Here is a 57,039-nt window from a genome sequence, read left to right on the forward strand (position 1 = left end):
ATGAGAGATGTCAGTGTTCTTTTAAGTGAATTTGCGTACTCATTCATGGCGTAACCTCCTCGTTTTTCAAGGGGCTTCGCCACACATTTCTAACTGCTTGTCAAGTTTTTTCATTATATATGCAAAAAAAGAGCGGGCTATCTTTTCGATAACCTGCTCTTTCTTTGATTTATGGTCCTGCGCCTTAACTTAATGACATTGGGAATCTTTCCTGCCCTTTTTTGTTTGTTCTAGGCGCATGTATTGTCAAATACGCGTGCATTATGGTACTTTTATTAGTATGTATGCGACCTCTTTAGCGGAATTTGGCATAGGGAAGGTTCAAGTAGAGAGGGGAAAATATAGGTATGTATTTACATGGTACCAGTAGAATAAATGACCAAGGCCATCTCGAAATTGGCGGTGTCGATACGACAAAGTTAGTTGCCGAATACGGTACGCCTCTCTATGTTTTTGATGAAGCGCTTGTTCGTCAGCGTTGTCGTGAATTCGTTGAAGCTTTCAGAGCTTCTGGGCTGAAATTTCAAGTAGCCTATGCAAGTAAAGCGTTTTGCGTAATGGCGATGTGCCGAATCGTAGAAGAAGAAGGTATGTCATTGGATGTAGTTTCGGATGGCGAGTTATATACAGCGCTTCAAGCGGGATTCCCAGCTGAGCGTATTCACTTCCACGGAAATAACAAAACCATTTCTGAAATGGAAATGGCCATTGATGCCAAAATTGGATGCTTCGTTGTGGATAACTTTATCGAGTTGCAAATGCTGAATGCGATTGCGGCTGAGAAACGCCAAAAAGTGAAAATTTTATTGCGCATTACGCCAGGTGTTGAGGCGCATACGCATGAATATATTTCAACGGGCCAAACCGATTCCAAATTCGGGTTCGATCTAGGGAATGGATCAGCTTTCCTAGCGATTCAGGAAGCTTCGCAGCTTTCTAATCTTGATCTACTGGGCATACATTCGCATATTGGTTCACAAATATTCGAAGTTGAAGGGTTCCGAATTGCGGCTGAGAAAATGGCTGAATTCGCCATTCATGTTCGGACTGAATTAGATGTTACGTTCAAAGTAATCAATCTCGGCGGTGGTTTCGGCATTCGCTATGTGAGTGAAGATACGCCACTTCCAGTTGCTGTCTATGTGAAAGCTATTACGGATGCGATCAAAGCAAACTTCGGGAGCAACGGCTATCCACTGCCCGAAATTTGGGTTGAGCCGGGCCGTAGCATCGTTGGCGATGCAGGGACTACGCTTTATACGGTCGGCACAGCGAAGGAAATTCCCGGTGTGCGTAAGTATGTAGCTGTGGATGGCGGAATGACTGACAATCCGCGTCCAGCGCTGTACAATGCTGTTTATGAAGCGGGACTCGCTAATCGCGCTACTGAGCAACCAGCTGAAGTGGTTTCCATTGCTGGTAAATGCTGCGAGAGCGGCGATATGTTGATCTGGGATGTGAACCTGCCGAAGGTAGTAGCAGGCGATATTCTGGCAGTTTCGAGTACGGGAGCGTACAACTACTCAATGGCTAGCAACTATAACCGTATTCGCAGACCGGGAGTTGTATTCGTCAAAGATGGTCAAAGCGACCTCGTCGTGAAACGTGAATCTTTTGACCAAATTGTTGAGAATGATTTAATTCCAGCGAGAATGAAGCAAGTAAGCAAGACCGTCTAAATAGGTACCCAAGATCGACAGGAGACCCTTTGTAGAGAAGGGTTACTCCTGTTGTTTGTGTAATGCAGCCATTCATAGTAGAATAAGATATTATTTCCTAAAGGAGTGAACCACATAATGGCAAAACAAGCAAAAATTCAACTAGCAGGTGGCGGAGAGGTTGTTATCGATCTTTTTGAGAAAGATGCACCGAACACTGTCGCTAACTTTGAAAAACTAGCAAACTCCGGTTTCTACAACGGACTTGTTTTTCACCGCGTAATCCCAGGATTCGTAGCACAAGGTGGTTGCCCAACGGGAACAGGAACTGGTGGCCCTGGCTACCAAATCGACTGTGAAATCAACCCTAACAAACATGAGCGCGGTTCCCTTGCTATGGCGCATGCTGGCCGTAACACAGGTGGAAGCCAATTCTACATCGCTTACCAACCACAACCACATTTGGATGGCGGACACACCGTGTTCGGTAAAGTATCCAAAGGTATGGAGCTTGTTGATGCTTTCAAAGGCAAAGACAAAATGGAAAAAGTAGAAGTTGTCGAAGTATAATTTCTATGATAGGGACTGCTCAGACTTAGGTCTGGGCAGTTTTTGTGTTTTGGCGGGGGAGTGGGGATAGTGAAATCCGAGTGAAATGTGAATAGATGGATTTTCTGTAGTTAATTTATAGAATATCCTGATAAAAAACCAATTAGATGGATTTCCTGTAGTTATTTTCACGTATTTTTACGATAATGCGTGTTTGGAGGGATATTAACTGTAAATATTCCATTTAAATGGAATATTTGATGGAATTCTTCGGGAATAACTGTATATTTTACATGTAAAATGTGGAGTGTTGGAGACGGCACGAATTCCGGGAGGACATGCCCTGACCACTGACGTTGATCACTGACGCTGATCACTGACGCTGATCACCAAACCTTAAATATCTGAACACGAACGAACCCTTGACCTTCGGCCAAAAATTTTCGAACCTAACGCTAACCTGACCCCGATGTCGAATCTGTGCCAACGCCAACCTGACATCGACACGAAGCCGAGTCAACGTCAACATGACTCCGACGTCGAACACTGACAAACCTGACTTCGACCGCCAACCCGAACCCGAACCCGAACCCCCAAAAAACTAGTATTGTCTTGTTAGGTATTCGAGTAGAGTTCTGGCAAGTGTTTGTTTGCTGACGTTGGCGGTAGTGTCTCCCTCAACAGTCAAAAATGCAAAAAGGCAACCTTTTTTGCCAAATGATGCTTGAAATTGGTAAATACGTGCAAAAAGGCAACCTTTTCAACGTATTTCATGAGAATACTCTAAAATCACTCCAAATAGATGCCTATTTGCAACAATTTCTAATAAGGGAGGGAGAACCCCCTTCCAAAAGTGCTTTTTTGCATTTTTGAAAAGGGGGGAGAGGGTGTTGAACTGATGGGTTCTTGACATTACTCACATCACTCCACTTTCCCCATTGTTATCACTTCACTTTCCATACTCTAATATAACTCTTGTATCTCCTCAAGCAACTTTCCTGACTTCTTAGCACATTAGCAATTTAACTACTCTAAAATCATATATCGTGACACTCCTAGCAATAATAACTAAACTACACAAAATAAACTTAAGCAGGGAAATTGTATGGTTGGCGAGGTTTGTTTGGAAATTGAGTTAAGGTATGTGGTGACTGAATAGTGGGATAAATTGTTTACCCGCGAAGCTCTCAGTGTGCGATATGGTGTTGCATGATGGTCAATACTCTCGGACTCATATGAGAATCCTAACAGTAAAAAGGCAATATCTTCGGATATTGCAAGTCAAATCCATTAATTCCGACAAGTTTTATCAGAAAAAATGAAAAAAGGCCTTGCAATTTTCATTCGTGAGTGATAAATTTTTGTGTAATAAAGAAATTAGTAACTAAGGTTTAGTTATTGATCTCTTGTTATAGTATGCAAAACCTTCGGGGCGTGGTGAAATTCCACACCGGCGGTGATTCGTAAGCATGTACGTGTATATGGTTGCGATCAGTCCGTGACCCGTTGTGAAGCTAGCGGTACCTGACAACAGCTTCGCTACGGTTGACCTGGTGGAATTCCGGGACCGACAGTATAGTCTGGATGGGAGAAGGAAAATGCGAATGCAATTCGCTAGCATGCTTGTTCATTTTTTCACATTAACCTAAATTCGGCAGGTCTGTCCATCAAGGGCAACTTCGTCGTTGTTGTTTGATGTAATCAAAAATGTGACAAGCGTAAAAGCTGAGGCTTATTCGTGTTATCTAAACAATCTCTGGCCCCCATCCGTAAGCGGAAGGGGCTTTTTTGCATTAGAATCAAGGACTGGAATAAGAAGGCGGTGATCATCCATGGGGCTGTTAAATGACGAATCCTATATGAGACTTGCGCTTCAGATGGCAGCGAGTGCGCTCGGACAAACGGAAATCAATCCTGTAGTTGGTTGTGTACTTGTTAAAGAAGGCCGAATTGTCGGCATGGGTGCACATTTGAAGCGTGGAGAGGGTCATGCAGAAGTGTTGGCGTTACGAATGGCCGGTGAGGAAGCCAAAGGAAGCACGGCATACGTGACCTTGGAGCCCTGCAGTCATCATGGTAAAACGCCGCCATGCTGCGACCGCCTCATCGAAGCTGGTGTGACGCGTGTTGTCGTAGCTGCGACTGATCCGAATCCTGTAGTGGCTGGGACGGGAATCGCTAAGCTGCGTGCGCACGGGTTGGAAGTGAGCGTAGGCTTGCTGGGTGATGAATCCATGAAGATGAACGAAATCTTCAACAAATTCATCGTCACGCGAATGCCTTTTGTAACGATGAAGACTGCGAGCACGCTTGACGGTCGTATCGCTTCCAAAACTGGCGACAGCAAGTGGATTACTGCTGCGGAGTCGCGAGCTTGGGTTCACACGTTGCGCCACCAGCATCAAGGGATCCTTGTCGGCGTCCAGACGGTCATCGCCGACGACCCGCAGCTGAGTACGCGCGGCGACGTACCGGCTGTGCAGCCGGTACGCATCATCGCGGACTCGCAGCTGCGAGTCCCGCTCGGCGCCCGCGTGCTCACCGAGCAGGATCGTCAGCCGACGATCCTGCTCGCCAGCGCACAGGCGCCTGCAGAGCGCCGCGCCGCGCTGGAAGCGCGCGGCGTCACGATCCTCACCTGCGGCGACGGCCCGCAGGTGGACCTGACGCTCGCCATGCAGCAGCTTGGCGAGCGCGAAATCGGCTCCATCCTCCTCGAGGGTGGAGGCCGCTTGAACGGCGCCATGCTGGAGCGGCGCCTGATTGATAAGATGGTGCTGATGTTTGCGCCGAAAATTATCGGCGGGGGTCTAGCAGCACCAATGAACATCCACTTCGACGGTTACGCGAAGATGGATGACGCCATAACGCTCGACCGGCTGCGTGTCGAGCAATTCGGACCGGATGTGTGTATAACCGGTTATCCGCTCTATAAGAGCTAGAGAATGGAGGGGTTGCATGTTTACCGGCATTGTTGAAGAAATTGGCCACATGCGCCGCATTCATAGTGGAGGGCAAGCCATGGTGCTGACCATTGGCGCCAAAAAAATACTGGAAGATGTCCATTTGGGGGACAGTATTGCCGTGAATGGTGTGTGTCTCACGGTTATCTCCTATGATAGTGATTCCTTCTCTGTTGATGTGATGCCTGAAACATATCGAAAGACGAATCTACGGAAACTTCAATCGGGTACACGGGTGAATTTGGAGCGGGCGATGGCGGCGAATGGCCGATTTGGCGGACATATTGTTCAGGGTCATGTGGATGCCACAGCAACAATCCTTTCTCGCATACCGGATGAGAATGCAGTTGTATACCGGTTCGCACCGGAGAATCCGCATATTTTCCGATATATCATCCCAGGTGGTTCTATCACGATTGATGGTATAAGTTTGACAGTTGTAGATGTCACAGAAAGCGATGTTTCCGTTTCGATCATCCCGCATACCCTTGCACAAACCGTCCTTCATGACAAAAAGGCCGGGGATACGGTCAACATTGAATGTGATGTGCTTGGCAAATATATGGAACGACTGCTCAAATTCGGTCCTTCTGAGACTTCTGCTCACGGAAATGGAGAGCCAAAGAAAAGTAAGCTGACTGCAAGCTTTTTAGCAGATAATGGCTTTATGTAAGTTAGGAGAGATGAATATGACACAATCCATTCGGTTCAATACAATTGAAGAGGCACTTACAGATCTGAAACTAGGAAAAGTAATTATTGTTGTCGACGATGAAGATCGTGAAAACGAAGGTGATTTTATCGCGCTTGCCGATAAAACGACGCCTGAAGTGATCAACTTCATGATTAAAGAGGGGCGTGGGCTTGTCTGCACACCGATTACCGAAGACAGAGCCAGAGAATTAGATCTGCCTCCGATGGTGGCGCGCAACACAGATTATCACGGTACAGCCTTCACAGTTTCTGTTGATCACACGGATACAAGCACTGGAATTTCAGCACATGAGCGTTCCAGAACGATTCAAGGCTTAATTGATCCGTCGACAAAGCCGCAGGATTTCCGCAGACCGGGTCACATATTCCCTTTGATCGCCAAAAAAGGTGGAGTACTTCGCAGAGCAGGTCATACGGAAGCCGCAATCGATCTAGCAGTACTTGCTGATTCATATCCGGCAGGTGTGATTTGTGAAGTTATCAAAGAAGATGGTACTATGGCAAGGGTGCCTGATTTGATGGAATTAGCTGCTAAGCATGAGCTTTGCATCATTACGATTCAAGACCTTATCCACTATCGCAATCAGCAGGAAAAGTTGGTGAAACGCGAGGTTGAAGTTGATTTGCCAACCGATTTCGGCACGTTCAAAGCGATTGCGTACACGAATCAACTAGATGACAAAGAACATGTAGCTTTAGTTAAGGGGACCATTGACCCTACCAAGCCTACCTTGGTGCGCGTCCATTCGGAGTGTCTGACAGGCGATGTGTTCCATTCTCATCGTTGTGATTGCGGTCCACAGCTTGATGCTGCGTTAAAACAGATTGATGAAGAGGGCAATGGTGTATTATTATATATGCGACAGGAAGGTCGCGGTATCGGCTTAATTAATAAATTGAAAGCTTATGTCCTGCAAGAGCAGGGATTAGATACCGTAGAAGCGAATATTAAGCTTGGATTTGCTCCAGATCTTCGTGATTATGGCATTGGCGCTCAGATCCTCAAAGATCTAGGGATTTCCAAACTTCGCCTGCTAACGAATAATCCGCGTAAAATCAAGGGTTTAGAAGGTTATGGCATTGAAGTGAATGAACGCGTTCCGATCCAAATGGAGAGTAAGAAAGATAATCTTAATTATTTGCAAACCAAGCAGCAGAAGTTGGGTCACATGTTGACCTTTATAGATGCAGGCAAAGGCATTTAATTTATAGCATGAAGCATTCACCGATTAACCAAATCAAACAATTAGGATTCAACAGAAGGAGAGATTTTTACCATGGCAACGATTTATGAAGGGCATTTAATTTCGCAAAATTTAAAATATGGGATTGTCGTAGGACGTTTCAACGAGTTTATTACTTCCAAATTACTTGGCGGAGCACAAGACGCGCTTAAACGTCATGGTGTAGATGAAAGTGAAATTGATATCGCTTGGGTTCCTGGCGCATTTGAACTTCCTCTTATCGCACAGAAAATGGCTGAAAGCGGCAAGTATGATGCGGTCATTACCCTTGGTGCGGTCATTCGTGGATCAACGCCTCATTTTGACTATGTGTGCAGCGAAGTGGCCAAAGGTGTTTCCGCTATTAATTTGAAAACCGGCATTCCAACAATCTTCGGTGTACTAACCACTGATTCCATTGAGCAAGCCGTTGAACGTGCAGGAACGAAAGCGGGCAACAAAGGCTGGGAAGCTGCCGTAACTGCAATTGAAATGGCGAATTTGTCGAAGCAATTCTCTTCCTAATGCTGGCTTATTATCATTTAGAAACACTGCTGCCGCGGCTGTTTGCTTTCCTAATTGCCATCACCTTGCATGATACAGCGCATGCTGGAGTCGCTTGGCTGCTAGGAGATCGAACGGCTCGTGACAACAAACGGTTCTCGCTTAACCCCTTGGCGCATCTTGACGTCTTGGGGTTGGCGATGATCGTCTTCGGACCCTATGGGTGGTCGAAGAACATTCCGGTTGATCCAGAACGTTTTACTAAACATAAAAAACTGTCAAATACACTGGTCTATGTAGCGGGACCTTTCACGAATCTTGTGCTCGTGCTGTTTTTCTGGTGGCTCTATTTTTACTTACCTGCTTTAGTTGGCGGAGCAACAGAATCGCTTGTCGTAGAACAATGGCGTGTCTATTTGCAATATTGTGTTATCGTTAATTTAATGGTTGGGCTTATTCACTTGTTGCCACTTTATCCGCTTGATGGATGGTACATAGGGAGAGGACTTATTTCGACTCCAAAACAGCATTGGCTGGACAAGCATAAAATTAAAGCACTCATTCTTGTAATCGTTTTACTGGTGACCCCGATTGGACAATGGGCGCTTAGCGGAATTTATCCTTATGCCGTGCAGGTCATCATGCATCTTTATTCACTATGACAAGGGGAAGAACGACATGAAGGTTACGTACAAGTTAGAAGCATTTGAAGGCCCCCTTGATCTATTGCTTCATCTAATTGATAAAAATGAACTCGACATTTACAATATTCCGATCAAAGAAATTACAGATCAATACCTTGGGTATGTACAAGCGATGCAAGAGCTGGAGCTGGATATTACGAGTGAGTTTCTCGTCATGGCGGCTACGCTGCTCTCCATCAAAAGCAAAATGCTCTTACCTAAGCCGCCTGTCATTGAATTTGACGAATATTTTGATGATATGGATGATTCGTTAGACCCGCGCGCTGAACTCGTTGCCAAGCTGATTGAATATCGGAAATATAAATCGATTGCTGATATGCTTCGTGATAAAGAGGTGGAACGCAGTCTCGTTTACACGCGTGAACCCGAAGATTTAACTCCGTATCTGCCAGATCTTCAAGAGAACCCGGTGGAAGGGTTAGATGTGGCTGATTTGCTAATTGCTTTCCAGCGTACGCTGCGCAAATTAGCGAACCGCAACGTTGTTGCACGGATTAGGCGGGACGAAATCTCGGTGAAAGATCGGATTCGCGAGGTTGTTGATTTGCTTAAGATAAAAGGCGGTAAGCTATTATTTTCTAAGTTATTCGATTATGAGATGACGAGGGAAGAAATTGTCGTTACCTTTCTAGCTATCCTTGAGTTGATGAAAATGAAGCGGATTACCTGCTACCAGAATCAGCTATTTGAAGATATTGTCATCCAAGCCAAAGAGGAGGGATCGAACCTTGACACTCAACTTCCAACAGATGAAATCGATTATTGAAGGTCTTCTCTTCGCCTCTGGCGACGAAGGACTAGATCTCAAGCAGCTTGCTGAAGTGATGGAGCTCGATGCCTATGTGATTAAAGATCTGCTGAAAGATATGCGAACAGATTTCAAACGTAAAGGACGCGGCGTTCAAATTGTAGAGGTTGCTGGAGCATACCAGCTTACAACATTGGCGGAACATGCTCCGTATTTTGAGAGGCTTGCTTATACGCCCTCGCGTTCCTCGCTCTCGCAGGCAGCTCTTGAAACGTTATCCATCGTTGCATATAAACAACCGATTACACGTGTGGAGATCGAAGAGATCCGCGGCGTGAAGTGTGATCGAGCACTTGCCACGTTAACGGGTAAGGATTTGATTACGGAAGTCGGACGTGCGGATGCAGTGGGTAGACCGATCTTATACGGGACATCCAAACAATTCTTGGAGTATTTCGGTTTAAACTCGATTCAAGAATTGCCAGACTCGACTAACTTCCAAGGTAGTTTTGATTTAGAAGAAGAAACTCGTATGCTATTCGATCGTTTGAATGGGGACCAGAAGCAACTGACCCTGGATGATGTGAGCGACGAGCAGCCCGAGTAAGGTCATGTTAGATCAGATCGTATCCAAACATGCATTTCATTTCCTTATAGAGGTCATACTAACTTCACCTGCGAGAATTCATCTTGCGCGTGGAGTTTTTTCATTTTGACTAAGGAGGCGTATGTGTTGCTGTGGGTAGGATTGGCCGTCTCGGTTGTCAGTATTGCACTTATCGTAGTGCTGTGCAGCTATATGCGTGGTGAGTTTTATTTCTCCCGGGTAAAAGACAATGATACGCTTTCTGTGGAGATGAGAGGGTTGTTTGGGCTCGTCCGTTACCGTTATGTTATTCCAATCATTCAGTTTAAAGGATTCACGCAAGGGATATTAATTAAGTCGGAGAAAGTGACTCAGCATGACGCGAAATTAAAAGATGAGACGAGAGATCACATAACCAAAGATAGAGTCATCACCTTCTACAAGGAAACCAAAGATGTCCTTGTACATACGCTTAATTTATATGGCTGGATGAAACAAACATTAGCGAAAGTGGAGTGTACGGAGTTGAAGTGGATCACCCGTGTAGGTCTTGGCGATGCACCGGAAACAGCGATTACGACAGGGGCGGTGTGGGGGATCAAGTCTTCACTGCTTGGCTTTGCAATCCGGTATGTGAAGCTGATAGCGAAGCCTCGTATTGATGTGATACCGCAATATAATGAAAAGCAATTTGCAACGGAGTTTCGTTTTGCCGGTCGAATTCGGGTTTGGTTTGCGGTAATGGCTGGAATGCGGTTGTTGTATCGTGCGGCAAAAATCAAAGGTGGCATTCGAACATGGATTCAATACGTTTTGAAGGCAAGAGCTAGATTCAAACCGGCTTCGTGAGTGTTACATAACCCCACGCTAGTAGGGGCATTCTAGAAGTGAACCATGATAGTTCTTTTGAGATCTCAGAGCTTAATCTTTCGTTGCCAGAAACGTATGGTAATGGTGAAAAAACGCTAAGGAGGAATATGAAGATGTCCGAACACCCGATTCAAGGCCTCATGAAAGTCGCCATGGAAAATATAAAAGAAATGGTCGACGTAAACACAATTGTCGGTGACCCGGTAGAAACGCCAGATGGCAGTGTAATTATGCCGATATCCAAAGTCGGATTTGGTTTTGCCGCTGGGGGTAGTGAGTTTGTGACAGACTCCGAAATCGAAATCGAAGGAGGGGTCAACCGCGTCGATGCACTCAATGCCAAAGTTGCACTCCCCTTCGGTGGTGGTAGCGGTGGTGGGGTTTCCATTACGCCAATTGCGTTCCTAGTCGTAGGTAAGAGTGGCGTGAAGGTTGTACCGCTAGACAATCAAACGCATATCCTGGAGCGACTCATCGATTCTGCGCCACAAGTTGTGGACAAGATTCAGAGTATGATCAAAGGTATGTCAGCAAAGTCGCCAGCAGCCGTTTCAACCAATGTGACCAACGTTGAGAACCAGAATTTTATTGTGTAACCTGTTGTCATTATGAGCTGTCCTTTGAGGACAGCTTTTTCTTTGGTTAATTAGCTATCTTGGGAGTTTTTTACAACTGTTTTGGCAGAGGCAGGACGCCAGTTAATTAGTTTAATCAGTTGATCCTGCATATAGGAGGGTGAATATTTGAAGTCACTTTCTATCCAGTGAAAAATGAGACCAAGCAAAGCATGAATCGAATAAATGCTCATCAATTCTTGATCGATTTCGTCATCTTGATCAGGGTAAGATAATTCTTCTTGCGTGATTTTGATTAAGGCATGCAGCATCTTCTCTTTCAGCTTAGGAAGGACGTCACTCTTCATCAGTGTGGTATAAATGGCTGAATTCTGATAAAAGTGATCGAATATCATGACGGATTTAGCCGGAAGCTCATAAATACGAAACACATCAACATGCTCATATGGTGCACGGAAAGATTGAAGTAATTGTTCAGTTAGGTTGGAAATAATATCATCAAGCAAATCTTCCTTGCTCTCATAATTGGCATAAAATGTCCCGCGATTATAGTTGGCGAACTCCACAATCTCAGTGATAGAAATAGAAGTAAATGGCTTTTGTGACATTAATGCCAGCAAGGCTTCCCGTAGAGCGATTTTACTTCGCACGATTCTGCGATCCGTTTTCTTCGTGATTTGTGACATTTCTGTTCATTCCTTTTTGACGTTAGTGAACAAAATCAATCCTTTTGTACGATAGCTAACAAACAAGCGTTTTTTACTGATTGTATCACTTCTGATACTCTATTATACTCCAAGTGAAAGAAGTTCTACAGGCACAATTCAGTGAGTTATTCGCACAAAAATACATGACATTTGGAGGAATTACACATGAAGCTTTCTGGAAAAGTAGCTATCGTTACAGGTGCAGCGTCAGGTATGGGGAAAGCAATCGCGGAGTTATTCGCAGCTGAAGGAGCTAAAGTTATCGTTTCAGATCTACGCGTTGAAGCGGCGCAAACGGTTGTTGGGGGCATTGAAGCCAAAGGAGGTACAGCGGTTGCTGTAGCTGCAAATGTTGCGAAAGAAGAAGATGTCGCACAAATGATCGATACGGCCGTTAAGGAATTCGGGACCGTTGACATTTTAATAAATAATGCTGGTATTATGGACAACTTTGTCCCTGCTGGAGATCTCACAGACGAGCTGTGGGAACGCGTTTTTGCGATTAACACAACAGGTGTTATGCGTACAACACGGAAAGTTCTTCCGATTTTTACAGAGAGAAAAAGCGGTGTTATCGTAAACATTGCATCCGCTGGTGGATTAAATGGATCTAGAGCAGGTGCAGCATATACAGCTTCTAAACACGCAGTAGTTGGATTCACAAAGAACGTCGGGTTCCAATATGCGAATCTCGGCATCCGTTGCAATGCGATCGCACCTGGTGGGGTGAGCACGAACATCGGAACCACAATTAATGCACCAAATCCTTTTGGTATGGAGAGAGCAATGGTCGGAATGGGCCTAAATCCACGTGCTGGCGAGCCGGAAGAAGTGGCAAAAGTAGCCTTGTTCTTAGCTTCCGACGATGCGAGCTTTGTTAATGGAACAGTGGTTACTGCGGATGCAGGCTGGACAGCTTACTAAGCGCAACCGAGTATTATGTAGAGAGAACACACTAATTCATCATTTGAAGGCCGATTCAGAAGTAGATGTCTACTTTTGGACGGCCTTTTTGTTTTGGGTTGTTTTCAGGACATATCCCTCGTCCACTCGCATATACTTGTACAAAGTTTCATCTGTGGCTTTGATTACAAACATGTACAAGTTCGCTCGTGTAGGAGGATAACCCAACCCATGAAAACCAAACGCCAGTTCATCATTATTTGCTGTGCCTTGATTGGATTATTAATTTCACCATGGACGCATGTAGATGCCGCACCGCCAAGCATACATACCAATGCGGTCGGTGCTTCGCTCGTCGATGTGGAGTCAGGACGTGTGCTGTATAGTGAAAAAGGGGACACGCCTATGCGAATAGCAAGCTTGACCAAAATTATGACAGCGATCATTGCCATTGAACAAGGCAATCTCACGAGTATGGTGAAGGTCAGTAAGAATGCTTTTGGCAAAGAAGGATCATCGATTTATTTGAAGTTTGGGGAAGAAATGCGGCTGCATGACATGCTGTATGGGCTCATGATGCGCTCTGGTAATGACGCCGCGACAGCAATCGCTGAACACATAGGCGGCAGTGTCGATGGGTTCGTCTATTTGATGAATGAGAAAGCCAAAATGCTGGGAATGGATCATTCCCACTTCACGAACCCATCGGGGTTGGATGAAGGTGAAGGCCATCGCTCAAGTCCGAATGATATGGCTAAGCTTACGGCATATGCGCTCAAGAATAGCGTATTTGCCGACATTGTATCCACCAAGCTGAAGAAAGTGCCCAATCCCAACGAGCCATGGGACTATTCGTGGCTAAACAAAAATAAAATGCTTTCCATGTTCGAAGGTGCAGATGGTGTGAAAACAGGATATACGAAGCTCGCTAAGCGATGCCTAGTATCCTCAGCAACCCGGAACGGCCAACAGCTAGTTGTCGTTACCTTAAATGACGGCGACGACTGGGCAGACCATGCGAAGCTGCTCCAATATGGTTTTACTCATTTCCCATTGCAGACACTGGTCAAAAAAGGCGACGCAATCGAAGGCACCCCTTGGGTAGCGAGCCGAACGTTCAAATATCCACTCGCGGAAGGTGAATACGCAAACTTAACGCATCAAGTTACTTTGGTAGATCCCATGGCGACTGAGTATCGCTTAGCCGAACGTGGTGCGCTCCGTGTTTCCTTGAAAAATAAGCTGATACAGACTATACCGATCTATGATCCTGCCAACCCACTGATGCAAGTGCCAGAGAAAGCAACCTTCTCCTTTCAAACGAGCACGCCTTATCAAGAGACATTGCTGACCAAATATAGCTATATCTGCAGAATGCTTGTTCAGGGGTTATTCCATATTTCTGGCTCCAAATGGGCGGATTAATGTGATAGACGCAAAGCTGAGAAGTAAGGAGTGCTGACCTATGGTGAATTGGATCTGGCTGTTTTTTATCGTCGTTGGTTTTCTCGTCGCGGCTATTAATGGTGATGTAGAATCCGTTACACAAGCGGCATTTGATGGAGCGAAGAATGGTGTTACTGTATGCTTCGGATTAATAAGTGTATTGGTTTTCTGGATGGGCATGATGCGTATTGCGGAAGATGCAGGTGTGTTGCAAAAGTTAGCAAGATTGCTGCAGCCTGTTGTACGCTTTCTTTTCCCAAGTGTACCCAAGAATCATCCGGCTCTTGGTTATATTATGTCGAACATGAGTGCTAACATATTAGGTTTAGGTAACGCTGCGACCCCGATGGGGATTAAAGCTATGCAGGAGCTCCAAAAGCTGAATCCGAACAAAGATGAGGCAAGCGCGGCTATGGCCACACTTCTTGCGCTCAATACGTCCAGTATTACTTTAATTCCGACAACGCTTATAGCCATAAGGATGAATTTCAATTCCGTGAACCCGGCTGAAATCGTCGGTACAACTCTTATTGCGACGATCATCTCGACAACAGCGGCCATTTTCGTGGATCGATGGTATCGCAGATCGCGCTCACCTATCCCTCCGCTGAAAGGATGAACCGGCATGTACGCACTCGTTTCACTAATTTCTGCCTGGGCAATCCCCATCATGATTGTGTTCATTCCACTGTACGCTGCTTATCGCAAAGTTCCAGTCTATGAATCATTTGTAGAGGGAGCCAAAGATGGATTCGATACAGCAATCAAAATTATCCCTCATCTCGTAGGGATGATGGTCGCAATATCCGTTTTTCGTGCCTCTGGTGCGATGGACATGCTGATCGGCTGGATGCGGCCTTTTTTCGAAAGTATTGGCGTGCCTACGGAAGTGCTGCCTCTCGCTATTTTGCGGCCTATCACAGGAGCGGGTTCATTGGCATTCACTACAGACTTGATTGAGCAATTTGGTCCTGATTCGATGATAGGACGAATTGCTTCAACAGTTCAAGGGAGCACGGATACAACTTTGTATGTGATAACGGTCTATTTTGGCGCGATTGGGATTCGTAAAGCAGGTTATGCGCTCAAAGTGGGATTAATTTCGGATGCTGTTGGCTTTATTGCTTCTCTTGCAATTTGTTATTTTGTGTTTTCTTAAAAGTCAGTCAGACATGTAAGTGGAAAAGCCATCATTCTGTCACCTTCTGTCAGTTATTGTGGGTTGCCGCTTGAGATTTGTGGTTAAGTCCGTTATCATTAGCTTGAGGTGAAAGCGGATAATGGAAAGACTGCAAAAGGTATTAGCCGAAGCTGGGATCGCATCCCGCCGGAAATGTGAAGAAATCATTACAGCGGGACGCGTGCAAGTGAACGGTGAAGTCGTCACGACGCTGGGTGTGAAAGTGAATACAGAAGAAGATGAAATTCGGGTAGATGGACGTGCGATAGGTCAGCAGAAGAAGATCTATGTCATTTTGAACAAACCCAAAGGTGTTATTACGAGTGCGACGGATCCAGAAGGCCGTAAGGTCGTTACGGATTTCTTGCCGGGAATCAGAGAACGTGTCTATCCTGTTGGTCGATTGGATTATGACACAGAGGGCTTACTCATTTTAACCAATGATGGGGAATTTGCGCATTTGCTGACTCATCCGAAGCATCATGTACCGAAGACCTACCAAGCGACTGTCAAAGGAGTGCCGCACGGCACGTTATTAGATAAGCTCAAAATGGGCATACAGTTAGAAGACGGCATGACCGCACCTGCTGAGGTCGAGTACGCGGATGTGAATATGGAGAAGAATGAGTCCGTTATTCAGATCACAATCTATGAAGGAAGAAACCGCCAAGTCAGACGGATGTTTGAGGCGATTTCGTTCCCCGTAATCAAGTTAAAGCGGATTAAATTCGGTCCCATCTTCTTAACGGGCTTGGCAAGAGCGAAGTATCGCCACTTAACGCCCAAAGAAGTTGAAGAGCTTAGGAACGAAGCGCTAAGGACACATAACGTTCAAAAAGGCCAATAAGAATTGGCCTTCTTTTCGTTATAATAAGGGTATAATTCGATATGCCAAAACTAACATTGACGACAAAGCGAAGGTGATTAACAATGGGTCGTAATAAGAAGTGGGTACAGATTGGGATCTTTACAATTGTGCTCATTATTGGTGTGTTTACGATTATTACAAATTTGTCTGCCTCAGCAAGTAAGAAGTACCCGCAACAAGGAGAGAAAGCAACTAACTTCTCTTTGATTGGATTAGATGGTCAAACGCACGAGCTTTCTGATTACAAAGGGAAAGTGGTGCTAGTGAATTTCTGGGGCACATTCTGTCCGCCTTGCAAAGAAGAAATGCCTGATCTCCAGAAGCAATACGATAAGTGGAAGAGTCAGGGTGTTGTTTTCTTAGAAGTAAATGTGGACAAGAATAAAGTAACAGTCCAAGGATTCATGGAGCAATACAAATTAAACATGCCAGTTCTGCTCGATGCTAATGAAGTAGTTCGTAAATTGTATGGCGTCATGGACTATCCAACAACCTTCTTTATTGGGACGGATGGCAAAATAGCTGTGAAAAAAATTGGCCAAATGGATGAGAATTTCATTAATGAGACGATTTCAAGTTTGGTGACTAAGTCTTAAATAGCAAGTCTTATGTATGTTCATCGTTTTTAGGAGGTCGTCATGTTCTACAATACCAAATGCGATTGCGGACATCAGAACCCCACTGGCACCACCCTGTGTGAATCCTGTGGTAACCCGTTGATCGATACCGATGGCAGAGACATACTGGAAATGCGTTATGACGGTATGGCTAGAAGGTCTCAGAAATCAAATCCTTCTCTGCTCGATAAAGTCTGGAATTTCTTCTCCTCAGTCAAAATAGCCGTATGGATCATTCTTATCACCACGTTAGCTTCGGCTGTAGGTACGATATTCCCGCAAGAGAACACCTTCCTGGATATGGATCCATCCCAATATTACAGCGAAAACTACGGAACACTGGGAAATATTTATCATGCTCTTGGATTTTCCCATACGTTCAGTTCATGGTGGTTCATTACATTACTATTCATGATTGGTACTTCGCTTGTCATTTGCAGTCTGGATCGTGTTCTGCCTCTTTATAGGGCACTTTCAAAGCAGCAAATCCGTAAACATATTAATTTCTTGACGAGGCAAAATGTTACACTCGTGACTGATCTGCCTGCGGGGACAGATGAAGTTGCTTGGACGAACAAGTTGGGCACACTCCTGCGTAAAAAGAATTACCGCGTACATACCGATGGCTCCGCACTTCTTGCTGAGAAATATCGCTTTAGCCGCTGGGGTCCTTATATCAACCATATTGGACTCATTATTTTCTTAATCGGTGTGCTAATGCGTGGGATACCTGGCTGGCATATGGATCAATATATGGGCATCCTTGAAGGTGAAACGAAGCCAATCCCACATACGTCGTATTACATTAAGAATGAGAAATTTACACTCACGTTATACGATGAGCAAGATCTTCCCGAAAGTATCAAAGCCAAAGGTCAGATCGTTCCGAAGACGTATGAAACGCAAGCTGTCTTGTATCATTGTACGGCGAATTGCGATGGCGGGTCAGAAGCGCCTGTACTGGAGGAAGTTCATAGGGACAATATCATTGTGAATCATCCGCTGGATTACAAAGGTCTGCAAGCGTATCAGTTTGATTATAAAGCAACACCCTTACTGATCTCGGTGAAGCCTACACTTAGCAATCCAACTACGGGTGAGTCTTACGGCAGCTTCGATCTGCCAATGAATAACCCCAAAGAGTCATATAAGGTAGGTGCCTATACACTTACGCTGAAAGGTTTCTTCCCAGAGTTCAGCATTGAGAAGGGGCAACCGATCTCATTATCGAATGAACCGAAAGCACCAGCTTTTATTTTTAGCATTACAGGACCGGGGCTATCCGAAAAAGGGGAACCATATCTGTATTTCCCGAGACAAATCGATAAGGAAACGTTCTCTCAAGATACCATCAACGGTGCGATAAGCCAGAAGTTGAAGATTTCGGTTGGCTCTATGGAAGGCGTTCAATTTGCCAATTATACGACATACTTGAACATTCGAGTGGATAAAGCGATGCCATACATCTGGGTTGGTTCTGCAATCTTTATGATCGGTGTCATTATGGGTTTCTATTGGCAGCATCGACGCATTTGGATTCGAATTGATGGGGGCAAGTTGACGCTCGGCGGCCATACGAACAAGAACTGGTTTGGACTTCGCAATGAAGTCGCCGCAGCGCTGAATAAGAATGATCTGGACATATTACCGAAAACATTAGCAAATGGAGGAAATCAGGGGTGAATGTAAACTCTGTCAGCAGTACCTTTCTGCTCATCGCTTTTTTTGTATATTTGCTCGCATTCTTCCTGTTTGTTGTTTCGATTACGGGTAAAGTATGGAGCAACCGGAAGCCTGAAGACCACACGAGAAAGTGGGGCTTCGTTGCTTATATCACATCGGTTGTCGGTTTCGCTTGTCATGTGACGTTCTTCTTCACGAGATGGGCAGAAGGGGATCATATCCCAACTTCGAATATGTATGAATTTATGACCTTCTTAGGTATGATGATCATGTGTGCTTTCTTGATCCTGTATCTCATCTATCGGACACCTGTTCTAGGCGTCTTTGCACTGCCAATCGGTTTTATCATTATTGCTTATGCGTCTGTTTTCCCAAGTGAGGTACAGCCATTGATTCCTGCGTTGCAGAGTTACTGGTTGAAGATTCACGTGACTACTGCTGCTGCTGGAGAAGCATTCTTTGGCGTTGGTTTTGCCGGTGGATTAATGTATCTGCTTCGAGCCGTTGACTATACAGGGACGACGAAGAACGATAAGAAGGAACAAAGAGGTATTGAACTTACCCTATTCTTTATCCTTATGCTCGTTGCATTTATTGCTTCGATTTTTACTTTCAATGGATCAGGTTACAAAGCTGTATTCTCCAAAGATGTGATTGTTACGAACGCACAAGGTGTACAGGAAACCAATCATACAACAGAAACTTATGTATTGCCTCCAATTGTGCAGCCATATGAAATGAACGTCGTAGAGATGAAGTCATTCCTTGGCATGACTGAACCCTTATTTACAGCGCCATCGTGGATGGAAGGGGCAAGTGCAGGTCGCAAGTTAAACACCGTTATCTGGTCAATTCTCGGCGGTTTAATCCTGTATGGACTAGCGCGTCTTGTGGCACGCAAACCATTAGGTGCTGCGATTGGCCCGATTGTAAAAGGAATGGATGCCGAAGATCTGGATGAAATCAGTTATCGCGCGATTGCGATAGGTTATCCGATCTTTACGCTGGGGGCACTCATCTTCGCGATGATTTGGGCTCAGGAAGCGTGGGGCCGTTTCTGGGGATGGGATCCCAAAGAAGTATGGGCTTTGATTACATGGTTATTCTATGCTGTATTCCTTCATCTTCGACTTTCAAAAGGTTGGCAAGGTAAGAAATCCGCGTGGTTAACTGTGATTGGATTTATTGTCGTTATGTTTACATTAGTAGGAGTAAACTTAGTTATAGCAGGACTGCATTCCTATGCAGGTGTTTAAATCCAAGTACGTACAAGAATAGAGGATGTGACACTAAATGGAATTGAAACCAAGTATACTTGTTGTTGATGATGAAGAACGTATTCGCCGATTGCTTCGCATGTATTTAGAGAAGGAAGGCTATCTCATTGAAGAAGCGGAAGATGGTGAATCCGCATTGCGGATGGCAACCGAGACCGATTTCGATCTTATCTTGCTTGATGTGATGCTGCCAGGCATCGATGGTATTGAAGTCTGTGCACGCCTTCGTCAAGTGAAGTCCACACCCGTCATCATGTTGACTGCGAAAGGTGAAGAGACGAATCGCGTGAGTGGTTTCGAAGTGGGGGCGGATGACTATGTCGTCAAACCGTTCTCGCCTCGCGAAGTGATTTATCGTGTGAAAGCGATTCTTCGTCGCTCTTCAGCTACTGCGTATCTGTCCAAAGATGCAAGCTCCAGCAACAATATCGTATTCCCGAACTTAATTATTGAGCATGATGCACATCGTGTGACAGCTGGTGGCCAGGAAGTTGCGCTGACGCCGAAGGAATATGAATTGCTTCATTACTTGGCTGTTTCACCTGATAAAGTTTTCTCACGTGAAGAGCTTCTGAAGGATGTTTGGAACTACGAGTTTTTCGGTGACTTGCGTACCGTTGATACACATGTAAAGCGACTACGTGAGAAATTAAACAAAGTATCCCCGGATGCTGCAGCGATGATTACAACGGTATGGGGTGTAGGCTACAAGCTAGAGGTGCCTAAATAAGTGTTTATTTTCAGAAGTGTCGTAGGTAAGCTATGGTTAACCATTATAGGCCTAGTTGGGGTTGTCTTGCTCATACTGGGCTTTTTCCTTGTCAAATATATGGGGAATTATTTCTCGCAAGCAACGGATCAACGTGAGAATATGAAAGCAATGGCACTCAAGTTTTCGGAAGAAGCAACGACGCATATGTACAATGAGCAATTCTATAAATTAAGTAATGAATTGCTGAGTTTTCAAGATTCCAGAATGCTTGTGATTTCGACGGATATGAAGGAAATGGTCATCCCACGAACTAATGGGAGTCAGTTAGCTGAATTCCATGTTACGGATTTCTATAATGCAGAAGAACTGAAGCCTGTATTTGCCGGCCAACCGATCGATAAGCAAGTGAATAAATCACGTACAGGCCGCTTCGATGCAGAAGCCGAATACCTCGTTGTGGCAGTTCCTCTTTTCAATTTGGAGGGGGCCATAGTAGGGGCGACATTGTTGTATCAATCTCTGCAGTCGTTAGAAGCCACACAATCGTATATGTTAAGATTATTTGTTTATGTGTCCATTGTTGGATTTCTCATGACAACCTTCTTCGCTTTCTTCTTGTTCTCGCAAATTACGCGACCGCTTCAGCAATTGAAGAAAGCAGCTGATTTCATCACACATGGGGAATATGGTACGCGCGTTCCTATTCTTTCCAAAGATGAGATTGGTGAGCTTGCCAAAACGTTCAATCACATGGGCGAGAAGGTTCAAGAGAGTATTCATGCCCTCAGTCAAGAGAAAGAACATTTATCGAGCATACTTCGAAGTATGACCGATGCTGTAATCACCTTGGATGTGAATGGCTCTGTGATGCTAAGCAACCCGCAAGGCGAGAGAATTGTTGAAGAGTGGAGCACGATCGAGTGGTCGGACGATGAGGGAGAGCCAAGACGATTCCCGAAACCGGATATAGCGCTAGGCGATTGGGGACTCATGAGCTTCAATAATCCAAGCTCGATGCCAATACCGGTACCGTTGATTCCGCTCTTTGAAGCGGTTGTTGATGAGTCAGCAGAGGCCGCTACAAAGCTTCATGTGCAAAATGGCGTGTGGTCCGTGGCGATGACGCCACTGTACTCCCGCGATCAAGTGCGCGGCGCTGTGGCCGTTCTCCGTGATGTGACGGAGGAGGAACGGCTGGATAAGCTGCGCAAGGACTTTGTGGCGAACGTCTCGCATGAGCTGCGTACGCCGATTTCGATGCTGCAGGGCTACAGTGAAGCCCTGCTCGACGATATTCCCTCCACGCCGGAGGAACGCGTGGAGCTGGTGCAGGTCATACACGACGAGTCGCTCCGCATGGGGCGCCTCGTCCGTGACCTGCTCGATCTGGCGCGGATGGAAGCGGGCCATCTCGAGCTTTCCTTCAGGGAGGTCGAAATCGACTCCCTGGTGAGACGGATGCACCGCAAGTTCGCGGTGCTGGCCAAAGAGCGCGGCATCGCGCTAAGCGTGACGCTGCCGGAAGAGCCGCTCATCCTGCAGCGTGCGGATGAGGATCGCTTGGAGCAGGTGCTGACGAACCTGCTCGACAATGCATTCCGCCATACGCCTGCAGGAGCGCGTATCGGCTTGAAGGCGGAGGCGTGCCTCTCCAAGGATCGGCCCGCGATTCGAATCGAGATCGCCGATGAGGGGCAGGGGATACCTGGCGAGGACTTGCCATTCATCTTTGAGCGCTTCTACAAGGCGGACAAGGCGCGGACCCGCGGATCTTCTGGGGGAACGGGACTTGGCCTAGCAATCGTGAAGAATATCATTGATTCTCATCATGGTACGGTAACTGTACAAAGTACGTGGGGGCAAGGAAGCACGTTTACAATCTGCTTGCCATGTGAACATAAATAAACAGAAAATTGTGCGAATTTCGACACAAAGAAAAAGGCGAATGCTGAGTTATCACTCGGCATTCGCCTTTATTTGTAGAATATTCAGAAATAATCTTGTTGTTCGTGAAACAATTTGTGCTTAGTACAGGAGTTACAGCGTAAGTGCGCGAACATTTACGATTTCTTCTTGGCTTGTAAGCTCAGCCAATACTTCAGCAGGAGCTGTTTTATCAATGGTTAGAACCATGATCGCGGAACCACCAATCACTTTACGACCAACTTGCATAGTCGCAATGTTCACTTGATTGCTTCCAAGAAGTGTTCCAACGCGTCCGATAATACCTGGTTTATCGTTGTGGGAAATTAACAACAAATTGCCGTCAGCTGCGAAGTCAACTGGGTATTGATCGATACGCACGATGCGCTCTCCAAAGCCTGCAAGTAATGTTCCTGCAAGTGTTTTTTCCTCTTGCTTTGTTTTAACCGTAACGGTTACAAGGTTTGTGAAACTATTGGATGCATTGGATGTTTGTACGACGATGTTAACACCGCGTGATTTAGCCAGATGCATGGCATTAATGATGTTGATGGATTCCAATTGATTTTGGAAAATGCCTTTGACGATGTAGCGAGTTAATGGGCTTGTATCTACATCCATTAAGTCACCTGCATAGTTAATTACGATTTCAGATACAGCACCTTGAGCGATTTGTCCAAGGACAGAACCGATTTTTTCACCAAGGCTGAAGTATGGTTGAAGTTTGTTTAATACATCTGCAGGTACAGGAGGCATGTTTACAGCATTCTTAAATGGTTCATTACGAAGAATATGAAGAACTTCCTCGGAAACGTCGATTGCTACATTTTCTTGTGCTTCAATCGTCGATGCACCAAGATGTGGTGTTACGATTACTTTCGGATTTGTTAAGAAAGGGTGATCTTTCGCAGGCGGCTCAACTTCGAATACGTCGAAAGCTGCTCCTGCAACGATGCCTTGATCAATCGCTTCAACCAATGCTAGTTCATCAATAATACCGCCGCGCGCACAGTTGATGATGCGAATGCCTGGTTTCATTAATTCGAATTGTGGTTTTGCAATCAAGTGACGCGTTTCTGGCGTAAGTGGCGTATGAACTGTAATGAAATCAGCTTGTGCCGCGATTTCGTTAACAGAACCTAGTTTAACGCCCATTTTCTCTGCGCGCTCTTCTGTCAAGAATGGATCATAACCGATAACTTCCATACCGAATACTTTTGCACGTTTCGCGACTTCACTACCGATACGTCCCATACCGAGAATACCTAGCGTTTTGTTGCGAAGCTCGACGCCGATGAATTTACGATCCCATTCGCCGCCAACTGTTTTCTTATATGCTTGTGGAATCATACGAGCTGTTGCCATCATCATAGCAAATGTAAGCTCACATGTTGCGATTGTGTTGCCGTCTGGTGCGTTGATAACGATAATACCGCGTTTCGTAGCTGCTTCCAAATCGATATTGTCGACGCCTACACCAGCGCGTCCGATTACTTTCAATTTTGAGCCAGCATTCATGATTTTCTCTGTTACTTTCGTTTGGCTGCGAACTAAGAGGGCATCGTACTCACCGATAATGGCAATGAGTTCGTCTTCGGATAGACCAGTTTGTTTAACCACTTCAACATCAGCTGCATCATAAAGCATTTGAATTCCCATGTCACTAATTGGATCGGATACTAGAACTTTAAACATAATTCGGTTCCTCCTTAGATTTGAACATAAAAAAACTCCCAGCCCTCGGCTACAGACAGTTAGCCTGTAGCCAAAGGGACGAGAGATTGCTTTCGTGGTACCACCCTAGTTCGCTGCCCATTCGCATGGGTAGCCTCAATTGGTCTTGCGACCTGGAACTGTAACGTGTTCCTAACCCGATTGCATCTACTTAATTCAATGCAATAACTCTGGAGTGCTCCGCAATATGTATGCTACCGATTCTCACCTGCCATCGGCTCTCTGAAAGCAACATCTCATGCTTGGCTCCGTCAACGCTGTACTGTGATATAGAATTTTAACTAGATTACCATGCGTACGAAATCGTGTCAATACATGTCGAACGATTTTTACTAAATCGTCATAAATGTTCGGATTGACAACAATTTAGAAGCTTTTTGTTTATTCTAAAGGAAGAATGTACAGAAAGCAATGGTCATTTACGAATATTTGAGCCCTTGTTTCTGGTGTGGTACAGTAAATGTAGGAACTTATGTTATGTATGCAGGAGTGTGTAAACAAATGGAAATTAAACGCATCTATCCGCAAATTTTTCTTCAAGCTGTCGATCAGCATACACTAGGAGACAGTGTTATTATCGATGTGAGAGAACCTCACGAATGGGAGTACTATCATATGGAAGAAGCCAAGCTCATCCCGATGCAACAAATTCCGCTTCGCATGGGCGAACTTCCTGATGATAAGGACATTTATATCGTATGCGCGCATGGGGTGCGCAGTATGCGTGTAGCCGAATATCTGCAAGAGAACGGCTTTGAGCGCGTTATCAATGTCGACGGTGGAATGGCTGCCATCGGGATGTTCCGCGGCTTCCAATACGATTGAAAGAAAAGCTGATGACTTCGTCCTTGGGGACCAAATCACCAGCTTTTTTCTTAAAGTAAGAATCATTACAGGTACCTTTTATTTTGCATCAGAGAAGAATGGTAATTGAGGTAAAGTTTCATTGGCATACCACTTCGCTTTGCCTTTGACAAAATCACCTGTGCGAACAGCATTCGTGCTTAATAATAACTCCATGGTTTGATTTACATCATTCACATTTAATTTCTTAGCTTGTCCAGAGGCGATGAATTCATCAATTCTAATTGTTAAATCTTGCGGATAAAATGGCGAGAACGCTTTGTTTTTTAATAATTTGGCAGTGATATATACATTCTTTACATTGAAATTCATAGCGCGCCACTGGTCGAGATTAGCCGTATTGTTCGAATCGAAATACTCAATGTCCGGATCCAACGTACCGTTCCACACTAAGATGGAGTCAAAATAGTTTTTTTGTGCCGTTAACGCTTGCGTTTTGGCTTCTAGGAAATAAGCATCCTTCTGAATGGCGTCAAGCAACTGCGAATGACTTTGCGCATTAGCTTTAGACTGATATGTATTTAATGCATCGGTGAATAGTTTAAGGCTTTTCAGATAACCTTGATGTGATTGCACGAGCAGTGGGGAAGAGGCAGGCATGCTTTTACTTTGAAGCGTATTGTATTTGTCTGCTGCAATTTTACTTAACTCTTTCAGAACTGCCGAAGCATCCACGGCCCCACTATCCATTTCAATTTGAGACAATAATTCAAACCATTTATTCTGAAATTCCCTAAAGGGTAAAAAGATGGTATGGTAATATGATACGAGTACTTGTTGGTCGTATGCACCAACTTCAGGTTGGGCTGATACTTGGTCAGCATGCATGATTTTATCGTACTTCAAATCGGATTTCGTTTGTCCTAATCGCAAGCCGTAGAAAAAAGCGCCAAGGATACAGACCAGCATAAAGATGAACATGAGGGCAAATAAATAATCAGTGCGAGTAAGACGCTTCTCCATAAATCAAGCTCCTTGTTGTGTCTTATTATTGTTTTAGTATAGGCCAATCTCCATGAAAAAGGAATAATATAAGGAAATGAGGCTAGTTCCTTTGAAAAAATTTGACTTCAAGAATCTTCGTATCGGGAAAGTTGATATTAATGAACTGAATGATAAGACATTATTACTGAATCTTTACATTACTCAACTTCTTACGCTTATTATCGGAATTATCATCCTATTATTTCAGAGTAATTCAAAGATTCTTTCCGCACTATCGTTTCACGGTGGACTACGGGTTATCATTTGGGGTTGTTTGTTTGCTGTCGTCGTACTTGGTGTTGACTTGCTTATTTCACGTTGGGTCCCCAAGGAAGTGTCTGATGACGGCGGCATTAATCAAATGATTTTTGGAAATAGGGCCATTTGGCATATTGCACTTATTTCATTTATTGTGTCAGTCTGTGAAGAAGTCTTATTTCGTGGTGCGATTCAACATGCCTGGGGCCCATATTGGACTAGTATTTTGTTTGCCGCTATCCATGTTCGATATCTGCAACATTGGCTTATGACGGGCATGGTTTTCTGCATCAGCTATGGCTTAGGGTGGATTTACCTTCATACGGGAAGCCTATGGACACCAATAATTGCGCATTTTATGATTGATATGGTGATGGGTTGTATACTTCGTTTTAGCAAGGAGGAAGATCAAGGTTCATGAGTGTTGGAGAACGAGTAACTTCAAGGTCGAATCCTGTCGAGGAGGAGAATCAAGGGGATGATACCTATTTGCCGCCGCGTAGAGCCGTACACCCTTCAGAACAAGGTAAATGGACGAATCTTTTTTATTTGACGTTGCTTTGGTTGTTTATCGCTTTGGTTGTGAGTTTAACTGTATGGGGAATCAAGTATTCTTCGATGTAACCAATAAAAGAGCCATACCTGCCACGATGCGAATCACTTCGCGGCAGCGTATGGCTCTTCTTTCATTCTTATCTCATTTCTAATTCTATTGCATTAGGATCTACAAACGAATACCCTTTTTCCTCAAGTTTTGTGAGCAATGTATCAAGTGCACTTACCGTCCATGGGAGCTCATGCATGAGGATGTTGCTGCCACTATGAAGCTGCCCCAATACATTCTCTATTACTTTATTGGAATCATTATTTTTATTCGTCATTTCCCAATCTAACGATCCATTGGACCATGTCATATATAGCATTTTGTTGTTTTTTACTTTTGCTTTAACATAATCATTGCCTGATCCGAATGGTGGACGGAAAAATTGCGGGGACTGACCCGTAATTTCTTTGACGATTTGCTGAACATCATCGACTTGTTTATCAATTTTCTCGTTCGGCATATCTTTGAGGTTGTCATGATCCCAAGCATGATTGCCAATGATATTGCCACTTTCGTGAACAAGCTTAACGAGCTCAGGCTTCTGCTTAATACGATAACCATTCATGAAGAAGATGGCTTTCGCCTTATGCTTATTCAGAATGTCAATGAGAGATTGATTCATCGCTTGCACTTTGGGTCCATCATCAAAGGTTAATAAAATGACTTTTTTATTACCGTTGGGGTCATTTGGCACGATATCGTAGTTTTTATTCATATGGTAGGTCTTTTGCACTGTTTCTTGGGCGGGAATAGTTGGTGTCGGTGAAGGTGTTGGTGTAGGCGCCGCGGTAGGTGTTGGAGATGGACTCGGGCTTGTTGTATCCTGAACAACTGGCGCTGAACTCGTTGTTGCAGCAGGGCTTGTTTTCGTTTGATCTGCATTGCAGGCAGCCAATAGAAGCATGACGGTTAAGATTAGTGTGCTAGCTTTCTTTTTCATAAATTAAATTCTCCTTAGATCCTTACATAATGGTCCTCCCTTATAGTACCACAATTAGGTTTATAATTCGCGAGGCCGATTCTCCTATGTTTTCCTTCTCATGTTGTGTATGTCTACTTCTAAACTCGCACACCCTATAAAGGATTCATACTACTTATCATGGAGGGAGATCCAATGAAATTAGGAACATTTATGCTAGGTGGCATTGTAGGAGCGGCTGCTGTCGTGTATCTCAATCGTAAAAGTAAATCCATGCTTTTCTCCGCCTTTAGCTCATCTAGTCAATCTATGGGCAATGTGGTGGATAAAGCGAAAGAATCGTTCACAAGCCCTTCCTTTGGAAATTCTTCAGCCCGAAATTTCTCTTCAACGAGTACAAATGGCTTAAATCAGGTAGAGAAAATCGTCAAAGAAGATCCTAGTTTGAAGGCAACTGTCAATGAAATTTTGCAGGATAATAAAATAAGTTCCTCTACAATTCAATAAAGATAAGCTCGCAGCACAGTCTGGTATACCCACGGGGCCGGCTGTGCTTTTTCTTTTTATACATAACTTAAGCGTGCAATTACTCAGATTTAGTGTTAACATGATAGGTGAAAACAATAGATGGATGCATGTCCATTTATTGATTAGTGGTTCACCTTTTTATGTTTCTAACATATTCTGATTGAAATAAGGTGACCATGCTTTCGATGCAAGCTTTCCAGTTGGAGAGCTCAAAGGAGGATCCTATCATGAAAATAGAACGCTTAAGTCAGGATAAGATACGGATTTTCCTAACATTCGATGACTTAACTGAACGTGGAATTCAAAAAGACGATATGTGGAGAGAAATTCCGAAAGTACACGAATTGTTTAGTGAGATGATGGATCAAGCCTATTCGGAGCTCGGATTTGACCCGTCCGGCCCGCTTGCTGTTGAGGTATTCGCCCTCCCAGCACAAGGGATGGTTGTTATCGTAACTAGAGGCAAGCTTGATTTGTATGCGAGTTCAGATGCATATGAAGATCATGAAGCCGAAGAAGTGTACGAAATGGAAGTTACGCTTGAACAAAGCGATCTAATCTCCTATTCTTTCCGTGATTTTGAAGATCTGCTGCGTGTATCCAAAGTAATTAATCCCCTTCTGATGGAAGGTGGTACCCTGTATTCGTATAAAGGGAAATATATTTTACAGTTAGAACCTGTAGAGCTTGAAGAAAATAAGTATCAGGCGCTTATCGCGGTCTTATCTGAATTCGGTGAAGCATCCTCAGTGACCTTGGCTGTTCTTGAGGAATATGGGAAGACGATCATTGCAGACGACGCCGTTAAGGTGCTCTGCCGCCATTTCAAATAATCGGGACTCACGTCCTGATGCATGAGAATGAAACAAGCATCTTCCAAAAACAACCGTTTTTGAGGATGCTTGTTTTGTTTTCCATTATACGCAATGAAGGTCGTTAAGGTTACACGTAGAAATGTTGGGACATACCGACTATAATAGATGTATATATTCTTACTTAGAGGGGAGCTGGAACATGCATATCGTGCCTATCTTATTGGCAGCCATAGCGCCAGGTCTCTCATTGCTCGCTTATTTCTATCTGAAGGATAAGTACGAAACAGAACCTATTCACTTAGTGATACGTATGTTCCTCTTCGGTGTACTTCTTGTTTATCCGACGATGGTTCTGCAGAATGCATTTATACAGGAGTTCGGCAATGGCACGATCATGACATCCTTTTTCCTCTCTGGCGGAATTGAAGAGTTTCTGAAGTGGTTTATTCTGTATCACTTGATTTTCCGTCATGAAGCCTTCGACGAGCCATACGACGGAATTGTGTATGCGGTAGCTGTAAGCCTTGGCTTTGCAACCCTGGAGAATATTATTTACGCATTCTTGCATGCTTCTTCGTTCTCAGCCTTGATGCTCCGGGCGCTTCTGCCCGTATCGGGACACGCTTTATTCGGTGTCATGATGGGGTATTATATGGGCAAAGCCAAATTCGTTCCACATAAGCAAAATAGGTATCTATGGCTATCGTTGCTGCTTCCTATTGCTTGGCACGGCGCATTTGATTATATTTTGCTTATTTTCACAAACAGCTGGATTTGGATCATGATTCCCCTTATGACTTTTCTGTGGTTGCGCTCGATTTGGCGCGTAGATCGTGCTAATGCACATTCTCCCTTACGCGTTGTGACTGTGGAAGAGAAGATTAAAGTGGGAAGATTTGGGTCATAATGACTGTATATATGTTGAACTCCATTACATGGATGGGGAAATACCGGGAGGGTATACATGTCATTAACGACGCGCGTGAAAGTGAAGATCCGATGTCGATTATGTGGTGAGAAGTTCGTATTGCGAGGCAAAAAGGAAAAAGATAAGATCGAAACGGGATTTCGGCAATGTATCTGCAGCAATGAGCACGATTTTGAAATAGAAACGGAAAGTTAGCAAAGGCCATTCTTTCGAATAGGCCTTTTTTGTTGTATATCAAATTATGCACCCTGCTTATTTTGTGACAATCTTGTATAAACCTGCCTCCACGCGTAAAAACTAAGCGCAAGATTGGGTATGAAAGGAGCAGTTTTGTGTATAAAAGATTAAGTATCGTCATGTTTCCATTTCTTTTGCTGGCTTTAATCGGGGCTTCTGTGTGGGGGTATTTGGAGCACCAAGAGAAGAATACGATATTGATTAAAGCGGAGAATCAGTATCAGCGCGCGTTTCATGATCTGTCTTTTCACATGGATAAGTTACATACGGAGCTTGGCAATACATTAGCCGTGAATGAAACTTCGGAGCCATCTTACCGGAAAGGTTTGGTTAATGTTTGGCGATTAACAAGCCAAGCGCAAAGTGATATTACACAATTGCCATTAATGCTGCTGCCTTTTAACAAAACGGAAGATTTTCTAGCGAATATGGCTAATTTCTCGTACCGAATGTCTGTTCGGGATATGACGAAACAGCCTTTAACCGAAGCAGAAATGACTACGTTAAACACGTTGTATGCACATTCTGCTGATATAACCAAAGAAATACAAGGCGTACAAAATAAAGTAATTGCTAACAATTTGAGATGGATGGATGTGGAGACGGCTCTAGCATCTGAGAATGAAATGCACGACAATGCAATTATCGACGGCTTTAAGATTGTGGATAAACAAGTAGGCGGATACAATGAGTTGAATTGGGGGACAGGCAGTTTAAATGTGTTCTCCAAAAACGATGTGAAGATGCTGACAGGCAATGAGATGACAGCCGAACAAATTAAAAAGAAAGCAATTGATTTCCTTGGTGTGAAAGATTCATCCGGTATTAAAGTAGTCGAGAACGGTGGAAGTGCACCTGAGTTTCAAAGTTATAGTGTTGTAATCCCAAGCGGTGATGCTACGAAAACAGATACCCAAATGGACTTCACCAAAAAAGGTGGTCATTTGATCTATTTTATGAAAACACGTGATGTACCTGTTGCGAAGTTTAATCTTCGTCAAGCTAGAGATGTAGCGAATGAGTTTTTGGATGGGCATGATTACAAGGATTTAAGTGCAATTAGCTATGATCAATATCAGAACACGGCGACGATCCTCTTTGCGAAGAGAGAAAATAATGTCACCATCTATCCGGAACAAGTTACAGTTAAAGTAGCCTTAGATACCCTTGAAGTTACAGGCTTGCAGGCGACCAATTATATATATTCGCAGAAGCAACGCACGATCGGCCAACCGAAAATTACGGCGGATCAAGCTCGCAAACAACTAAGTTCGAAGATGAAAGTGACAGGGGAATCCTTGGCGATTATCAAAAATGATTTGGACGAAGAAGTGCTCTGCCATGAGTTTATCGGAACTTTGAATAACAATATCTATCGTGTTTATGTGAATGCAGATGTGGGCATGGAAGAGAAAATCGAAACAATTCGTCAAGATCAGGTAGACGCTGCTAAAGGAAAATCATAAACTGGAGTGGCAGGATATTATCCTGCTTCTTTTTTTTCTATCCAAATCGTGAGGTCATGTTATAATTAACGTATAATACTTCGCGGAGGTGCGGAAATTGCTTCCTAAGGTCAACCAGATTTTACATATGCAAATGAATAGTATTGATGAAGAAGAGTCCAAAATCGAATATAAGTCAAGGATTGCTGATGTGACAGAAAGCACGATCATTATTGAAATTCCTCTGAATGAAAAAACAGGGCGATTGAAAAAACTGTATCAAGGTGATGAGATTAGTGCTCATTTCCTAGGTCAAGGTGGCGTGAAACATTATTTCACGACAGAGGTTGTCGCTTTTACGGAGGACGTTATTCGACTAATCGAACTGAGGCTTCCCGAGTTGAGCGCGATTACTCAAATCCAGCGCAGAAATTTCCTTCGCGTTTTAGCAGAATTAGAAATTGCCGTGAAGCTGAATGATCAGATCCAATTTATCGGCTTAACTGATGACGTCGGCGGTGGAGGTATTTCCTTTATTTGTGATGGCCATATTCCAATAGGTCTGAATGCGATAATTTCATGTTGGGTTCTTGCGCCATTTAAGAATGGCTCAATTGAGCATATTCCGTTCACGGGTGAAGTTGTGCGTGTGAAAGTTACCGAGACAGGAAAGCAGTTAGTGATGATCCGATTTGCAGAGATTGCGGATCGAGAGCGTCAGAAATTGATTCGTTTCTGCTTTGAGAGACAGATGGATTTCCGTAAACGCTAGGGATTGAGATCTATACACGAAGGGTATACTGCTATGCATATCGGATGCTAGCGGGAGTGATCTCATGTCGAAGGAGCAAGATACGGAGCCTTATGAACAATTGTTTTTGCGATTTTCTGAGAAAGTAGAGAAAGTCATAAAAAGAGCTGTGATTTTCGTTGTTATTTTGTTAGTTTGTGTACAAGCTTTGCTGCAAAATGCGTATATTCGCAAGCATTTCACTCGCGTTGAGCCACTTGAAGGACAGCCCTATATCGTGCCAGAACACCCTCATAGAGAACGCTCATAAGCGCCTGAAATCAAGGGTGATTACTACCCAAGTTTTGCATATGACTATGTTGTGTGATATAATTTTTATTAATTAGCAGGCAAGTGCCTGCTTTTTTGTTCGTAAGGTACTGCGAAGTATTGTTAGGAGGAACAGCAGCTTGGATAAGTTCAATATTGCCATAGATGGTCCTGCTGGAGCCGGTAAAAGTACCATTGCACGGTTAGTTGCCGGTGCACTTGGTTTTATTTACGTGGATACAGGAGCCATGTATCGAGCAGTAACGTGGAAAGTACAGCAAGAAGGGCTGCTACCTGAGCAAGAAACAGAAGTGGCTGCGCTCGCTAAACGAATGCAGATTGAGCTCATTCCTGGAGATGAAGGCCAACAGGTCTTCGTTGATGGTGTTGATGTGACGAAAGCGATTCGATTGGCAGAAGTAACGGCTCATGTTTCACAAATTGCTAGCTATGGCGCTGTACGTCATTTGTTAGTTGCTTTACAGCAGCAAATGACTGTTTCCAAAGGCGTAGTCATGGACGGCCGTGACGTTGGCACGCATGTCATGCCAGATGCAGAGATCAAAGTTTTCTTAACAGCGAGTGTGAAAGAACGTGCAGAGCGCCGATTCAAGGAACTAGAACACAGTGGCACGAATACACTGACTCTTTCCGAGTTGGAGCAGGATATCGCACGTCGGGATCAATTCGATGAAGCAAGGGAGATTTCACCACTGCGTAAGGCGCATGATGCCGTGTTGATGGACAGTACGTCAATGACGATTGAAGAAGTTGTGGACGAAATCCTTGGACTTTGCAAGGACAAAGTCGGAGGTGGCAAATAAAGATGCTATATCGCATCGGAAGAGCCTTATTTCGATTTATATTCACCGTATTTTTCCGGATGCGTGCCATCGGAATGGAAAACGTTCCATCGCAAGGAGCTGTTGTATTGTGTGGTAATCATACTAGCTTCTTGGATCCCCCATTCTTAGGTTCACCATTGCGCCGCAAGGTGCATTTCATGGCCAAGGCGGAGCTCTTTGATATACCAGTGCTTGGGTCAATCATATCCAAAGTAGGTGCATTCCCTGTGAAACGCGGAGGCGTAAGCAGAGAGTCAATCCGACTTGCCGTACAATTGCTGCGCGACGGCAATATGCTAGGTGTATTTCCAGAAGGATCAAGAAGTAATGCGGGTGGAATGGGGAAAAAAGGCGCTGCTAGTCTTGCGCTGAAATCAGGCGCTGCTGTTGTTCCGGTAGCTATCGTAGGTACCTACTCATTATTCAGACGTATGACAATTGTTTATGGAACACCACTTGATATGACCCCTTATGAAGGCGGTAGTTCTGAGGATCTGGAGCAGGCGACTGAGGCAATTATGAAAGAAATTCGCCGACTACATACAGTTACTAGTAAAGGCTAAGCAGAAATGTATGGAAATGAAAGCTTGGAATTATACTAACCATAAACTGATTTGAACTTATTACTCGTGTTTGAAACAGAGTAGGAGCATGACTTCTACCCTGTGACTTATAAATTATTTTTGTTGGTTGTAAATAGAGGAGGCTAATCTCATGTCAGAAGAAGTAAAAGTTGAAGATCAATCACAGGAAGTTCAAGAAACGGCCGTATCACAAGCAGAAGCAGAGCATGCACTTAACAATGTGGCTGTGTTGAAGAAAGGCGCTACAGTTAAAGGCAAAATCGTTAAAGTAGACGCTGATCAAGCATTCGTAGATATCGGTTACAAATACGATGGTGTTATCCCAGTTCGTGAGCTTTCTTCCGTAAGCCTGAATGACGCTGCACAAGCCGTTGAGCTTGGTCAAGAAGTTGAGCTGAAGATTGTTTCCATCAACGATGCTAAAGAAACATTGGTATTGTCCAAACGTGTAGTTGACAACGAAAAGGCTTGGGAAACGCTTCAAGGACAACTTGACAGCAAAGAAATTATCGAAGCTGCAGTTGCTGAAGTTGTTAAAGGCGGATTAGTTGTTGATATTGGCGTGCGTGGTTTCGTACCGGCTTCAATGGTTGAACGTCAATTCGTTGAAGATTTCTCTTCTTACAAAGGTCGCACGTTGCGCCTTCGTGTGAAAGAAATTGATCGCGAGAAAAACAAAGTCATCCTATCCCAAAAAGATATTTTGGATGAAGAATTCGAAGCAAACAAAAAGAAAATCATCGAAGGTCTTCAAGTTGGTCAAGTGCTTGACGGTACTGTACAACGTTTGACACAATTCGGTGCTTTCGTTGATATCGGCGGAATTGACGGACTTGTTCATATTTCCGAACTTGCTTGGCAGCATGTTGAACAAGCTTCTGATGTTGTTAAAGAAGGCGACAAAGTTAAGGTGCAAATCCTTAAATTGGATCCATCCAATGACAAAATCAGCTTGAGCATCAAAGCTACACAAGATGGCCCTTGGTCCAATGTTGAGCGTGATTTCAAAGCTGGTGATATCGTAACAGGTACAGTTAAACGTCTTGCAGCTTTCGGCGCGTTCGTTGAAGTGGCACCAGGTGTTGAAGGTCTTGTTCACATTTCCCAAATCGCACACCGTCACATCGGTACTCCGCATGAAGTGTTAAAGGAAGGTCAAGAAGTGCAAGTGAAAATCTTGGAGATCAACCTTGCTGAGAAACGCGTGAGCTTAAGCATCAAAGATACAGAGGATGCTCCTGAAGCACCTGCTGGTGCAGCAGCTCCAGCAGCTGGCAAACCAGAGAGAGAAAGACAACCTCGCGGCGATCGTGACCGCGGTAACAGCGCTAGTCACCAAAAAGAAATTGCTGGCAACGAAAACGTATCCCTAAGCAATCAAGGTTTGTCCATGACACTTGGTGAGCGTTTCGGAGATAAACTAGCTAAATTCAAAAAATAATGGGATCCAATTGCTAGGGAGGGTACAGAAATGCGCATCTCACGCAAAATGGAGCATGTCCATTACGCGCTGGAGCTTGGTCAAACTCGTCAGCAAGGGTTGGCGGATATCAAGCTTGTGCATAACTGTCTTCCTGAGACATCGACGGATCATATTGCTTTAACAACAACAATCGGCGATCTCACTATGAGTTCGCCGATTTTAATTAATGCAATGACCGGCGGAGCTCATGAGACAGAGAGCATCAATCGCGAATTAGCCATACTCGCGAGGGAAAAAGGTTTACCTATGGCTGTTGGCTCCCAAATGTCAGCTATTAAGAATAGCGAAGTGGCTTCTAGCTATGAAGTGGTGCGAAGTGAGAATCCACATGGTATCATCTTTGCTAATCTGGGTAGCGAGGCTACAACAGATCAAGCATTACGTGCGGTAGATATGATAGAAGCGAATGCACTTCAGATTCACTTGAACGTTATGCAAGAATTGATTATGCCAGAAGGTGATCGCAGCTTCATAGGCATGCTTAAACGGATTGAAAATATTGTTCGTCGTATACCCGTTCCGGTTATTGTGAAAGAGGTAGGCTTTGGCATCTCACGCGATAATGCGAAGCAATTAAGAGATATTGGCGTTCAAGTGTTAGACGTAGGGGGCTCAGGCGGCACGAACTTTGCTGCCATAGAAAATGCAAGACGTCCTGAAGCATTAGATTGGCTGAATGATTGGGGGACACCGACGAGTATGACTTTACTAGAGACCCTGTCTGTTTATCCATGGGGATCTGTTATTGCGTCTGGCGGTATTACGAATGCATTGGAAGCCGCGAAAGTACTTACTTTAGGCGCATCGGCAGTGGGTATGGCTGGAGCATTCCTCAAAGTATTACGCGTAGATGGTGTTGATGCACTTCATGCTTATGCCGAAGAGCTTCATCAAGGACTTATTTTAATTATGACGGCCTTAGGCGCTAACTCTATACATGATCTTACAAAATGTCCGGTAGTTATTGTTGGGGATACTGCAGAATGGTGCCGTGCGAGAGGAATTGACTTAACTTCATACACAGAGCGAACTAATCAGAGTAAATAATCAAATTATTGCCATACTAAGGATCAGGCAGATCTCCCTTGTTATGCAGGTGAGGGGGAGTCTGAAGATCCGCAAGCTCATCGATGACAGAGCAAGTCATTTGATAGCTAAGCAGGCTAGGTGGTTTGATTATGAATGCCGGTTATCTGTCGCTTATTCTCCTTTGCATCACGCTGATCTTGTTCGCCAGCGGCTGGAAGGAGCTCTACATTCGAAGTATATCGCATAAAGGCATGCTTCTTTTTTTTGCCTCTTGGCTGGTTGGATCGAGAGTAACGGTGACGTTACATCAGGTACATATCCAACTTGTCTATGTTGTTGTACTTTCGATCGCATTTAGTATTCTTTATGTCACACAAGGTTTTATACATAAGCTTCATTTGCTTTCCATAGGACTACTGATCGGTTCGCTCCACTTTCTATTTCAACAACTGCTGGAAATGGATCCAATTCTTATTATTCGAAATTCAGAATGGCAGACGGCTCTTTTAATTGCTTTAGTGGCTGTCGTTGTACAGCGCAATGCTTGGGAGCAAATTGCAGCTATTTCGATCGGTTATTTGATCGGTGATATGTATCAAGCAGGAATTCATCAAGTAAATGGTTTTCATCAGCTGGGGATGGCTACCTTTCAAGACCAATGGTGGCTTTCTATTTTTACAGCAAGAACGATAACAATTGTCATACAAGCCGCATACAGTGGTTGCCGTACCGTCGTGAGAAGTTGGCTAGACCGCAGGGGGGGCAACTAAGATGGATATGGATTGGTTACATGCGCATCGGTATACGATTGGCATAGTCATTGGTGTAATATTTGGTATTTTGTCACGACTGAATATGTTACGAACGGATTATCGGCAATATCCAACGTATCCACATGGCAAAATCATTCATGTCTCCCTTGGCGTGATCGCTGCTGGCCTTGGAGCGGTTGCCGTACCTGCTCTTTTGGAGAAAAATTACACGGCTGTCACATTTCTTTCTTTGGCCGCACAACAATTCAGGGATGTGCGCAACATGGAAAGACAGAGCTTAACGAAAGTGGACGAATTAGAACTTGTCCCTCGAGGAGCAGCTTATATCGAAGGGATTGCAATGGTATTCGAAGGCCGTAATTATTTGGTCATCATGACTGCGTTTTTGGCCTCCTTATTTAGTATTATAGGAGCTTGGTACTGGGGGATCGCTGCGGGAGTTATCTCGATATGGCTGGCGAACTTTTTTAAATCAGGCAGCAAATTAGGAGATATCGCCGATATTGAACCTATTGATATTCAAATGGAGGGGCCGGACGTCTACGTGGGTTCTATTTATATAATGAACGTAGGGCTAAGGGATTCAAGAGAGAAAATAATGAAATATGGTCAAGGCTTTCTTATTAAACCGAAGAATCGAAACGCTCGTGTAACGATTTCTCATGTTGGTCAGAGACAAGCAATTATGTATGATATGTCCACATTGTTTGGCGTCTATCGAGATGAAGGAGAACCTTCGCTGCGACCGATGGCCAAATTGGATTTGGACTCAGGAACGATTGGTTTACTGTTGCTCCTGCAGGAACATGACAAAGAGAAAACATTCACGGCGCTTCATCGTGTACCTGTTCTTGAAAGTGCTGTGCGTATGCCTTCTGAAGCTGGAGTCAATAAAGAGAAGGAGGGGTAATGCCCTTATGTCGCAAATTCTCGCGATCGTGACATTATCGAAAGACCGAATTGCTGGTGGTGCTCCTATCTTTGTAGTTGAAGGTGAAGAAGAGATGCAGAGAACGGCGTTCTCTTTGGAGAAAATGTTAGATGCGAATGCCCATGATTTAAAAAACGGCACGATGATTCTGGTGAAACATTCCTGAACATCCGATGGAAGAGCGCTTGTGAAATGTGGTAGTCTCAAAAGTGATTAGCCAAGGCGCTTCTTTTTTGTTATGATGTAAGTTGCGTAATTTTCCATGGCTGAACATGGAATCCGAAGGAGAGATGTCATTTGGCTAGACCGGTACTTGCAATTGTAGGCCGACCTAACGTCGGGAAATCCACCATTTTTAATCGAATCGTAGGCGATCGTATGGCGATCGTAGAAGATAAACCAGGTGTCACGCGAGATCGTTTATATGGTGTTGGTGAATGGCTGAATACATCGTTTAGTGTCATTGATACGGGCGGTATTGAAATTGATGGCGAAGATGTCATTCTGAAATCTGTTCGTGTACAAGCTGAGCTTGCCATCGAAGAAGCGGATGTTATTGTGTTCATGGTCGATGCCAAAGCAGGCGTTACACCATCAGATGAGGAAGTAGCGCAGTTATTGTTTCGTTCCAAGAAGCCAGTTGTCTTGGCGGTGAATAAAGTGGATAATTTGGCACGTCAGGATGATATCTATGAATTCTATTCCCTTGGTTTCGGTGATCCTGTTGGGATATCTGGCTCTCATGGAATTGGGATTGGCGATTTGCTTGAGGTCGTTTGTAATTTGTTCCCTGATAAAACAGATGATGAGTATGGGGAAGAAGTTGTTAAATTTGCCTTGATTGGTCGACCGAATGTAGGGAAATCTTCGATGACGAACGCGATTCTAGGTGAAGAACGGGTAATTGTAAGCGACGTTGCAGGAACAACTCGTGATGCGATCGATACACCTTTCGAACGTGATGGACAGAAATTCGTTATCATTGATACGGCGGGTATGCGTAAACGCGGCAAAGTTTATGAGAATACCGAGAAATACAGCGTGATGCGGGCAATGAAAGCCATTGAGCGAGCAGATGTGGTATTGGTAGTCATCGACGGTCAAGAAGGCATTATTGATCAAGATAAGCACATTGCTGGCTATGCACATGAAGCGGGTAAAGCGATTGTGATTGTTGTTAATAAATGGGATATCGTTGAGAAAGATGATAAGACGATGCAACACTTTACGACGACGATTCGCGATCATTTCTTGTTCTTGAGTTATGCTCCTATTGTGTTTGTTTCTGCCAAAACAACGCAGCGCCTTCATAAATTATTGCCTGTCGTTGTACAAGTAGCTGAGAATCATGCTTTGCGTGTACAAACGCATCTCTTGAACGATGTTGTTTCCGATGCGGTTGCCTACAATCCACCGCCAACGGACAAAGGAAAGCGTCTACGGATTAACTATGTGACGCAAGTTGCTGTTAAACCGCCGGTGTTCGTACTCTTCGTAAATGAGCCAGAGCTTATGCATTTCTCATACGAACGTTATTTGGATAACAAAATTCGTGCAGCATTTGGCTTTGAGGGAACACCCATTCGCATCTTGAGCCGTAGAAAAACTTCGGACAAAGAATAGGAGATGTTGTATATTGCTTTCGATAATAACAATTGTAGTGGGCTATTTACTAGGATCCATCAGCTTTAGTTATTTATTCGGAAAATGGTTTAAGGGCATTGATATCCGCAAGCACGGAAGTGGGAACGCGGGGGCTACGAATACGCTCCGCGTTCTCGGGAAGGGACCAGCAATTCTCGTCCTGCTGCTGGATGCTTTCAAAGGCGTGCTAGCTGTCTTGCTGGGAGCTTGGGCTGCTCCTGGTCAAGATGATATCGGGATTAGTGTACTATGTGGTTTAGCTGCCATTGTAGGGCATAATTGGCCCGTATATTTCGGTTTCCGCGGTGGCAAAGGCATTGCGACTACGATTGGGGTCATGGCGACGCTATGTTTTGTCCCAACATTAATCGCAGGTTTAACAGCAATCGTTATTATCGCTATCACACGATTCGTATCGCTTGGATCCCTTATTCTTACAGCACTTTTACCTTTTCTTATTTGGGGGATGGACCGGCCGTTACCTGTATTGTGGATAAGCATTTTGCTGTGTGTTTTTGCTTTCATTAGACATCGGACGAATATTGTGAAACTTATTCAAGGTAAAGAAAACAAGCTGGGCCAGAAAAGAGCCTAACGAAAAACTACTACGCGTAGGAGGGGTAACCGTGACACAAAAAGTATCAGTCCTTGTAGCTGGAAGTTGGGGGACGGCACTCGCCTCGGTATTGGCGGATAATGGCAAAGAAGTCCTTCTATGGTCTCGAAATGAAGAACAAGTAGCGGAAATTAATGAAAAGCACACGAATACTCGGTTTCTGAAAGAAATATCACTTTCACCTTCGATTATTGCAACGCATTCTTTGCAAGAAGCGGTACAAGATGCAGACGCGATCATTATGGTGGTACCATCTTCAGGGATGCGTGAAGTGGCAAGTCGTATTCGACCTTTTCTCAAGAAAGATACACTTATTATTCATGCGACGAAGGGGTTTGAAACAGGAACGCTCAAGCGTATGACAGAAGTTCTTGCAGATGAGCTCCCTGAGATGGATCCGAAACGGTTTGTGGTTCTTTCAGGACCGAGCCATGCGGAAGAAGTCATTTGCAAAATGCCGACAACAGTCGTTGTTGCTGCCGAGGATATCGAAGCAGCTGAGGCTGCTCAGGACTTGCTCATTACGCGATATTTTCGTGTGTATACCAATCCGGATGTAACAGGCGTTGAGGTAGGCGGAGCGCTGAAGAATATCATTGGACTGGGTGCAGGGCTCACAGATGGTCTTGATTTCGGTGACAATGCGAAAGCAGCACTCGTAACTAGAGGGCTAGCGGAAATCACGCGATTAGGAACTGCCATGGGAGCAAATCCTCTTACATTTGCCGGATTAGCTGGAATTGGTGATTTGATCGCAACTTGCACAAGTAAGCATAGTCGCAACTGGCGGGCGGGCAATAAATTGGCCAAAGGCATTCCGTTAGACGACGTCTTGAAAGAGATGGGAATGGTTGTAGAAGGCGTCAAAACGACTAAAGCAGCTTATGACCTGGCGCAACGCTATGAAGTCACTATGCCGATTACGAATGAATTACATAACGTTTTATTCGAAGGGAAATCTCCTCAGCTTGCAGCTGGGGATCTCATGGGACGTGTGCGTACGCACGAAATGGAAGAATTGCCGCTGACAAGATAAGAAAAGGTTGGAGATAGCCTACACCAGATCTTCTCCGCACTCATACTATACCCTATCAGGACTTCTCATTAGTTCAGGGTACAGGAGGCGGCACAATTGGCGAATAAAGATATGTCAAAGGACATATTAAGTGTGGTCAAGAAGAAGACGGGCAAGTCTGTGACATCTAAAGATATCGAAAAAATTGCAAGTGGAGTGAAACCTTCGACGATGCAGAGCGAAGTGCAATTAAGAGCTCTCATTAAACAAGTATCTGGCTTAGTGAATGTCAAGGTGTCCGAAGAAACGATTAATGACATCGTTCAAGCCGTTAAAAGCAGTAAATTAGATACCAATAATATGCAGCAATTAATGAGCATGATGATGGGCAAGAAATGAGAAGCATGAAGGGGTTCATCCCCTTTATGCTTTTTTCTCATTCTGTGCTATACTTACATGTGTTTCATTTTTACGATTTTTACATAAGGAGTTTATCATATGTCACCTTTAGACAAAATGTGGGCCTCGTTTGTTGCCATGGGATTGATGGTCGTTGCATCATTTCTGATCTCGTATGCTCGGACAAGAACATCAGGCGTGTGGCGCGGCGTATTATCTTTTATTGCTTTCTTAATGTTTATTCCAATCTTACTTTTCATGTTATCTTCGTTGTTTTAACCAACCGGAGGGGAAATCATTATGTTAGAACTGAAAACACGCAAGACGCAGATAAAACTAACGCCTGAAACAGGACTAACCATTCTGGACCATGCTCTAAAGGCAGATGTGGATTGGGGATTTTCCTGTACGCGAGGAACTTGTGCAAGATGCCGCTGTTACGTGGCTGAAGGTCGTGAATTGCTTGCTGAGGCATCCGAAGCGGAAGAAGATCGTCTAGAGCCAGAGGAGCTTGCACAAGGCTACCGCTTAGCTTGCCAATGTGTAGTGAAACAAGTTGGAACGATTTCAGTTACGCACAAGCCTTACTTTTAAAAATTTACTGCCTGAAAGGTGTGGGCATGATGAAACTGCTGGAGCCACTACTCCCATCGATTTCGACTATTCATACGCGGTTACAGCAAGCCCATAATGTACAATGGCTGATTGGCGGAAGCTGTGGGTTACTCATGCATCACGTTGATATAGGTAGAACTCCTAGAGATTTGGATATATATGTCGATCTGAAGGATGTACACACGGTGCATAAGCTGCTGCAGCCATACGCATTGGATACCCCAGAATTCAGTGAAACACCTATATATGCTTCGACGCTGAGTCATTATCAGATCGATGGACATGCTGTCGAGGTTGTTGGTGATTTTAAAGTAAAGGCACTTGGATCCTTCTATCAAGTTGAAGTCGATTACTTGTTGGAGAATCACTATTATCCATTCTCCATGGAGTCGTGGGAAGTGCTTGTGATGCCGTTAGCGCATGAGTTTCTCTTTAATGTGCTCCGAAATCGGCCTGATCGTTATGAACCGATTCTCAGAGAAATGCAGGATCAACCTGACAAACATAAGCAAGTGTTGCGTGATATAATGGACCGCAATCAGTGGGGATATGAATTTCATGTAAAGATGAACGAATTGCTAGATTGGAATCGGTGACGAGTATGAGTATGTTCGAAATTCATTTTTGGCCAGATCATAAAAAAATTAAAGTAAGAGCAGGCACAACATTGTTGGATGCTGGCAATAAAGCCAAAGTCCACATACGCACGCGTTGCGGAGCTAAGGCTGCTTGTTTAATGTGTAAAGTTAAAGTAAGTGACCAAAGTGGTCTTGCACCTCTAAACACGAACGAACGGTTAAAGCTTGGCTCCCTAGCAGATGATGGAATTCGCCTTGCCTGCCAAGCACGCGTCACTGGTGATGTGGACGTACACATTCCCGAGGACCCCTTAAAGGCAGCAATTCGAGCACAACTGGCTAGACAAGCGGAAGACGATGACTTCATTTAGACAAGATAGGATGGTAAAAGGGTGAACTTAAAACGAAAACGACCCCAAGGTAGAAGCTTGCTTCTGGTACTTATCTTGGTTATTTTGCTTACAGGCTGCGCATACCCCCAGGAACTACGGAAAGAGAATCAAATAAATCCAGCAGAATTTATCACAGTTGTGGGGCAAGCTGTTAATACCTATCATGAGAAGACTGGTGTACTTCCCATTAAAAATAGTGACATGACAACGCCACTCTATGAGAAGTATGTCATTGATTTTCCAAAACTTAAGAAAACCAATCTTCTCAGTTCAGTACCCGCAAACGCATTTGAAAGCGGTGGTGTCTTCATTTATGTACTTGTTGATGCCGAAACGAAACCTACGGTGAAACTAATGGACCTCTCCGCCTATCAAAGTGTGGAAGATGTGCAGAAGAAAGTAAATGATTACATAGCGAAACATGGTGGGAATATGCCGCAAGGGATTGCCATTAATGATGCCTTTGCTTATGTTGATTTGAAATTGATAGGAATGAAAGCGCCTGATATTAAATCGGTGTATAATCGAAAAAATGCCATCACCTACATGCTAAATAGGCAAACGGGCGAAGTATCAATTGATTATGCGATGGATATCAACACGTTTATTAAGAACAATGCGCTAGAAAGTTCCTTGAAACCGGATCAAGATCTACGGCAAATACTCGTTGATAAATCGTACTTCGTACCGATACGAAGTGTTTCATACCTATGGAAAAACAATCAGCCTATGCCTCAGAATTAAGTTGGAACGAACCTCTTACCCTTGTGTAAGAGGTTTTTTTGATTTTAGAGAATAAGAGCAACCGACTGATCATATATTCTTTCGAAAGCCGTATGTGCTTCATAAAATATGAGCGAAAAAAAGTTGGAACGCATCTATCATATTTCTATCGAAAGTACATATATTTTTACTAGTCCAAATGAATGTACGAGTAGTCAATTGTTACCGTCACTAGAGTCAGTTGACGACCAAACTGTAGGAGGGATTCTCTTGGAGAAAGTGGATATCTTTAAGGACATTGCAGAACGAACGGGAGGGGACATTTACCTGGGGGTTGTCGGCGCAGTCCGGACAGGGAAATCAACCTTTATTAAGCGTTTTGTGGAATCTGTAGTGCTTCCGAACATTCAAAGCGAAGCGGATAGGATCCGGGCTACCGATGAACTCCCGCAGAGTGCTGCTGGCCGCACGATTATGACAACGGAGCCGAAATTCGTACCGAATACGGCGGTTCAAATTTCTGTGGCCGAAGGGTTGAACGTAAACGTTCGCCTAGTTGATTGTGTTGGATATGCAGTCGATGGCGCCAAAGGCTATGAAGACGAGAACGGACCTCGGATGATTAATACACCGTGGTTCGATGAGCCGATTCCTTTCCAAGAAGCGGCAGAGATTGGAACACGCAAAGTTATACAAGAGCACTCTACATTGGGTGTTGTGGTTACGACAGATGGCACGATTTCGGATATCCCGCGGTCTTCTTATGTATTGGCAGAAGAACGAGTAATTAATGAACTCAAAGAGGTTGGAAAACCTTTTATTGTGATCATTAACTCTCAGAAGCCCAACAGTGAGCCAGCACTTGAGCTGCGCAGCGAGTTGCAAAGCCGCTATGATGTTCCTGTTGTAACCATGAGTGTAGCTAGCGCAGGGGAAGAAGAAATGGTCTCCGTACTTCGTGAGGTCCTGTATGAATTCCCAGTTCATGAAGTCAATGTGAACTTACCTAGTTGGGTGATGGTTCTGGATGAGAATCATTGGCTGCGGACACAGTTCGAAGCTTCCGTTCGCGATACGGTACAGGATATCAGACGCTTACGTGATGTTGATCGTGTTGTCAGTCAATTTGCTGAATATGAGTTTATCGATAAGGCGGCTTTAGCCGGGCTGAGTATGGGGCAAGGGGTAGCCGAAATAGATCTCTTTGCACCTGATGAGCTCTATGATCGCATTCTCGTCGAGGTCGTAGGTGTTGAGATTCGAGGGAAGGATCATCTTCTTCAGCTTATGCAGGATTTCACACATGCTAAGAGGGAATACGATCAATTCGCAGAAGCGCTTGAAATGGTCAAGACAACAGGATATGGTATCGCGCCTCCTACGCTCGCTGAGATGGCGTTAGATGAGCCTGAATTGATCCGTCAGGGCTCTAGATTCGGCGTACGTCTAAGAGCGACAGCGCCGTCCATTCACATGATTCGTGTAGACGTAGAATCCGAGTTCTCGCCGATCATTGGCACAGAGAAGCAAAGTGAAGAACTTGTCCGCTATCTCATGCAGGATTTTGAAGATAACCCGCTTAAGATTTGGGAGTCCGATATTTTCGGCAGAAACCTTCATTCCATTGTTCGTGAAGGTATACAAGGCAAGCTAGCTCAAATGCCTGATAATGCGAGATACAAACTTCAAGAAACACTAGGGCGTATTATTAATGAAGGCTCTGGTGGCTTGATCGCCATTATTCTGTAAGAAAATGTGGACAAAAAACACTCGAAAGGGTGTTTTTTGTCGTTTTCTAGCGGAAAGACCCACATAAATTGGAAATAGATACTTGAAATTGCTCCCTGAGTGTATTACTATGAATTTATTCGTCTGCTTTCAAAGTTCATTTTGCTTAGAAAATCAACGATTTTTCAGAAGTTTATGTATAATTTTTGGGAAAACGGTGAAAACAGGAAGTAACGGTAGTGAGAAATTTTGGGGGGAGGTGAATGGCATGAATAAATCTGAATTGATCAACAAAGTTGCGGAAACATCTGAGCTTTCCAAGAAAGACGCAACGAAAGCAGTAGATGCTGTTTTTGATGCAATTTCTGAAGCATTGCAAGGTGGAGATAAAGTACAATTGGTTGGGTTTGGTAACTTCGAAGTTCGTGAACGTTCTGCTCGTAAAGGACGCAATCCACAGACTGGTGGAGAAATTGATATCCCAGCAAGTAAAATTCCAGCTTTCAAACCTGGTAAAGCACTTAAAGATGGCATTCAATAATTTGTATTTATACATAGGATTGAACGTTACATAATGATAAAGCCGTAGCCGCTAAATGCGGATGACGGCTTTATTTGTTTTGCCTGAAAATGGCTTTACAATTTGAAATTCTCCTACTATACTTACAAAAGTGAATGCGTTATTTGTGGCTGTAAACGTGACGGGGTATGGCGCAGCCTGGTAGCGCGCACCCTTGGGGTGGGTGAGGTCGCACGTTCGAATCGTGTTACTCCGATTATGACTGAGACATCGGCGTTCGATGTCTTTTTCTATTGCCAAGATATTGTGTTAGTGCACATTCATGTGTTTGAATCTCTTGGGATACGTAGGGGGTACGGGATTGACTAAGTTGAAGTGGAATGAGCTTATGAAGTCAATGGATTGGACGATGTTCGGAATAATTGCATCGATTTTCTTGATATGGCAAATTGGCACGGTAGGGAACTGGAGCACGGAATGTTGGATATTATTATGTATTTGTTTATTAGGCGTGCGGCAGGATCAGATTAATGTGGATTGGAAACGCTTTTTTCTAATCGGCATTCCACTCCTAGGCGTTTTTTATTATTTTTATGGGACAGGCAATGGATTTTGGTGGAAGATTGCGAATTGGATGTTTGAAAATAATCGGCACCCTTGGCGCTGGGATAGCTATATGAATGCGATCCCGTTGAATTCCGGAGGATGGGCAAGATGGATCGCAACACCATTTTTGGATAGAGCGATGGTGTGGGTATATAATTACGGCTTTGTACTCTCGCTTTGGATCTGTATAGTTCGCAGTTTTTGGACCCGTAGTGTTAGAAAAATGTTGTCTTATGCACTCTCTGGCCATATGCTGCAATTTCCGTTAATCTTACCTTTTTATAATTTGATTCTGCTTCATGAGGTATGGTATGTAAATAAGCAGCCTGATTTACTGCATCGAGTGTTTACGGATGAAAATTCCTTATTAGTGGCCGTGATGAATTGCTTTCCAAGTATGCACACGTCCATTTCATTTGCCATGCTGTTACTTGCACTTCGTGAGAAGGATCGTATTTTCAAATACATGATGGTGATGTACTGCGCGGCTATTATTTTTTCAACGTTGTATTTGCAAATTCATTGGGTGATCGATGTCATCGCGGGCATGTTATTCGCTTACGGTACTGTTAAATTGACGGATTTTCTTATTCGTATAGGGGCGACTCATATTGTACCGGCGAAGTTCAAACGGTTCTATGACAAACGTGCAACTGCATCATCTTCTGAATTAACTATGTAGGACATGTTGACTTCTGGTTACTTTTTTTGGCATCATTAGGTAAGAGATTTATGGGTAGGTTAGAACGGAGGATGGATATGGAACAATCGAATAAGTCAGATCAATCAAGTACGAACGGTAACGAGTATTTTGTCATTAAAGCGAAAGATAATGGTGTTCATGTAATTGGGTTAACTCGTGGACAAGACACACGTTTTCATCATACAGAGAAGCTGGACAAGGGTGAAGTAATGATTGCACAATTCACTGAGCACACTTCCGCGGTTAAAGTAAGAGGCAAAGCTTTGATTATGACCAAGTTTGGCACGATCGATACAGAAGAATAAGAGATAATAATGGAAAAGCAGGCATAGCCTGCTTTTTTTCTATGTACAATGGTGTATAGGACTTGTTTCTTTAGATAACCTGTTGGTTATTTGCTCCTACATATGCTTAGGAGGTGTTGATTGTGAAATGGCCAATGCGCATTGTGATTACATTAGGCATTTCGGTTGTTGTGGCGATAAGTCTATCCCTGTTACCGAAGTTGGATCTTTCATCAGGTTTAGGGTCGGACTACACGTGGTCCAATAATCGGGGGGGACAACTTACTGAAAATAACTTGGCAGACCTCTTAGTGCAAATTCCGCTGCAGTTGCGAATAAGGAAAGTTGAACTGAGTACGTCTCGATTGTCACTTGATTTGAGTTTGCCCAAGAATGCGGAGACGATAGCGGTATATCGTGATTTGTATACAATTGCACAAACGATGCTTGTAAATACTAAGAATGTCGATCAAGTGTGGGTGCGGATCATTGACTATTCCGGTACAGTCGATACAACTTCAACGCAGCTTGTCTTGGCTATGGTTGCTCAACGTGAATTTGGCAAAGATATGGAAAAGAAACCGTCGGAGCTTAGTTTAATCCAATTGGAGCAAGAGCTTCAGAACCGTTTTCGCATCACGTATACTTCCAAATGGCAGCAAAAGTATCCACTATAATTTATTGTGCTTCTATTAACGTGTTATGCTATAATAATTTGGATTGAGACATCCAGTTTCATAAAATGATATTTGGCATACGGTTACGGAGGCTTTTGCATGAATTCTTATCGGATCCCTGAGATCGCTAAGCAGTACACGGAGTATGATATGATCCAAATTCACACAGACTTGCCCGATTTTCCCGAGTTGCGCACACGTCTGTTGTTTGCATTCTTGAATGAAAATAACAAACTAAGCTCCTTAAGTGAATTATTTACTGTAGCAACAGCTCTTGTGCAGTTAGGTCTCGATACGCATGATCTTGTGACAGCATCCAATGAAGCCAAGGAGAAGAAAGCATCAAGGTCCAGGCAGCTCAAAGTGCTTGCAGGCGATTATTTTAGTGCGAGATTTTATCATCTGTTAGCTAAAACAGGGCAGATTGAGATGATTAAGCAACTTTCAAATGCGATCTGTGAAGTCAATCGGTTAAAAATGAGCAGCTATACGAAAATGAAACAGCTGAAACTGACGGCAGAAGATTACATTCACCTAACGGTGGAGATTAAATCTCAGCTTTTTTTGTCTTTTTCAGAGGTCTTGCATGGGGCAAACAAACAAGCATGGCCTGAAATTCTACGAGGCTTTGTAAGATGTGAGCTCTTGTTCACTGAAATTTTCCGGATAGAAACGATTTCTAAGTTCAGGGGTAGCTGGGGTTATTGGCATATTAACCAGAACGGCACACGAGAAGAGCGGAAGTTATTACAAGGTGAAGAGATAGATACGACGAAGATACGTACACTTCTGCATAAATACAATATATCTTCACAATTGTATAAATTGCTAAGCGCGCAAACGAATCAATTGCAGGACTTTGTTAAAAAGCTGGAATCGGATGTGCTACAAAGTGAACTCTTTCACATGGGAGAGCCCTTTTTACGATGGACTGGGGAGTATCCTAAAGTGTTAGAAGAAATTTAAGGGGACCTGGGAATGAGTGTAAGCAATACGAATAGTGATAAAAAAGGAAAAAGTAAAGAAGAATTTGTACATGGTGTTTTTGAAAGTATCGCACCTAAATATGATTTGATGAATAATATTATTAGTTTTAATCGCCATAAAGCTTGGCGCAAATTTGCAATGAAGAAGATGAACGTGCAGCCTGGGGATACAGCCATTGATTTATGCTGTGGAACTTGTGATTGGACAATTAGTCTCGCTCAAGCGAGTAGAACAGGGAAAATGGTTGGATTGGATTTCAGCCAGAATATGCTGGATATTGGTGCGGAGAAAATTAAACAATTACGTTTAGACCAGCAAGTCGAGCTCATACAAGGCAATGCGATGAGTCTTCCGTTTGACGACAATACGTTTGATTATGCTACAATCGGGTTTGCTTTGCGTAACGTTCCCGATCTTGAGCAGGTCATTCGTGAAATGCAACGTGTCGTTAAGCCCGGAGGGCTAGTTGTGTCTTTAGAGTTATCCAAACCAACGTGGCAACCGTTTAAGTCCATTTATTATGTATATTTTCGGCATATCATGCCGTTCCTAGGTAAATTGATTGTCAAGAAATATGAACAATACAAGTGGTTACCGGAATCATTAATTTCTTTTCCAGATCATAAGCAACTTGCGGCCATCTTTTCGAAGAATGGTTTAGATCACGTACAAGCCCATCCACTCTTTGGTGGTGTCGCCGCGCTACATGTAGGGACTAAAGGGAATAAGAAATCAGGAGTGTAATACACATATGTTTACTAAACTAAAGATTTTTCTCGAGATGATTAAATTTGAACACAGTGTGTTTGCGTTACCCTTTGCATTCATGGGAGCGATACTCGGATCCGTTGTATGGCAGGGGCACTTACCTAGCTGGGCACAGATCGGTTGGATCACCTTAGCTATGGTGGGGGCAAGAACTGCCGCGATGGCATTGAATCGCGTTATTGATCAGGCTATTGATAAGCGTAATCCAAGAACAGCGAATCGTGCTATTCCTGCCGGTCTCATTTCAATACCGCAAGTTATTCTCTATATTGTCATTTCATTTGCTGTTCTTTTCTGGGCAACCTATCATCTAAGTGCATTATCCATGAAGCTTCTCCCTATCGCTGTTTTCTTTCTTGTGATTTATTCCTATACCAAAAGGTTCACGTGGACATGCCATTTCGTCCTGGGTTTGACGTTGGGGCTTGCCCCGCTTGGTGGTTGGATTGCCATTACAGGTGAATTTACATGGGCGTCGATCATCTTTTTCCTAACCGTGGCATGTTGGAGTGCTGGTTTCGACCTTATATATGCTTGCCAGGATGCCGAGTTTGATCGTAAGGAAGGGCTGCACTCACTACCAAGTCGATTTGGTATTAAAGCAGCACTACAAACAGCACGTGTCTTACATGTCTTAACTGCGATCGGTCTAGTCTCCTTATTTTTCATAACGCATCTTAGCTGGTTATATTTGATAGGATTAGTTATTGCTTATGTCCTGCTGTTTAAAGAACATAGGCTCGTGACTCCACAGGATTTGTCAAAATTAAATACGGCCTTCTTCACGATGAATGGCGTATTGAGTTTAGTGATGTTTACTTTCACATTGCTTGATGTTCTTGTGAGCAAGCACTCATGAGTAACGGCAACTGGGTTATTGGCATTTCTGGTGCGAGTGGGGCTATTTACGGCGTTAGATTATGTGAAGTGCTATTGGATCTCGGTTTAGATGTACATCTTATTATTACAGATGCCGGATGGCGTGTTCTGCAAGATGAACATGACTGGCATGTAACGAAACGTGTTGAGGTACTGGAGAAACACTTCGGTGGACGAGCTGGCTCGTATGAATATCACCCTGTAGCAAACATTGGAGCGACAGTGGCGAGTGGTTCTTTTCGCACCAAGGGGATGGTCGTCATTCCGTGCTCAATGGGGACATTATCAGGTATTGCACATGGTTCGTCCGATAATTTGCTTGAGCGTACCGCGGACGTCATGTTGAAAGAAGGAAGAAAATTAATTCTGGTGCCGAGGGAAACTCCTCTGCATGCTATACATTTAGAAAATATGCTAACCCTAACAAGAATGGGAGTGCGAATGATACCGGCTATGCCAGCCTTCTATAATCGTCCGCGCTCAATCGATGAGATGGTTGACTTTTTGGTAGGCAAAGTAATGGATAGCATGGAGATTGAACATTCCTTGTACCGCAGATGGGGGGATATTGATGAGCAGCCTAGACCCTAAAATTCGAATAGGTCGAATCAATTATACAAATGTGTGGCCGATCTATTATTATTTTCCTGAGGAAATGAATAGTTCAGAAGTCGATATTATTGAACAGGTACCTACATCACTGAATAAAGCGATGGCTGAAGGCCGAATTGATATGGGCCCGATTTCTTCATTTTCATATGGTCAATTTTTTGAAGATTATATGCTTTTCCCGGACCTATCCGTTAGCTCTTATGGTGAGGTCAATTCCATTTTACTTTTTCATGACAAGCCTTTACGGGAAATTGTGAATGGGAAAATTATTCTTCCTACGACGTCTGCGACTTCCGTTAATTTACTCAAAATTATTCTAGAAAAGTTCTATCAAGGCAAGCCGACGTACGAGTATGCGAACCCAAATTTAGAGCAAATGATGGAGGGGGCAGATGCTGCTCTTCTCATTGGTGATGATGCGATTAAGGAAAGCTGGCGGAATCAGAAGTATATGATCACGGACCTTGGTCAAGAATGGGCCAAATGGACGGGGAAATGGATGACATTCGCTGTCTGGGCAATTCGTAAAGAAACGATTCGTAACTATCCAGAACTTGTTTCTACGATCTTTGAAGCGTTTAAGGCTAGTAAGGAAAAGGCTCATCGTGAGCCGAAATATATGATTGAAGAAGCACAAGCTACCGTTGGTGGCAGTGCCGACTATTGGCATCATTATTTTCATACGCTGTGTTATGATTTCGCTGCTGAGCAGTGGGAAGGACTTCAATCGTACTATCAATACTGTTACGAACTTGGTTTCTTGCCGAAGCCAGTTCAGATTGGCATTTGGGAAGATAATAATTTGGCACGGGTGACCGAATGAAAAATTTGTTGGAGATTTACGCCAGAAAAAGAAAAGATATTTCAGCGATAGAAAAAGAGCTGGAAGAGAGTGTGAATAACGATCATTCTCTACTAAGAGAAACTTCGATTCATCTACTTAAAGCGGGAGGGAAACGGATAAGACCCGTTTTCGTTCTGCTGTCTGGTGAATTCGGCACCTATGAACTTCAAACCATGAAAAACGTAGCAGTACCATTAGAACTTATTCATATGGCTTCGCTTGTGCATGATGACGTGATTGATGATGCAAACACTCGGCGTGGTCAATTAACGGTTCGCTCCAAGTGGGATAATCGTATTGCGATGTTTACAGGAGATTTTATATTCGCAAGAGCGTTAGGTGTAATTACTCAGATTCCAGATCCGAGAGTTCATCAGATTATGTCCAAAGCGATTGTTGAAATGTCCATTGGGGAAATGGAGCAGATTCGTTTTTTCTTTCATTCCGAGCAAACCATACGCGACTATTTACTTCGTATCAGGCGCAAAACTGCCTTGTTAATCGCCATCTCTTGCCAATTAGGAGCCATGGCTTCGGGCGCTCCTGACTGGATGAGCACTAAATTGTATAATTTTGGTTATAATGTAGGTATGGCCTTCCAAATCAGAGATGACATTCTGGACTTGACAGGTACCGAGAAACAGATCGGGAAGCCCCCTGGAAGTGATGTCAAGCAAGGGAATATTACGCTGCCTATCATTTTGTCTCTGCAAGATCCAGCTTTAAAGCCAGCGATATTGACAGAACTTGATCGAATACATAAACTGGATGGACAAACCGATGTAAGTCGATTCTTAGAAATGATTCGAGGCAGTGCTGGTATCAAGGAAGCCGATCGACTCTCCCAGGTGTATATTGATAAGGCGATTTCGTCATTAGACCAGCTGCCGAATAACCAAGCGAAGAAAGATCTTATCGAAATCGCTCATTTTATTGGGAATCGATCTTATTAACGAAGCGAATGCTTACGAAGCTAGTTTTCTGACGAAAACTTTTAGGAGGTAGTCTTCCAATGGAAAAAACATTTCTCATGGTTAAACCAGATGGTGTACAACGGGGACTTATTGGCGAGATTGTAAAACGGTTTGAGCAGAAAGGTTTCCAATTGATTGCGAGCAAGTTGACGGTCATTTCCCGAGAACAAGCCGAGATCCATTATGCGGAGCATAAGGGAAAAGATTTTTTCGAGAGACTTGTGAATTTTATTACATCAGGACCAGTTTTTGCAATGGTATGGCATGGTGATCAAGTTATCACATTGTCCAGAACCATGATTGGCAAAACGAATTCATTGGAAGCCGCACCTGGTACCATCCGCGGTGATTACGCTGTACATACGAATCTCAATCTGATTCATGGATCTGATTCACCCGAAAGTGCCGAACGTGAAATCAATAATTTTTTTCAGCCTAACGAAATTTTTACATATTCAAAGAACATTCAAGAATGGATCTAAACGCATCATGCAAAGAATCTGATATCTGAAACGATTCAGGTTCTTTTTGTTTTTATATAAAGGAATTTAGTAAATCCACACAGAATGTATCAGGGTACATAATGATCAAGGTGGGTGGCCAGCATGGAAGATCAAGATTTTTTGTTGTTTATTAAAAAGATTAAGGAACACACGTCCATAGATCTTGCGTTATATAAAGAAGCGCAAATGAAGAGACGACTAACTACCTTGCGGATGAAGCGGGGTTACAATACGTTTATTTCTTTTTTTGAAGCGATGATGAAGGACAAGGAACTGTTCTATGAGTTCTTGGATCGGATGACGATCAATGTTTCTGAGTTCTGGAGAAATCCGAACCGCTGGGAGCTTGTGGAACAGAAATTCATTCCAGAGATGCTTAAACGTAATCGACGGTTGAAGATTTGGAGTGCAGCCTGCTCTACAGGTGAAGAACCGTACACGTTAGCTATGATTTTAGCGGAGCAAGGGGCATTGGGTGAAACGAGCTTGCACGCCACAGATATTGACGATGGCGCCTTGGAGAAAGCTCGTAAAGGGATGTACTTGGATCGTTCTGTGCGTGATGTACCAAGCAACTATGTAAAGAAATATTTCAAACAAGATGGCCTGATGTTCCATGTTTCAGATGAACTCAAAAGGTCAGTGAAATTTCAAAAGCAAAATTTGCTTGTTGATACATTTGATAGCGGTTACGATCTCATTGTTTGCCGAAATGTTATTATTTATTTTACAGAAGAAGCGAAGCATGTGCTGTACCAGAAGTTTGCCAAAGCGCTAAAACCAGGTGGTCTACTTTTCGTTGGTTCGACAGAGCAGATTTTTTCCCCTGGTCAATATGACCTGGAAGCAGCTGAAACGTTCTTTTATCGGAAAAAGGGAGTATAAGAACTTCCTTATTTTCCAATACTAAGATGTAGCAGTGCAAAGTGAGGGGATACCAAGCTTTGAACAATGCATACACGCTTAGGGGGCTATCATGGACAAACGCAAGGTGATTACCGCTTATCGCAGAGGAATGATTTCCATTCAAGAATGCGCTCAGATCTTAGGAGTGGATTCCTCACAAATTACGGGACTAATGAATGATCCTCAGCTTAGTGAGCCTCCGAGGGTCGTCCAGAAGCAGCATATGCACGGGTAATTGTGGTTCCTGATTAGATAATGACACGCTTGCGCGGAAGGGATTCTCCCTTGCCTGTGAAGCGTGTTTTTGCATTTGTGTTGTTGCCAAACATGAGTAGCTATACTATAATGACAACAGATAATCGCGCGTCAAAGCGCTAAAGTGCTTGATGTTGCGTCTTTTCATGGCACATTAAGTACATAAGCTCGGTTTTTCCATACTAGTATGTTTATATACGGAGTTCGATGTTCTTCGTAAAATTCTTAGGGGGTAACGGATTGTGAGATATTTAACAGCAGGTGAAACGCATGGACCGCAGCTCACTGCGATTATTGAAGGTTTTCCAAGCAATGTAAACCTTAACTTTGAAGATTTAAACCATCAATTACATAGACGTCAAAAAGGCTATGGTCGTGGTCGTCGGATGCAAATTGAGAAAGATACAGCTACTATTGCAGGTGGCGTGCGTCATGGCAAAACAACAGGTGCTCCAATTGCACTTGTCGTTGTGAATAATGACTGGAAACATTGGACTTCGGTTATGGGAATTGAACCCGTTGAAGAAGATAACGAAGGCAAACGCCGTGTGAACCGTCCTCGTCCTGGACATGCGGATTTAAATGGCGGCCTCAAATATAATCAAAAAGATTTGCGTAATATTTTGGAAAGATCCAGTGCGCGTGAAACAACGATGCGTGTAGCTACTGGAGCAGTTGCTCGTCAATTGCTTGCTGAGTTCGGTATCAAAGTAGCTGGACAAGTTATTCGTATCGGTGATGTCGAAGTAGAGCGTCAAGAGCTTCCTGTTGATGAACTTATTCGTATTACTGAAGAATCACCAGTACGCGTTGTTGACAAAGAAGCAGAAGCGAAAATGATCGCTGCCATTGATGCCGCCAAAGAAGATGGCGATACATTAGGTGGTATCGTAGAAGTAATTATCGAAGGTGTACCTGTAGGCCTCGGTAGTCACGTGCAGTGGGACCGTAAACTGGATGGTAAAATTGCGCAAGCGGTTCTTTCCATTCAAGCTTTCAAAGGTGTGGAGTTCGGAATTGGTTTCGAAGCAGCAGAGCGCAGAGGTTCTAATGTTCACGACGAAATCTTGTACACACAAGAAGAAGGTTTCAGACGCAGAACGAATCGCGCAGGCGGATTCGAAGGCGGTATGACAACTGGCGAGCAAATCATCGTTCGCGGTGTAATGAAACCGATCTCGACGTTGTACAAGCCTTTGCAAAGCGTTGATATCGATACGAAAGAAGTATTTACAGCTCAAGTGGAGCGTTCCGATACTTGTGCCGTGCCAGCAGCAGGCGTCATCATGGAGAATGTGATTGCTTGGGAAGTGGCGAATGCTTTCTTAGATAAATTCGGTGGAGACTCCATTGAAGAGATTCGCACGAACCTTACGAATT

Annotated in this window: 66 protein-coding genes, 1 tRNA gene, 1 riboswitch and 1 other annotated feature (1 of these 69 only partly in view); of the genes, 63 read left to right on the forward strand and 4 right to left on the reverse strand. The window is 43.8% G+C overall.

What is annotated here, in order from left to right:
- Positions 1 to 347: 347 nt before the first annotated feature.
- The 11 genes from lysA to ytfJ all read left to right on the forward strand — a co-directional run bounded on the left by lysA (position 348) and on the right by ytfJ (position 11,115).
- The gene (lysA, locus tag AC58PV_RS25810) at positions 348 to 1,679 is read left to right on the forward strand and encodes a diaminopimelate decarboxylase (RefSeq protein ID WP_497435495.1); all 1,332 of its coding nucleotides are present in this window, start codon (positions 348 to 350) and stop codon (positions 1,677 to 1,679) included.
- A 117-nt stretch (positions 1,680 to 1,796) separates the two neighbouring features.
- The gene (locus AC58PV_RS25815) at positions 1,797 to 2,228 is read left to right on the forward strand and encodes a peptidylprolyl isomerase (protein WP_068661946.1); all 432 of its coding nucleotides are present in this window, start codon (positions 1,797 to 1,799) and stop codon (positions 2,226 to 2,228) included.
- Between the two features lie 1,398 nt (positions 2,229 to 3,626).
- Positions 3,627 to 3,807: riboswitch (FMN riboswitch) on the forward strand.
- Between the two features lie 232 nt (positions 3,808 to 4,039).
- Positions 4,040 to 5,149 carry a bifunctional diaminohydroxyphosphoribosylaminopyrimidine deaminase/5-amino-6-(5-phosphoribosylamino)uracil reductase RibD gene (ribD, locus tag AC58PV_RS25820; protein ID WP_497435496.1) on the forward strand — a complete coding sequence of 370 codons (1,110 nt, stop codon included), beginning with the start codon at positions 4,040 to 4,042 and terminating at the stop codon, positions 5,147 to 5,149.
- A gap of 16 nt (positions 5,150 to 5,165) precedes the next feature.
- Positions 5,166 to 5,843 carry a riboflavin synthase gene (gene ribE, locus AC58PV_RS25825; protein ID WP_497435498.1) on the forward strand — a complete coding sequence of 226 codons (678 nt, stop codon included), beginning with the start codon at positions 5,166 to 5,168 and terminating at the stop codon, positions 5,841 to 5,843.
- Between the two features lie 16 nt (positions 5,844 to 5,859).
- The gene (locus AC58PV_RS25830; protein ID WP_497435499.1) at positions 5,860 to 7,089 is read left to right on the forward strand and encodes a bifunctional 3,4-dihydroxy-2-butanone-4-phosphate synthase/GTP cyclohydrolase II; all 1,230 of its coding nucleotides are present in this window, start codon (positions 5,860 to 5,862) and stop codon (positions 7,087 to 7,089) included.
- Positions 7,090 to 7,161: 72 nt separating this feature from the next.
- Positions 7,162 to 7,632, forward strand: a complete 471-nt coding sequence (ribH, locus tag AC58PV_RS25835) for a 6,7-dimethyl-8-ribityllumazine synthase (RefSeq protein WP_497435500.1) — start codon at positions 7,162 to 7,164, stop codon at positions 7,630 to 7,632.
- Entirely contained in the window at positions 7,632 to 8,273 is a 642-nt protein-coding gene (locus AC58PV_RS25840; RefSeq protein ID WP_497435502.1) for a site-2 protease family protein, read from the forward strand. The genes ribH and AC58PV_RS25840 overlap by 1 nt, the downstream gene beginning before the upstream one ends.
- Positions 8,274 to 8,289: 16 nt before the next feature.
- Positions 8,290 to 9,081 carry a segregation and condensation protein A gene (locus AC58PV_RS25845; protein WP_497435503.1) on the forward strand — a complete coding sequence of 264 codons (792 nt, stop codon included), beginning with the start codon at positions 8,290 to 8,292 and terminating at the stop codon, positions 9,079 to 9,081.
- Positions 9,065 to 9,670, forward strand: a complete 606-nt coding sequence (gene scpB, locus AC58PV_RS25850; protein ID WP_497435706.1) for an SMC-Scp complex subunit ScpB — start codon at positions 9,065 to 9,067, stop codon at positions 9,668 to 9,670. Before AC58PV_RS25845 ends, scpB begins: the two co-directional genes overlap by 17 nt.
- Positions 9,671 to 9,793: 123 nt before the next feature.
- Complete coding sequence (locus AC58PV_RS25855; RefSeq protein WP_497435504.1) at positions 9,794 to 10,498, forward strand: DUF2953 domain-containing protein; 705 nt, start codon at positions 9,794 to 9,796, stop codon at positions 10,496 to 10,498.
- Between the two features lie 134 nt (positions 10,499 to 10,632).
- Positions 10,633 to 11,115 (forward strand): GerW family sporulation protein, encoded by a 483-nt coding sequence (gene ytfJ, locus AC58PV_RS25860; protein WP_497435506.1) that lies wholly within the window; start codon positions 10,633 to 10,635, stop codon positions 11,113 to 11,115.
- A gap of 50 nt (positions 11,116 to 11,165) precedes the next feature.
- Here the strand turns inward: ytfJ and AC58PV_RS25865 are convergent, their stop codons facing one another.
- Positions 11,166 to 11,780, reverse strand: a complete 615-nt coding sequence (locus AC58PV_RS25865) for a TetR/AcrR family transcriptional regulator (protein WP_497435507.1) — start codon at positions 11,778 to 11,780, stop codon at positions 11,166 to 11,168.
- A gap of 186 nt (positions 11,781 to 11,966) precedes the next feature.
- On the opposite strand from AC58PV_RS25865, the gene AC58PV_RS25870 reads away from it, so the two are divergent.
- From AC58PV_RS25870 to AC58PV_RS25915, 10 genes are all read left to right on the forward strand, one after another.
- Positions 11,967 to 12,725: an SDR family oxidoreductase gene (locus AC58PV_RS25870; RefSeq protein ID WP_497435508.1), complete on the forward strand. Its 759-nt coding sequence runs from the start codon at positions 11,967 to 11,969 to the stop codon at positions 12,723 to 12,725.
- A gap of 210 nt (positions 12,726 to 12,935) precedes the next feature.
- On the forward strand, positions 12,936 to 14,129 hold the full coding sequence (locus tag AC58PV_RS25875) for a D-alanyl-D-alanine carboxypeptidase family protein (protein WP_497435509.1): 1,194 nt from the start codon (positions 12,936 to 12,938) through the stop codon (positions 14,127 to 14,129).
- 40 nt (positions 14,130 to 14,169) lie between these two features.
- On the forward strand, positions 14,170 to 14,769 hold the full coding sequence (locus tag AC58PV_RS25880) for a nucleoside recognition domain-containing protein (protein ID WP_497435511.1): 600 nt from the start codon (positions 14,170 to 14,172) through the stop codon (positions 14,767 to 14,769).
- A 6-nt stretch (positions 14,770 to 14,775) separates the two neighbouring features.
- Positions 14,776 to 15,309: a spore maturation protein gene (locus AC58PV_RS25885; RefSeq protein ID WP_068670420.1), complete on the forward strand. Its 534-nt coding sequence runs from the start codon at positions 14,776 to 14,778 to the stop codon at positions 15,307 to 15,309.
- 121 nt (positions 15,310 to 15,430) lie between these two features.
- The gene (locus tag AC58PV_RS25890; protein WP_497435512.1) at positions 15,431 to 16,177 is read left to right on the forward strand and encodes a pseudouridine synthase; all 747 of its coding nucleotides are present in this window, start codon (positions 15,431 to 15,433) and stop codon (positions 16,175 to 16,177) included.
- Between the two features lie 83 nt (positions 16,178 to 16,260).
- Positions 16,261 to 16,794, forward strand: coding sequence for a redoxin domain-containing protein (locus AC58PV_RS25895; RefSeq protein ID WP_497435513.1), 534 nt, complete (start codon positions 16,261 to 16,263; stop codon positions 16,792 to 16,794).
- 42 nt (positions 16,795 to 16,836) lie between these two features.
- A complete protein-coding gene (gene resB, locus AC58PV_RS25900; protein WP_497435514.1) occupies positions 16,837 to 18,498 on the forward strand; it encodes a cytochrome c biogenesis protein ResB in 1,662 nt (553 codons plus the stop codon).
- Positions 18,495 to 19,754, forward strand: coding sequence for a cytochrome c biogenesis protein CcsA (gene ccsA, locus AC58PV_RS25905; protein WP_497435516.1), 1,260 nt, complete (start codon positions 18,495 to 18,497; stop codon positions 19,752 to 19,754). The genes resB and ccsA overlap by 4 nt, the downstream gene beginning before the upstream one ends.
- Positions 19,755 to 19,791: 37 nt before the next feature.
- On the forward strand, positions 19,792 to 20,505 hold the full coding sequence (locus AC58PV_RS25910; protein WP_057312096.1) for a response regulator transcription factor: 714 nt from the start codon (positions 19,792 to 19,794) through the stop codon (positions 20,503 to 20,505).
- Complete coding sequence (locus AC58PV_RS25915; RefSeq protein WP_497435517.1) at positions 20,506 to 22,392, forward strand: ATP-binding protein; 1,887 nt, start codon at positions 20,506 to 20,508, stop codon at positions 22,390 to 22,392. It abuts the gene before it with no gap.
- Between the two features lie 132 nt (positions 22,393 to 22,524).
- On the opposite strand, the gene serA is transcribed toward AC58PV_RS25915, so the two are convergent.
- Entirely contained in the window at positions 22,525 to 24,105 is a 1,581-nt protein-coding gene (serA, locus tag AC58PV_RS25920) for a phosphoglycerate dehydrogenase (RefSeq protein WP_497435518.1), read from the reverse strand.
- A 71-nt stretch (positions 24,106 to 24,176) separates the two neighbouring features.
- Positions 24,177 to 24,408, reverse strand: a binding site (T-box leader).
- Positions 24,409 to 24,645: 237 nt separating this feature from the next.
- Between serA and AC58PV_RS25925 the strand changes: the two genes are divergently transcribed.
- Entirely contained in the window at positions 24,646 to 24,969 is a 324-nt protein-coding gene (locus AC58PV_RS25925) for a rhodanese-like domain-containing protein (RefSeq protein WP_497435520.1), read from the forward strand.
- A gap of 78 nt (positions 24,970 to 25,047) precedes the next feature.
- Here AC58PV_RS25925 and AC58PV_RS25930 read toward each other — a convergent pair whose 3' ends face one another.
- The gene (locus tag AC58PV_RS25930; protein ID WP_497435521.1) at positions 25,048 to 25,971 is read right to left on the reverse strand and encodes a hypothetical protein; all 924 of its coding nucleotides are present in this window, start codon (positions 25,969 to 25,971) and stop codon (positions 25,048 to 25,050) included.
- Positions 25,972 to 26,062: 91 nt separating this feature from the next.
- Between AC58PV_RS25930 and AC58PV_RS25935 the strand changes: the two genes are divergently transcribed.
- Complete coding sequence (locus AC58PV_RS25935) at positions 26,063 to 26,671, forward strand: CPBP family intramembrane glutamic endopeptidase (RefSeq protein WP_497435523.1); 609 nt, start codon at positions 26,063 to 26,065, stop codon at positions 26,669 to 26,671.
- The gene (locus AC58PV_RS25940) at positions 26,668 to 26,874 is read left to right on the forward strand and encodes a hypothetical protein (protein WP_068670393.1); all 207 of its coding nucleotides are present in this window, start codon (positions 26,668 to 26,670) and stop codon (positions 26,872 to 26,874) included. The genes AC58PV_RS25935 and AC58PV_RS25940 overlap by 4 nt, the downstream gene beginning before the upstream one ends.
- A 68-nt stretch (positions 26,875 to 26,942) precedes the next feature.
- Here the strand turns inward: AC58PV_RS25940 and AC58PV_RS25945 are convergent, their stop codons facing one another.
- Entirely contained in the window at positions 26,943 to 27,794 is an 852-nt protein-coding gene (locus AC58PV_RS25945) for a polysaccharide deacetylase family protein (RefSeq protein WP_497435524.1), read from the reverse strand.
- 174 nt (positions 27,795 to 27,968) lie between these two features.
- Here AC58PV_RS25945 and AC58PV_RS25950 point away from each other — a divergent pair, with 174 nt between their 5' ends.
- From AC58PV_RS25950 to aroC, 39 genes are all read left to right on the forward strand, one after another.
- Complete coding sequence (locus AC58PV_RS25950; RefSeq protein WP_497435525.1) at positions 27,969 to 28,280, forward strand: hypothetical protein; 312 nt, start codon at positions 27,969 to 27,971, stop codon at positions 28,278 to 28,280.
- Between the two features lie 248 nt (positions 28,281 to 28,528).
- Complete coding sequence (locus AC58PV_RS25955) at positions 28,529 to 29,134, forward strand: genetic competence negative regulator (RefSeq protein ID WP_497435527.1); 606 nt, start codon at positions 28,529 to 28,531, stop codon at positions 29,132 to 29,134.
- A 181-nt stretch (positions 29,135 to 29,315) separates the two neighbouring features.
- The gene (gene prsW, locus AC58PV_RS25960) at positions 29,316 to 30,023 is read left to right on the forward strand and encodes a glutamic-type intramembrane protease PrsW (protein WP_497435528.1); all 708 of its coding nucleotides are present in this window, start codon (positions 29,316 to 29,318) and stop codon (positions 30,021 to 30,023) included.
- A gap of 57 nt (positions 30,024 to 30,080) precedes the next feature.
- On the forward strand, positions 30,081 to 30,239 hold the full coding sequence (locus AC58PV_RS25965; protein WP_164483569.1) for a hypothetical protein: 159 nt from the start codon (positions 30,081 to 30,083) through the stop codon (positions 30,237 to 30,239).
- 137 nt (positions 30,240 to 30,376) lie between these two features.
- On the forward strand, positions 30,377 to 31,747 hold the full coding sequence (ypeB, locus tag AC58PV_RS25970; RefSeq protein ID WP_497435529.1) for a germination protein YpeB: 1,371 nt from the start codon (positions 30,377 to 30,379) through the stop codon (positions 31,745 to 31,747).
- An 88-nt stretch (positions 31,748 to 31,835) separates the two neighbouring features.
- Positions 31,836 to 32,498, forward strand: coding sequence for a flagellar brake protein (locus AC58PV_RS25975; RefSeq protein WP_497435531.1), 663 nt, complete (start codon positions 31,836 to 31,838; stop codon positions 32,496 to 32,498).
- A gap of 64 nt (positions 32,499 to 32,562) precedes the next feature.
- Positions 32,563 to 32,787, forward strand: coding sequence for a hypothetical protein (locus AC58PV_RS25980; protein WP_497435532.1), 225 nt, complete (start codon positions 32,563 to 32,565; stop codon positions 32,785 to 32,787).
- Between the two features lie 139 nt (positions 32,788 to 32,926).
- A complete protein-coding gene (cmk, locus tag AC58PV_RS25985; protein WP_497435533.1) occupies positions 32,927 to 33,610 on the forward strand; it encodes a (d)CMP kinase in 684 nt (227 codons plus the stop codon).
- Between the two features lie 2 nt (positions 33,611 to 33,612).
- A complete protein-coding gene (locus tag AC58PV_RS25990) occupies positions 33,613 to 34,194 on the forward strand; it encodes a lysophospholipid acyltransferase family protein (protein ID WP_497435534.1) in 582 nt (193 codons plus the stop codon).
- Positions 34,195 to 34,345: 151 nt separating this feature from the next.
- Complete coding sequence (rpsA, locus tag AC58PV_RS25995; protein ID WP_497435536.1) at positions 34,346 to 35,656, forward strand: 30S ribosomal protein S1; 1,311 nt, start codon at positions 34,346 to 34,348, stop codon at positions 35,654 to 35,656.
- Positions 35,657 to 35,686: 30 nt separating this feature from the next.
- Positions 35,687 to 36,745, forward strand: coding sequence for a type 2 isopentenyl-diphosphate Delta-isomerase (gene fni / locus AC58PV_RS26000; RefSeq protein ID WP_497435537.1), 1,059 nt, complete (start codon positions 35,687 to 35,689; stop codon positions 36,743 to 36,745).
- A 131-nt stretch (positions 36,746 to 36,876) separates the two neighbouring features.
- Positions 36,877 to 37,497: a YphA family membrane protein gene (locus AC58PV_RS26005; protein ID WP_497435538.1), complete on the forward strand. Its 621-nt coding sequence runs from the start codon at positions 36,877 to 36,879 to the stop codon at positions 37,495 to 37,497.
- Positions 37,498 to 37,504: 7 nt separating this feature from the next.
- Positions 37,505 to 38,410, forward strand: a complete 906-nt coding sequence (locus tag AC58PV_RS26010) for a YIEGIA family protein (RefSeq protein WP_497435707.1) — start codon at positions 37,505 to 37,507, stop codon at positions 38,408 to 38,410.
- A 7-nt stretch (positions 38,411 to 38,417) separates the two neighbouring features.
- Positions 38,418 to 38,597, forward strand: a complete 180-nt coding sequence (locus AC58PV_RS26015) for a capping complex subunit for YIEGIA (protein WP_056614430.1) — start codon at positions 38,418 to 38,420, stop codon at positions 38,595 to 38,597.
- 131 nt (positions 38,598 to 38,728) lie between these two features.
- A complete protein-coding gene (gene der, locus AC58PV_RS26020) occupies positions 38,729 to 40,054 on the forward strand; it encodes a ribosome biogenesis GTPase Der (RefSeq protein WP_497435539.1) in 1,326 nt (441 codons plus the stop codon).
- Positions 40,055 to 40,064: 10 nt separating this feature from the next.
- A complete protein-coding gene (plsY, locus tag AC58PV_RS26025) occupies positions 40,065 to 40,670 on the forward strand; it encodes a glycerol-3-phosphate 1-O-acyltransferase PlsY (protein WP_497435708.1) in 606 nt (201 codons plus the stop codon).
- A 31-nt stretch (positions 40,671 to 40,701) separates the two neighbouring features.
- Positions 40,702 to 41,727 (forward strand): NAD(P)H-dependent glycerol-3-phosphate dehydrogenase, encoded by a 1,026-nt coding sequence (locus AC58PV_RS26030; protein WP_497435541.1) that lies wholly within the window; start codon positions 40,702 to 40,704, stop codon positions 41,725 to 41,727.
- Between the two features lie 111 nt (positions 41,728 to 41,838).
- A complete protein-coding gene (locus tag AC58PV_RS26035) occupies positions 41,839 to 42,105 on the forward strand; it encodes a stage VI sporulation protein F (protein WP_497435710.1) in 267 nt (88 codons plus the stop codon).
- A gap of 99 nt (positions 42,106 to 42,204) precedes the next feature.
- A complete protein-coding gene (locus AC58PV_RS26040) occupies positions 42,205 to 42,384 on the forward strand; it encodes a DUF2768 family protein (RefSeq protein WP_056614420.1) in 180 nt (59 codons plus the stop codon).
- Between the two features lie 21 nt (positions 42,385 to 42,405).
- On the forward strand, positions 42,406 to 42,699 hold the full coding sequence (locus AC58PV_RS26045; protein WP_056614418.1) for a 2Fe-2S iron-sulfur cluster-binding protein: 294 nt from the start codon (positions 42,406 to 42,408) through the stop codon (positions 42,697 to 42,699).
- Positions 42,700 to 42,725: 26 nt separating this feature from the next.
- Positions 42,726 to 43,316: a nucleotidyltransferase domain-containing protein gene (locus tag AC58PV_RS26050; protein WP_497435542.1), complete on the forward strand. Its 591-nt coding sequence runs from the start codon at positions 42,726 to 42,728 to the stop codon at positions 43,314 to 43,316.
- A 5-nt stretch (positions 43,317 to 43,321) separates the two neighbouring features.
- Positions 43,322 to 43,669 carry a 2Fe-2S iron-sulfur cluster-binding protein gene (locus tag AC58PV_RS26055; RefSeq protein WP_497435543.1) on the forward strand — a complete coding sequence of 116 codons (348 nt, stop codon included), beginning with the start codon at positions 43,322 to 43,324 and terminating at the stop codon, positions 43,667 to 43,669.
- A gap of 21 nt (positions 43,670 to 43,690) precedes the next feature.
- Positions 43,691 to 44,434 carry a YphF family lipoprotein gene (locus tag AC58PV_RS26060; protein WP_497435544.1) on the forward strand — a complete coding sequence of 248 codons (744 nt, stop codon included), beginning with the start codon at positions 43,691 to 43,693 and terminating at the stop codon, positions 44,432 to 44,434.
- A gap of 249 nt (positions 44,435 to 44,683) precedes the next feature.
- Entirely contained in the window at positions 44,684 to 46,162 is a 1,479-nt protein-coding gene (gene spoIVA / locus AC58PV_RS26065) for a stage IV sporulation protein A (protein ID WP_068670344.1), read from the forward strand.
- A 247-nt stretch (positions 46,163 to 46,409) separates the two neighbouring features.
- The gene (locus tag AC58PV_RS26070) at positions 46,410 to 46,682 is read left to right on the forward strand and encodes an HU family DNA-binding protein (RefSeq protein ID WP_056614405.1); all 273 of its coding nucleotides are present in this window, start codon (positions 46,410 to 46,412) and stop codon (positions 46,680 to 46,682) included.
- 161 nt (positions 46,683 to 46,843) lie between these two features.
- Positions 46,844 to 46,917 (forward strand) — tRNA-Pro (locus AC58PV_RS26075).
- Between the two features lie 105 nt (positions 46,918 to 47,022).
- Positions 47,023 to 47,949 (forward strand): phosphatase PAP2 family protein, encoded by a 927-nt coding sequence (locus tag AC58PV_RS26080; protein WP_497435546.1) that lies wholly within the window; start codon positions 47,023 to 47,025, stop codon positions 47,947 to 47,949.
- 77 nt (positions 47,950 to 48,026) lie between these two features.
- Positions 48,027 to 48,275: a trp RNA-binding attenuation protein MtrB gene (gene mtrB / locus AC58PV_RS26085; RefSeq protein WP_497435547.1), complete on the forward strand. Its 249-nt coding sequence runs from the start codon at positions 48,027 to 48,029 to the stop codon at positions 48,273 to 48,275.
- A gap of 122 nt (positions 48,276 to 48,397) precedes the next feature.
- A complete protein-coding gene (locus tag AC58PV_RS26090) occupies positions 48,398 to 48,931 on the forward strand; it encodes a hypothetical protein (RefSeq protein WP_497435549.1) in 534 nt (177 codons plus the stop codon).
- Between the two features lie 99 nt (positions 48,932 to 49,030).
- A complete protein-coding gene (locus tag AC58PV_RS26095; protein WP_497435550.1) occupies positions 49,031 to 49,897 on the forward strand; it encodes a heptaprenyl diphosphate synthase component 1 in 867 nt (288 codons plus the stop codon).
- Between the two features lie 12 nt (positions 49,898 to 49,909).
- Complete coding sequence (locus AC58PV_RS26100; RefSeq protein ID WP_497435552.1) at positions 49,910 to 50,662, forward strand: demethylmenaquinone methyltransferase; 753 nt, start codon at positions 49,910 to 49,912, stop codon at positions 50,660 to 50,662.
- 7 nt (positions 50,663 to 50,669) lie between these two features.
- Positions 50,670 to 51,545, forward strand: a complete 876-nt coding sequence (locus AC58PV_RS26105) for a UbiA-like polyprenyltransferase (protein ID WP_497435553.1) — start codon at positions 50,670 to 50,672, stop codon at positions 51,543 to 51,545.
- Positions 51,542 to 52,156, forward strand: coding sequence for a UbiX family flavin prenyltransferase (locus tag AC58PV_RS26110; RefSeq protein ID WP_497435555.1), 615 nt, complete (start codon positions 51,542 to 51,544; stop codon positions 52,154 to 52,156). Before AC58PV_RS26105 ends, AC58PV_RS26110 begins: the two co-directional genes overlap by 4 nt.
- A complete protein-coding gene (locus AC58PV_RS26115; protein ID WP_497435556.1) occupies positions 52,137 to 53,000 on the forward strand; it encodes a menaquinone biosynthetic enzyme MqnA/MqnD family protein in 864 nt (287 codons plus the stop codon). Before AC58PV_RS26110 ends, AC58PV_RS26115 begins: the two co-directional genes overlap by 20 nt.
- Positions 52,997 to 53,974 carry a polyprenyl synthetase family protein gene (locus AC58PV_RS26120; protein ID WP_497435557.1) on the forward strand — a complete coding sequence of 326 codons (978 nt, stop codon included), beginning with the start codon at positions 52,997 to 52,999 and terminating at the stop codon, positions 53,972 to 53,974. The genes AC58PV_RS26115 and AC58PV_RS26120 overlap by 4 nt, the downstream gene beginning before the upstream one ends.
- Positions 53,975 to 54,033: 59 nt before the next feature.
- Complete coding sequence (gene ndk / locus AC58PV_RS26125) at positions 54,034 to 54,477, forward strand: nucleoside-diphosphate kinase (protein WP_497435558.1); 444 nt, start codon at positions 54,034 to 54,036, stop codon at positions 54,475 to 54,477.
- 123 nt (positions 54,478 to 54,600) lie between these two features.
- Positions 54,601 to 55,383 carry a CheR family methyltransferase gene (locus tag AC58PV_RS26130; protein WP_497435560.1) on the forward strand — a complete coding sequence of 261 codons (783 nt, stop codon included), beginning with the start codon at positions 54,601 to 54,603 and terminating at the stop codon, positions 55,381 to 55,383.
- A 91-nt stretch (positions 55,384 to 55,474) separates the two neighbouring features.
- A complete protein-coding gene (locus tag AC58PV_RS26135; protein WP_167355947.1) occupies positions 55,475 to 55,639 on the forward strand; it encodes a hypothetical protein in 165 nt (54 codons plus the stop codon).
- 262 nt (positions 55,640 to 55,901) lie between these two features.
- Positions 55,902 to 57,039 carry the 5' portion of a chorismate synthase gene (aroC, locus tag AC58PV_RS26140; RefSeq protein ID WP_497435561.1) on the forward strand. 26 nt of this gene lie beyond the right edge of the window, so 1,138 of the gene's 1,164 nt are visible here — the first part of the coding sequence; the start codon lies at positions 55,902 to 55,904; the stop codon falls past the right edge of the window.

The organism is Paenibacillus sp. J22FR83, assembly GCF_059691955.1.

Bases quoted from the DNA above. Each gene is read 5' to 3' on its own strand.
- lysA (WP_497435495.1), top strand. From the start codon at position 348: ATGTATTTACATGGTACCAGTAGAATAAATGACCAAGGCCATCTCGAA.
- AC58PV_RS25815 (WP_068661946.1), top strand. From the start codon at position 1,797: ATGGCAAAACAAGCAAAAATTCAACTAGCAGGTGGCGGAGAGGTTGTT.
- ribD (WP_497435496.1), top strand. From the start codon at position 4,040: ATGGGGCTGTTAAATGACGAATCCTATATGAGACTTGCGCTTCAGATG.
- ribE (WP_497435498.1), top strand. From the start codon at position 5,166: ATGTTTACCGGCATTGTTGAAGAAATTGGCCACATGCGCCGCATTCAT.
- AC58PV_RS25830 (WP_497435499.1), top strand. From the start codon at position 5,860: ATGACACAATCCATTCGGTTCAATACAATTGAAGAGGCACTTACAGAT.
- ribH (WP_497435500.1), top strand. From the start codon at position 7,162: ATGGCAACGATTTATGAAGGGCATTTAATTTCGCAAAATTTAAAATAT.
- AC58PV_RS25840 (WP_497435502.1), top strand. From the start codon at position 7,632: ATGCTGGCTTATTATCATTTAGAAACACTGCTGCCGCGGCTGTTTGCT.
- AC58PV_RS25845 (WP_497435503.1), top strand. From the start codon at position 8,290: ATGAAGGTTACGTACAAGTTAGAAGCATTTGAAGGCCCCCTTGATCTA.
- scpB (WP_497435706.1), top strand. From the start codon at position 9,065: ATGAAATCGATTATTGAAGGTCTTCTCTTCGCCTCTGGCGACGAAGGA.
- ytfJ (WP_497435506.1), top strand. From the start codon at position 10,633: ATGTCCGAACACCCGATTCAAGGCCTCATGAAAGTCGCCATGGAAAAT.
- AC58PV_RS25865 (WP_497435507.1), bottom strand. From the start codon at position 11,780: ATGTCACAAATCACGAAGAAAACGGATCGCAGAATCGTGCGAAGTAAA.
- AC58PV_RS25870 (WP_497435508.1), top strand. From the start codon at position 11,967: ATGAAGCTTTCTGGAAAAGTAGCTATCGTTACAGGTGCAGCGTCAGGT.
- AC58PV_RS25875 (WP_497435509.1), top strand. From the start codon at position 12,936: ATGAAAACCAAACGCCAGTTCATCATTATTTGCTGTGCCTTGATTGGA.
- AC58PV_RS25880 (WP_497435511.1), top strand. From the start codon at position 14,170: ATGGTGAATTGGATCTGGCTGTTTTTTATCGTCGTTGGTTTTCTCGTC.
- AC58PV_RS25885 (WP_068670420.1), top strand. From the start codon at position 14,776: ATGTACGCACTCGTTTCACTAATTTCTGCCTGGGCAATCCCCATCATG.
- AC58PV_RS25890 (WP_497435512.1), top strand. From the start codon at position 15,431: ATGGAAAGACTGCAAAAGGTATTAGCCGAAGCTGGGATCGCATCCCGC.
- AC58PV_RS25895 (WP_497435513.1), top strand. From the start codon at position 16,261: ATGGGTCGTAATAAGAAGTGGGTACAGATTGGGATCTTTACAATTGTG.
- resB (WP_497435514.1), top strand. From the start codon at position 16,837: ATGTTCTACAATACCAAATGCGATTGCGGACATCAGAACCCCACTGGC.
- AC58PV_RS25910 (WP_057312096.1), top strand. From the start codon at position 19,792: ATGGAATTGAAACCAAGTATACTTGTTGTTGATGATGAAGAACGTATT.
- serA (WP_497435518.1), bottom strand. From the start codon at position 24,105: ATGTTTAAAGTTCTAGTATCCGATCCAATTAGTGACATGGGAATTCAA.
- AC58PV_RS25925 (WP_497435520.1), top strand. From the start codon at position 24,646: ATGGAAATTAAACGCATCTATCCGCAAATTTTTCTTCAAGCTGTCGAT.
- AC58PV_RS25930 (WP_497435521.1), bottom strand. From the start codon at position 25,971: ATGGAGAAGCGTCTTACTCGCACTGATTATTTATTTGCCCTCATGTTC.
- AC58PV_RS25940 (WP_068670393.1), top strand. From the start codon at position 26,668: ATGAGTGTTGGAGAACGAGTAACTTCAAGGTCGAATCCTGTCGAGGAG.
- AC58PV_RS25945 (WP_497435524.1), bottom strand. From the start codon at position 27,794: ATGAAAAAGAAAGCTAGCACACTAATCTTAACCGTCATGCTTCTATTG.
- AC58PV_RS25950 (WP_497435525.1), top strand. From the start codon at position 27,969: ATGAAATTAGGAACATTTATGCTAGGTGGCATTGTAGGAGCGGCTGCT.
- AC58PV_RS25955 (WP_497435527.1), top strand. From the start codon at position 28,529: ATGAAAATAGAACGCTTAAGTCAGGATAAGATACGGATTTTCCTAACA.
- prsW (WP_497435528.1), top strand. From the start codon at position 29,316: ATGCATATCGTGCCTATCTTATTGGCAGCCATAGCGCCAGGTCTCTCA.
- AC58PV_RS25965 (WP_164483569.1), top strand. From the start codon at position 30,081: ATGTCATTAACGACGCGCGTGAAAGTGAAGATCCGATGTCGATTATGT.
- AC58PV_RS25980 (WP_497435532.1), top strand. From the start codon at position 32,563: ATGTCGAAGGAGCAAGATACGGAGCCTTATGAACAATTGTTTTTGCGA.
- AC58PV_RS25990 (WP_497435534.1), top strand. From the start codon at position 33,613: ATGCTATATCGCATCGGAAGAGCCTTATTTCGATTTATATTCACCGTA.
- rpsA (WP_497435536.1), top strand. From the start codon at position 34,346: ATGTCAGAAGAAGTAAAAGTTGAAGATCAATCACAGGAAGTTCAAGAA.
- fni (WP_497435537.1), top strand. From the start codon at position 35,687: ATGCGCATCTCACGCAAAATGGAGCATGTCCATTACGCGCTGGAGCTT.
- AC58PV_RS26005 (WP_497435538.1), top strand. From the start codon at position 36,877: ATGAATGCCGGTTATCTGTCGCTTATTCTCCTTTGCATCACGCTGATC.
- AC58PV_RS26010 (WP_497435707.1), top strand. From the start codon at position 37,505: ATGGATTGGTTACATGCGCATCGGTATACGATTGGCATAGTCATTGGT.
- AC58PV_RS26015 (WP_056614430.1), top strand. From the start codon at position 38,418: ATGTCGCAAATTCTCGCGATCGTGACATTATCGAAAGACCGAATTGCT.
- AC58PV_RS26035 (WP_497435710.1), top strand. From the start codon at position 41,839: ATGTCAAAGGACATATTAAGTGTGGTCAAGAAGAAGACGGGCAAGTCT.
- AC58PV_RS26040 (WP_056614420.1), top strand. From the start codon at position 42,205: ATGTCACCTTTAGACAAAATGTGGGCCTCGTTTGTTGCCATGGGATTG.
- AC58PV_RS26045 (WP_056614418.1), top strand. From the start codon at position 42,406: ATGTTAGAACTGAAAACACGCAAGACGCAGATAAAACTAACGCCTGAA.
- AC58PV_RS26050 (WP_497435542.1), top strand. From the start codon at position 42,726: ATGATGAAACTGCTGGAGCCACTACTCCCATCGATTTCGACTATTCAT.
- AC58PV_RS26055 (WP_497435543.1), top strand. From the start codon at position 43,322: ATGAGTATGTTCGAAATTCATTTTTGGCCAGATCATAAAAAAATTAAA.
- AC58PV_RS26070 (WP_056614405.1), top strand. From the start codon at position 46,410: ATGAATAAATCTGAATTGATCAACAAAGTTGCGGAAACATCTGAGCTT.
- mtrB (WP_497435547.1), top strand. From the start codon at position 48,027: ATGGAACAATCGAATAAGTCAGATCAATCAAGTACGAACGGTAACGAG.
- AC58PV_RS26095 (WP_497435550.1), top strand. From the start codon at position 49,031: ATGAATTCTTATCGGATCCCTGAGATCGCTAAGCAGTACACGGAGTAT.
- AC58PV_RS26100 (WP_497435552.1), top strand. From the start codon at position 49,910: ATGAGTGTAAGCAATACGAATAGTGATAAAAAAGGAAAAAGTAAAGAA.
- AC58PV_RS26105 (WP_497435553.1), top strand. From the start codon at position 50,670: ATGTTTACTAAACTAAAGATTTTTCTCGAGATGATTAAATTTGAACAC.
- AC58PV_RS26110 (WP_497435555.1), top strand. From the start codon at position 51,542: ATGAGTAACGGCAACTGGGTTATTGGCATTTCTGGTGCGAGTGGGGCT.
- AC58PV_RS26115 (WP_497435556.1), top strand. From the start codon at position 52,137: ATGAGCAGCCTAGACCCTAAAATTCGAATAGGTCGAATCAATTATACA.
- AC58PV_RS26120 (WP_497435557.1), top strand. From the start codon at position 52,997: ATGAAAAATTTGTTGGAGATTTACGCCAGAAAAAGAAAAGATATTTCA.
- ndk (WP_497435558.1), top strand. From the start codon at position 54,034: ATGGAAAAAACATTTCTCATGGTTAAACCAGATGGTGTACAACGGGGA.
- AC58PV_RS26130 (WP_497435560.1), top strand. From the start codon at position 54,601: ATGGAAGATCAAGATTTTTTGTTGTTTATTAAAAAGATTAAGGAACAC.
- AC58PV_RS26135 (WP_167355947.1), top strand. From the start codon at position 55,475: ATGGACAAACGCAAGGTGATTACCGCTTATCGCAGAGGAATGATTTCC.